57 protein-coding genes (1 of these 57 running past the window's edge) are annotated in these 57,671 nt (G+C 26.2%); 39 read left to right on the top strand and 18 right to left on the bottom strand.

Annotated elements, in window-relative coordinates:
• From D9T19_RS12680 to D9T19_RS12665, 4 genes are all read right to left on the bottom strand, one after another.
• On the bottom strand, positions 1–450 hold the beginning of the coding sequence (locus D9T19_RS12680) for a YbgA family protein (RefSeq protein ID WP_121628615.1). The gene continues 504 nt to the left of window position 1, outside the view; 450 of the gene's 954 nt are visible here — the first part of the coding sequence; its start codon is at positions 448–450; its stop codon lies beyond the left edge, outside the window.
• A 91-nt stretch (positions 451–541) separates the two neighbouring features.
• Positions 542–2,995, bottom strand: coding sequence for a PAS domain S-box protein (locus tag D9T19_RS12675; protein ID WP_121628614.1), 2,454 nt, complete (start codon positions 2,993–2,995; stop codon positions 542–544).
• Positions 2,996–2,999: 4 nt separating this feature from the next.
• Positions 3,000–3,788, bottom strand: coding sequence for a substrate-binding periplasmic protein (locus tag D9T19_RS12670; protein WP_228198008.1), 789 nt, complete (start codon positions 3,786–3,788; stop codon positions 3,000–3,002).
• 76 nt (positions 3,789–3,864) lie between these two features.
• Positions 3,865–4,578, bottom strand: coding sequence for a GNAT family protein (locus D9T19_RS12665; protein WP_121628612.1), 714 nt, complete (start codon positions 4,576–4,578; stop codon positions 3,865–3,867).
• 65 nt (positions 4,579–4,643) lie between these two features.
• Between D9T19_RS12665 and D9T19_RS12660 the strand changes: the two genes are divergently transcribed.
• On the top strand, positions 4,644–7,436 hold the full coding sequence (locus tag D9T19_RS12660; protein WP_121628611.1) for a DUF3427 domain-containing protein: 2,793 nt from the start codon (positions 4,644–4,646) through the stop codon (positions 7,434–7,436).
• Positions 7,437–7,444: 8 nt separating this feature from the next.
• Here D9T19_RS12660 and D9T19_RS12655 read toward each other — a convergent pair whose 3' ends face one another.
• From D9T19_RS12655 to D9T19_RS12640, 4 genes are all read right to left on the bottom strand, one after another.
• Positions 7,445–8,413: a hypothetical protein gene (locus D9T19_RS12655; RefSeq protein ID WP_121628610.1), complete on the bottom strand. Its 969-nt coding sequence runs from the start codon at positions 8,411–8,413 to the stop codon at positions 7,445–7,447.
• A complete protein-coding gene (locus D9T19_RS12650; RefSeq protein WP_121628609.1) occupies positions 8,406–9,077 on the bottom strand; it encodes an ABC transporter ATP-binding protein in 672 nt (223 codons plus the stop codon). The genes D9T19_RS12655 and D9T19_RS12650 overlap by 8 nt, the downstream gene beginning before the upstream one ends.
• Entirely contained in the window at positions 9,074–10,132 is a 1,059-nt protein-coding gene (locus tag D9T19_RS12645; RefSeq protein ID WP_228198007.1) for an ABC transporter permease, read from the bottom strand. Before D9T19_RS12645 ends, D9T19_RS12650 begins: the two co-directional genes overlap by 4 nt.
• A 444-nt stretch (positions 10,133–10,576) precedes the next feature.
• Positions 10,577–10,924 carry a nucleotide pyrophosphohydrolase gene (locus D9T19_RS12640; RefSeq protein ID WP_121628607.1) on the bottom strand — a complete coding sequence of 116 codons (348 nt, stop codon included), beginning with the start codon at positions 10,922–10,924 and terminating at the stop codon, positions 10,577–10,579.
• 111 nt (positions 10,925–11,035) lie between these two features.
• Here D9T19_RS12640 and dksA point away from each other — a divergent pair, with 111 nt between their 5' ends.
• The gene (gene dksA / locus D9T19_RS12635) at positions 11,036–11,404 is read left to right on the top strand and encodes an RNA polymerase-binding protein DksA (RefSeq protein WP_121628606.1); all 369 of its coding nucleotides are present in this window, start codon (positions 11,036–11,038) and stop codon (positions 11,402–11,404) included.
• Positions 11,405–12,403: a tRNA pseudouridine(13) synthase TruD gene (locus D9T19_RS12630; protein ID WP_121628605.1), complete on the top strand. Its 999-nt coding sequence runs from the start codon at positions 11,405–11,407 to the stop codon at positions 12,401–12,403.
• 32 nt (positions 12,404–12,435) lie between these two features.
• Here D9T19_RS12630 and D9T19_RS12625 read toward each other — a convergent pair whose 3' ends face one another.
• Positions 12,436–13,419 (bottom strand): hypothetical protein, encoded by a 984-nt coding sequence (locus D9T19_RS12625; protein ID WP_121628604.1) that lies wholly within the window; start codon positions 13,417–13,419, stop codon positions 12,436–12,438.
• A 9-nt stretch (positions 13,420–13,428) separates the two neighbouring features.
• On the bottom strand, positions 13,429–14,010 hold the full coding sequence (locus D9T19_RS12620) for a hypothetical protein (protein ID WP_121628603.1): 582 nt from the start codon (positions 14,008–14,010) through the stop codon (positions 13,429–13,431).
• Positions 14,011–14,124: 114 nt separating this feature from the next.
• Here D9T19_RS12620 and D9T19_RS12615 point away from each other — a divergent pair, with 114 nt between their 5' ends.
• The 9 genes from D9T19_RS12615 to argS all read left to right on the top strand — a co-directional run bounded on the left by D9T19_RS12615 (position 14,125) and on the right by argS (position 21,423).
• Positions 14,125–15,420, top strand: a complete 1,296-nt coding sequence (locus D9T19_RS12615) for a S41 family peptidase (RefSeq protein ID WP_121628602.1) — start codon at positions 14,125–14,127, stop codon at positions 15,418–15,420.
• Positions 15,421–15,436: 16 nt separating this feature from the next.
• Positions 15,437–16,390: a phosphoribosylaminoimidazolesuccinocarboxamide synthase gene (locus tag D9T19_RS12610; protein ID WP_121628601.1), complete on the top strand. Its 954-nt coding sequence runs from the start codon at positions 15,437–15,439 to the stop codon at positions 16,388–16,390.
• Between the two features lie 61 nt (positions 16,391–16,451).
• Complete coding sequence (gene purS / locus D9T19_RS12605) at positions 16,452–16,697, top strand: phosphoribosylformylglycinamidine synthase subunit PurS (protein WP_121628600.1); 246 nt, start codon at positions 16,452–16,454, stop codon at positions 16,695–16,697.
• A gap of 1 nt (position 16,698) precedes the next feature.
• On the top strand, positions 16,699–17,370 hold the full coding sequence (gene purQ, locus D9T19_RS12600; protein ID WP_121628599.1) for a phosphoribosylformylglycinamidine synthase I: 672 nt from the start codon (positions 16,699–16,701) through the stop codon (positions 17,368–17,370).
• 42 nt (positions 17,371–17,412) lie between these two features.
• Positions 17,413–18,483, top strand: a complete 1,071-nt coding sequence (locus tag D9T19_RS12595) for a hypothetical protein (RefSeq protein ID WP_121628598.1) — start codon at positions 17,413–17,415, stop codon at positions 18,481–18,483.
• On the top strand, positions 18,470–19,156 hold the full coding sequence (locus D9T19_RS12590; protein WP_121628597.1) for a lysophospholipid acyltransferase family protein: 687 nt from the start codon (positions 18,470–18,472) through the stop codon (positions 19,154–19,156). Before D9T19_RS12595 ends, D9T19_RS12590 begins: the two co-directional genes overlap by 14 nt.
• Complete coding sequence (locus D9T19_RS12585; RefSeq protein ID WP_121628596.1) at positions 19,146–19,532, top strand: fluoride efflux transporter FluC; 387 nt, start codon at positions 19,146–19,148, stop codon at positions 19,530–19,532. Before D9T19_RS12590 ends, D9T19_RS12585 begins: the two co-directional genes overlap by 11 nt.
• Before the next feature lie 64 nt (positions 19,533–19,596).
• The gene (gene tatA / locus D9T19_RS12580; RefSeq protein ID WP_121628595.1) at positions 19,597–19,824 is read left to right on the top strand and encodes a twin-arginine translocase TatA/TatE family subunit; all 228 of its coding nucleotides are present in this window, start codon (positions 19,597–19,599) and stop codon (positions 19,822–19,824) included.
• A 9-nt stretch (positions 19,825–19,833) separates the two neighbouring features.
• Positions 19,834–21,423 carry an arginine--tRNA ligase gene (argS, locus tag D9T19_RS12575; RefSeq protein ID WP_121628594.1) on the top strand — a complete coding sequence of 530 codons (1,590 nt, stop codon included), beginning with the start codon at positions 19,834–19,836 and terminating at the stop codon, positions 21,421–21,423.
• Between the two features lie 145 nt (positions 21,424–21,568).
• On the opposite strand, the gene rsfS is transcribed toward argS, so the two are convergent.
• Complete coding sequence (gene rsfS, locus D9T19_RS12570) at positions 21,569–21,895, bottom strand: ribosome silencing factor (RefSeq protein WP_121628593.1); 327 nt, start codon at positions 21,893–21,895, stop codon at positions 21,569–21,571.
• A gap of 3 nt (positions 21,896–21,898) precedes the next feature.
• Positions 21,899–22,447 (bottom strand): nicotinate (nicotinamide) nucleotide adenylyltransferase, encoded by a 549-nt coding sequence (gene nadD / locus D9T19_RS12565; RefSeq protein WP_121628592.1) that lies wholly within the window; start codon positions 22,445–22,447, stop codon positions 21,899–21,901.
• A 90-nt stretch (positions 22,448–22,537) separates the two neighbouring features.
• Between nadD and gap the strand changes: the two genes are divergently transcribed.
• The 8 genes from gap (at position 22,538) to dxs (ending at position 31,660) form a co-directional block, all read left to right on the top strand.
• Positions 22,538–23,533: a type I glyceraldehyde-3-phosphate dehydrogenase gene (gene gap / locus D9T19_RS12560; RefSeq protein ID WP_121628591.1), complete on the top strand. Its 996-nt coding sequence runs from the start codon at positions 22,538–22,540 to the stop codon at positions 23,531–23,533.
• A gap of 21 nt (positions 23,534–23,554) precedes the next feature.
• Positions 23,555–24,754: a phosphoglycerate kinase gene (locus D9T19_RS12555; RefSeq protein WP_121628590.1), complete on the top strand. Its 1,200-nt coding sequence runs from the start codon at positions 23,555–23,557 to the stop codon at positions 24,752–24,754.
• Entirely contained in the window at positions 24,754–25,464 is a 711-nt protein-coding gene (locus D9T19_RS12550; protein WP_121628589.1) for a triose-phosphate isomerase, read from the top strand. The genes D9T19_RS12555 and D9T19_RS12550 overlap by 1 nt, the downstream gene beginning before the upstream one ends.
• The gene (fabI, locus tag D9T19_RS12545; RefSeq protein WP_121628588.1) at positions 25,465–26,292 is read left to right on the top strand and encodes an enoyl-ACP reductase FabI; all 828 of its coding nucleotides are present in this window, start codon (positions 25,465–25,467) and stop codon (positions 26,290–26,292) included.
• 119 nt (positions 26,293–26,411) lie between these two features.
• Positions 26,412–27,620, top strand: a complete 1,209-nt coding sequence (gene lysA, locus D9T19_RS12540) for a diaminopimelate decarboxylase (protein ID WP_121628587.1) — start codon at positions 26,412–26,414, stop codon at positions 27,618–27,620.
• Positions 27,621–27,642: 22 nt separating this feature from the next.
• Complete coding sequence (gene pheA, locus D9T19_RS12535) at positions 27,643–28,710, top strand: prephenate dehydratase (protein WP_121628586.1); 1,068 nt, start codon at positions 27,643–27,645, stop codon at positions 28,708–28,710.
• A gap of 23 nt (positions 28,711–28,733) precedes the next feature.
• Positions 28,734–29,840, top strand: a complete 1,107-nt coding sequence (gene hisC, locus D9T19_RS12530) for a histidinol-phosphate transaminase (RefSeq protein WP_121628585.1) — start codon at positions 28,734–28,736, stop codon at positions 29,838–29,840.
• Between the two features lie 14 nt (positions 29,841–29,854).
• Positions 29,855–31,660: a 1-deoxy-D-xylulose-5-phosphate synthase gene (gene dxs, locus D9T19_RS12525; protein ID WP_121628584.1), complete on the top strand. Its 1,806-nt coding sequence runs from the start codon at positions 29,855–29,857 to the stop codon at positions 31,658–31,660.
• 11 nt (positions 31,661–31,671) lie between these two features.
• On the opposite strand, the gene D9T19_RS12520 is transcribed toward dxs, so the two are convergent.
• Both D9T19_RS12520 and maf read right to left on the bottom strand, forming a co-directional pair.
• Complete coding sequence (locus D9T19_RS12520; RefSeq protein WP_121628583.1) at positions 31,672–32,994, bottom strand: L,D-transpeptidase family protein; 1,323 nt, start codon at positions 32,992–32,994, stop codon at positions 31,672–31,674.
• Positions 32,991–33,536, bottom strand: coding sequence for a septum formation inhibitor Maf (gene maf / locus D9T19_RS12515; RefSeq protein ID WP_121628582.1), 546 nt, complete (start codon positions 33,534–33,536; stop codon positions 32,991–32,993). The genes D9T19_RS12520 and maf overlap by 4 nt, the downstream gene beginning before the upstream one ends.
• Positions 33,537–33,618: 82 nt before the next feature.
• Between maf and D9T19_RS12510 the strand changes: the two genes are divergently transcribed.
• From D9T19_RS12510 to D9T19_RS12495, 4 genes are all read left to right on the top strand, one after another.
• On the top strand, positions 33,619–34,572 hold the full coding sequence (locus D9T19_RS12510) for a ketopantoate reductase family protein (RefSeq protein ID WP_121628581.1): 954 nt from the start codon (positions 33,619–33,621) through the stop codon (positions 34,570–34,572).
• Between the two features lies 1 nt (position 34,573).
• Positions 34,574–35,455: a DMT family transporter gene (locus D9T19_RS12505; protein ID WP_121628580.1), complete on the top strand. Its 882-nt coding sequence runs from the start codon at positions 34,574–34,576 to the stop codon at positions 35,453–35,455.
• Positions 35,456–35,462: 7 nt separating this feature from the next.
• Positions 35,463–36,752, top strand: a complete 1,290-nt coding sequence (locus D9T19_RS12500; protein ID WP_121628579.1) for a tellurium resistance protein TerC — start codon at positions 35,463–35,465, stop codon at positions 36,750–36,752.
• Between the two features lie 179 nt (positions 36,753–36,931).
• Entirely contained in the window at positions 36,932–37,858 is a 927-nt protein-coding gene (locus D9T19_RS12495; RefSeq protein WP_121628578.1) for an AEC family transporter, read from the top strand.
• Between the two features lie 2 nt (positions 37,859–37,860).
• Here the strand turns inward: D9T19_RS12495 and D9T19_RS12490 are convergent, their stop codons facing one another.
• Positions 37,861–38,433, bottom strand: a complete 573-nt coding sequence (locus D9T19_RS12490) for an NlpC/P60 family protein (RefSeq protein WP_121628577.1) — start codon at positions 38,431–38,433, stop codon at positions 37,861–37,863.
• 154 nt (positions 38,434–38,587) lie between these two features.
• Between D9T19_RS12490 and D9T19_RS12485 the strand changes: the two genes are divergently transcribed.
• Complete coding sequence (locus D9T19_RS12485; protein ID WP_121628576.1) at positions 38,588–39,154, top strand: hypothetical protein; 567 nt, start codon at positions 38,588–38,590, stop codon at positions 39,152–39,154.
• A gap of 54 nt (positions 39,155–39,208) precedes the next feature.
• Complete coding sequence (locus tag D9T19_RS12480) at positions 39,209–39,418, top strand: hypothetical protein (RefSeq protein ID WP_121628575.1); 210 nt, start codon at positions 39,209–39,211, stop codon at positions 39,416–39,418.
• 40 nt (positions 39,419–39,458) lie between these two features.
• On the opposite strand, the gene D9T19_RS12475 is transcribed toward D9T19_RS12480, so the two are convergent.
• Together D9T19_RS12475 and alaS are read right to left on the bottom strand one after the other, a co-directional pair.
• Positions 39,459–39,935 carry a hypothetical protein gene (locus D9T19_RS12475; protein ID WP_121628574.1) on the bottom strand — a complete coding sequence of 159 codons (477 nt, stop codon included), beginning with the start codon at positions 39,933–39,935 and terminating at the stop codon, positions 39,459–39,461.
• Between the two features lie 8 nt (positions 39,936–39,943).
• Positions 39,944–42,499, bottom strand: coding sequence for an alanine--tRNA ligase (gene alaS / locus D9T19_RS12470; protein ID WP_121628573.1), 2,556 nt, complete (start codon positions 42,497–42,499; stop codon positions 39,944–39,946).
• A 188-nt stretch (positions 42,500–42,687) separates the two neighbouring features.
• On the opposite strand from alaS, the gene trxA reads away from it, so the two are divergent.
• From trxA to mnmL, 8 genes are all read left to right on the top strand, one after another.
• The gene (gene trxA, locus D9T19_RS12465) at positions 42,688–43,005 is read left to right on the top strand and encodes a thioredoxin (protein WP_121628572.1); all 318 of its coding nucleotides are present in this window, start codon (positions 42,688–42,690) and stop codon (positions 43,003–43,005) included.
• A 136-nt stretch (positions 43,006–43,141) separates the two neighbouring features.
• Positions 43,142–44,554: a DASS family sodium-coupled anion symporter gene (locus D9T19_RS12460; protein ID WP_121628571.1), complete on the top strand. Its 1,413-nt coding sequence runs from the start codon at positions 43,142–43,144 to the stop codon at positions 44,552–44,554.
• Positions 44,555–44,600: 46 nt separating this feature from the next.
• On the top strand, positions 44,601–46,769 hold the full coding sequence (locus D9T19_RS12455; RefSeq protein ID WP_121628570.1) for a sensor histidine kinase: 2,169 nt from the start codon (positions 44,601–44,603) through the stop codon (positions 46,767–46,769).
• Positions 46,769–47,425 carry a response regulator transcription factor gene (locus D9T19_RS12450; protein WP_121628569.1) on the top strand — a complete coding sequence of 219 codons (657 nt, stop codon included), beginning with the start codon at positions 46,769–46,771 and terminating at the stop codon, positions 47,423–47,425. The genes D9T19_RS12455 and D9T19_RS12450 overlap by 1 nt, the downstream gene beginning before the upstream one ends.
• A gap of 136 nt (positions 47,426–47,561) precedes the next feature.
• Positions 47,562–48,491: a thioredoxin-disulfide reductase gene (gene trxB / locus D9T19_RS12445; RefSeq protein ID WP_121628568.1), complete on the top strand. Its 930-nt coding sequence runs from the start codon at positions 47,562–47,564 to the stop codon at positions 48,489–48,491.
• A 16-nt stretch (positions 48,492–48,507) separates the two neighbouring features.
• Positions 48,508–49,281, top strand: a complete 774-nt coding sequence (gene dapB / locus D9T19_RS12440; protein ID WP_121628567.1) for a 4-hydroxy-tetrahydrodipicolinate reductase — start codon at positions 48,508–48,510, stop codon at positions 49,279–49,281.
• Positions 49,282–49,413: 132 nt separating this feature from the next.
• Complete coding sequence (purF, locus tag D9T19_RS12435) at positions 49,414–50,760, top strand: amidophosphoribosyltransferase (protein ID WP_121628566.1); 1,347 nt, start codon at positions 49,414–49,416, stop codon at positions 50,758–50,760.
• Position 50,761: 1 nt separating this feature from the next.
• Complete coding sequence (gene mnmL, locus D9T19_RS12430; RefSeq protein WP_121628565.1) at positions 50,762–51,724, top strand: tRNA modification radical SAM protein MnmL/YtqA; 963 nt, start codon at positions 50,762–50,764, stop codon at positions 51,722–51,724.
• Between the two features lie 27 nt (positions 51,725–51,751).
• Here mnmL and D9T19_RS12425 read toward each other — a convergent pair whose 3' ends face one another.
• Positions 51,752–52,648, bottom strand: coding sequence for a LysR substrate-binding domain-containing protein (locus D9T19_RS12425; protein ID WP_121628564.1), 897 nt, complete (start codon positions 52,646–52,648; stop codon positions 51,752–51,754).
• 116 nt (positions 52,649–52,764) lie between these two features.
• Between D9T19_RS12425 and D9T19_RS12420 the strand changes: the two genes are divergently transcribed.
• From D9T19_RS12420 to D9T19_RS12400, 5 genes are all read left to right on the top strand, one after another.
• Entirely contained in the window at positions 52,765–54,819 is a 2,055-nt protein-coding gene (locus D9T19_RS12420; RefSeq protein ID WP_121628626.1) for an ATP-dependent helicase, read from the top strand.
• Between the two features lie 19 nt (positions 54,820–54,838).
• Positions 54,839–55,687 carry a tRNA pseudouridine(55) synthase TruB gene (truB, locus tag D9T19_RS12415; RefSeq protein WP_121628563.1) on the top strand — a complete coding sequence of 283 codons (849 nt, stop codon included), beginning with the start codon at positions 54,839–54,841 and terminating at the stop codon, positions 55,685–55,687.
• A complete protein-coding gene (locus D9T19_RS12410) occupies positions 55,684–56,463 on the top strand; it encodes a 4-(cytidine 5'-diphospho)-2-C-methyl-D-erythritol kinase (RefSeq protein ID WP_121628562.1) in 780 nt (259 codons plus the stop codon). Before truB ends, D9T19_RS12410 begins: the two co-directional genes overlap by 4 nt.
• Entirely contained in the window at positions 56,441–56,917 is a 477-nt protein-coding gene (gene smpB / locus D9T19_RS12405) for an SsrA-binding protein SmpB (protein WP_121628561.1), read from the top strand. The genes D9T19_RS12410 and smpB overlap by 23 nt, the downstream gene beginning before the upstream one ends.
• A 466-nt stretch (positions 56,918–57,383) precedes the next feature.
• A partial coding sequence (locus D9T19_RS12400) for a cbb3-type cytochrome c oxidase subunit I (RefSeq protein WP_205588722.1) occupies positions 57,384–57,671 on the top strand: 288 nt, incomplete at its 3' end.

Here is a 57,671-nt window from a genome sequence, read left to right as displayed (position 1 = left end):
ATCGTGTAATCTTCCTTCTTCTTCACTTGGTAAAAGAGGATATTTATCTTTTACTTCTTTTGCAAATATACCAACTCCTGTATTTTCACTTTGTCCACTTTTATTTTCTGGATAAATTTTTACTCGCTCCATTCCACAAGTTGGAGACTTTGATTTAAAGATAAAACCACAAAGTTCACTTTCTTGAATTTCATCTGCAAGTTTCTTTGAAATATCATTTACTTTTTGCGTAACATCAAGGTTTGTAGTAGAAGTTTTAACTTTGATAATACCATCTTTTCTAGTTTGTCTTATGGCTTCTCTCGGAGTTGCAAAAATCATTTTTTCAGGACAATATGGAATAAAATCAAAATATTTTCCAAGTTCATTTATAATAAACCCATCTTTAGAGTGACCACCATCATATCTACACTGTGTACCCAAAAGGCAAGAAGAGATACCTATTTTCATAATTTATCCTTATTTTTTAATACTTTATTATAATAAGTTCTTTTGTTTTTTGGTATATATAAAATGTTAATTGATTTATATTTTGATAGCTTTAGATGGGAATTTCAATTTTAAAACATGGACCACTAAATTGTTCTTTGTTATATGTGAATTCTTCATTTGTAACGCTAAGTAATCCCTTCATATGTTTAGTTATAATTTCAGTACTCATATAAAGACCAATTCCTGTACCTTGAGATTGATGTTTTGTGGTGAAATATGGCTCAAATATTCTATTGATAATTTTTGGAGGGATTTTACCACCATTATTTTTTATTTCCACAATTACACTTTTTTTATTGGTATATGAATTGATAAAAATATATTTATTAGCTAATTGGGTTTCTTCTAAAGCGTCTTTTGCATTATTAATGATATTGATAATAACTTGAATAAATTCATTTCTTAATCCAAAAATTTCAATATCTTCAATATCCTTAATAATTATAATATTTCTATTTTTTAGTTTAGAACTAATAAGTTTTATTGCAGAACTTAAACTATCCTCTAAAGTAAATTCTTTAAATTCTTTGTCATTTCTAAGAAAGTGTCTAAAGTCATCAATTGTTGCAGATAAATATTGTGCTGATTCATTAATTAAATCAAGACTTTGTATCTCATCTTCTTCTGATATAGAATTAAATTTTTTCTGAACTTTAATTCCTGTTGCAGCTGTAGAGATTACAGATAAAGGTTGTCTCCATTGATGAGCAATATTTTCTATCATTTCACCCATTGATGCCATTTTAGATTGTTGATAAATTACAGATTCTTTCTCTTTTAATAAAATTTCTTTTTCTTTTTCTTTTGTCACATCACTAAATATACCAATATAATTGACTACTTCTTTATCTTTCCCAAGTATTGCATTTATCGTAAGCCATTCTGTATAAAAAGTTTTGTCCTTTCTATAGTTTATTATTTCACCTTCCCAATAATTATTTTCTTTAAGACTTGTCCATAAATTGTCATAAAATTCTTTATCATGAAGATTTGATTTTAATATTCTTGTATTTTCACCTAATATTTCTTTTTTTGAATAACCTGTAATAAATTCAAAAGCATTATTTACATCAAGAATATTTGTATCTTTATCTGTAATCATAATACCATCACGTGTATTATTAAAAACAGTATATGATTGTAGAAGTTTTTTTTCTTTTTCTTTTCTTTGTGTTATATCTTGACCAATAGCAATATATTTATAATTTTTTGTATTTTTATTGATTGTATATATAGTGATTTCTAAGATAGCATCTTTCTTAGATGAATCTAGGGCATCAATTTCCTGTTTTATATTAACACTTGTATTTCCTTGTGTTAATAACTCTTTTAGATATTCTTGTTCTTCATATCTCCAACAACCAATATCCCAAAATGGATAACCTATTGTTTCTTTTGCTGTATTTTTTGTGAATTCTAATCCAGAATTATTAATATCTAAAATCTTTCCATCTTTATCAATAACTGCTGCCATAAAATGAGAATCATGAAATAAACGTTTGAATTTTTCTTGATCCTCAAGTTGTTGTCTATGTAAACTTATTTCTTTTTCTTTTTCTTTTTTATAAATAAGTATTAAAATTAACACTACAAGCATACACATGACTACTATACTTATTGATATAATAAAAAATTTATAACTCTTTTCATTCCAAGAAGAAAGACTTTCTTTATAATTTAAATGAAGGCTGATAATAAAAGGATAATCTTTTGTTAAGTTATATGTACTAATAAGTTTTTTACCATTTATTTTTTCTATTCCTGTTGCCTCATCAAATTCAAAAGCATCTTTTAGTAGAGTACTTTTTTGTTTTATTTGTCCTATTTTATTATTCTGATAATTAGATAATAAAGTTTGATTATCTGTCCTTGATAATATTATCTTAAATTTATTATTTGCACTACGTTCTTTAAATCTATTTAGAATAAAATCAGTATTTAGGTTTATTATTACAGTAAATTCTCTTTTATTTATGTATGTATTTTTTAAAATAGGTATAAAAGATAAATTATAATCAGGAATATCCTTTTTTGATAATAATGTGGAACCTGAAATAAAATCTCTTCCTATCCAAGGAGTTGATACTCTTAGGATATTATTGGAAAATAATGGCTTTGGGAAAAAGTCATTATCACTTATTTCCAAGCCTATATTTAGCTTGTTTGAACTGTATATAATTTTGTTTTTGTCTAAAATATTTACAGACCTAATAATAGGAAATCTATCTAGACTATTAAAAAGCTTGTTATTTATTATATTTTCAGGTTCTTTTAAATTTATAAGTGAGCGGATGTTCTCTATAAATAATTCTACATTTTGCATATTTTGGTTTAAGTTCTCTGCTAAAAACTTACCATTTAATTTAGATATGGTTAATTGATTATTAATTGTTTCTTTTTTTAAAATTTCTGATGAAGATACTATCCCTACTATTATTACAGCAAGAATAATTAAAGATCCAAATATTATTAGATTTATATCTTTTGTAAGGATATTTCTCATATGACTAATCTTTTTTAACCATTGGTTCTAAGCCATTTCTTCTTGCAAAGTCTTCTAATCTACCATCATTTTTTATATCTTTAATAAATTTTTCGACAGCATTATAAAATTTATTATTCCCATAAGCCATAGTCCAAGCGTAAGGTGTCAAATGAAAAGTTTCTTTTGGAATTATTAATTTAGCCCAAGAAGTTTTATTAATCATTTTAACACTATATGGATAATCAGCTATAAATACATCTGCTCGTCCTGCTTGAACTTCATCTTCTCTATCTTTGAAACCTTTTATTATTACGAGTTTTGCATTTTTTATCATTTTTATCATAATAGGTTCGTGATAAGTTCCTTTTGCAACAGCAATAATTACACCTTTTTTATCTATATCATCCCAAGAGTTGATTTTTTTATTTGTTTTAGTTGTAATAGCATATATATCACTTTGAAGATGTGCTGAAGTAAACCGCATTTGTTCTCTTCTTTTTTTTGTATTTCCAATTGCAAACATTGCAATATCGCATTTATCACTTTTTATATCATTTATTAAAGTAGGAAATGAACTTTGTACATATCTAAGGTTTACATTTAAGTCTTTTGCTAATTCAACAGCTAAATCACTATCAATACCTGTTAGTTTTTGAGTTCTTCTGTCTACATAAGATATTCCATAATATTGTGGCCATATACAAACTCTTAATTCATTATTTTTTATGATTTCATCTAGTTTTGTATTATCTGCATATAAAGATAATGAAGATAAAAATGCTATTAAAGCAGGAAATATAAATGTTTTCAAAATATCCTCCAATTCATTATTTAGCATAAAAATATAGCATAATATTTATTTGATATAACTATATTGATATTTTTTATTAAATGAAAATTTTTGGCAACCATCTTTTTAAAAAATCATCACGAGAATATTTTATAGCTCCTAAATCAAACTTATATTGCATATATGCTTGACCTAAATTCCAAAATGAAAATTTTTCTTTTTGAAGTTGTAAGGCAAGTAAAACTAACTGTAGTTTTCCATAATTGTTATATTTCTTTTCTTTCGAGCTAAAACCTGTTAAAGATGTATAAGTATCATAAATTTTATAGCCAATTTCTCCAGCTATTAATTGATTGTTTTGTTTATCTATTAGTTCATAAGAGATGATTTTAAAATCATTATTATCATAAGTTTTATATAGTTCAATCATAAGCATTTTATATTCATCTACTAACCAGTTATTAGTATGATAATTTTCTAGGTTTTCAAGAACTTCTTCAAACCTTGTATTTGATGTGAATATATAATTATCTTGTTTTAGTAATTTCTTTACTTTTTTAGAAATATGAAGATTCTCAAAATCTAAAAGAGCATAGTCAAATTGCATTTCAGGTAATAAATAAAGTTTATCTTCGTAAATAGTTGTAGTTGATATAAAGCCACAACGTGCAAGATAGATATAAAACTCTTTTGAAAAATCATCAGAAAAATAATAGTTTGTGTCTTTATTTGAATAAATATCATTAAAAAGAATATCTGTATCTTTTATATTTTCTAAGGTTAAATAGTAAATTGTATTATCTGTACTCATAAAAGGATTTTATCATAGATTACGTTTCGTTTAATTATAATAAACAATAATCTTAAGGCTTTTTATTGAATACACTAATTACAAATAATCAAAGATCAAACTTTTATAATCATTTAGAGGAACTTCTTAACTCTTGTAATAGTTTTGTATTTAACGTAGCATTTATAAACTTCTCAGGTTTACAACTACTTTTGGATAGTTTTAAAAGTTTAGATGAAAAAGGTATAAAAGGTAAAATATTAACTTCTACATATTTAAATTTTACAGAAGTAAAAGCCTTGGAAAAGATAAAAGAGTTTAAAAATATTGAGCTAAAAATATATGATAGTTCCCAAACAAATATAGGATTTCATAGTAAAGCTTATATCTTTGAATTTGATGAAAAGTATGAAGTATTACTTGGATCTTCAAATATAACAGCAAGTGCTTTTAAAACAAATATAGAATGGAATATAAAAACATTATGTAAAAAAGATGATTTGTTTTTAAATGAAATAATAAATGAGTTTAGTATCTTATGGGAAAACTCAATAGATGTAAATAAAGAATTTTTAATAGGGTATGATGAGTTTAAAAAAAGTTTAGAATCAAAAGGATTTACAAAAACTTTTAGATTAAAAACAGAAAAACTAAAATCAAACTATATGCAAATACAAGCACTCAAACGACTTAAAAACTTAAGAGAAAAAGGTGAAAATAAAGCCTTGGTAATTGCCGCAACTGGTTCAGGAAAAACATATCTTAGTGTTTTTGATGTAAAACAAATGAGACCAAATAAATTACTCTTTTTAGTTCATAGAGAAAATATATTAATAAAAGCAAAACAAAGTTTTGAAAGTATAATTGATGATAAATTTTTATGTGGTTTATATACAGGAAACAAAAAAGAGTTAGATAAAAACTATCTATTTTCAACAATCCAAACAATGAGTTTAAACTATAAGAACTTTTCTAAAGATGAGTTTGATTATATTATAGTAGATGAAGTACATCATATTGTATCAAACACGTATATGAAAGTCGTAAATCATTTTACTCCTAAGTTTCTTTTAGGACTTACTGCAACTTCAAATAGAATGGATGGAAATAGTATATATAAAGTATTTGATGAAAATATAGCTTGTGATATTACACTTGATGATGCATTAGAAAATAATTTGGTTACTCCTTTTCATTATTATGGAATTACAGATATTAATACTTTAGATTACAATAGTGTTGATATCTCAAAAATAGATGAATTAACAAGAATTTTAAAAGTAAATAAAAGAGTTGAATATATAATAGAAAAAATGAAGTTTTATTCTCATAGTGGAAGTAAAAGAAAAGTTTTAGCTTTTTGTGTATCAAAAGAGCATTGTATTTATATGAGTGAAGAGTTTAATAAAAGAGGAATAAACTCAACTTTCCTTGTAAGTAATAATACAATTGCCCAAAGAGAAGAAGCAATAAAAAATCTAGAAGATGATGCGAATTGCTTAGAAGTAATATTTACAGTTGATATTTTTAATGAAGGAATAGATATACCATCAATAAATACAGTTTTGATGCTTCGACCTACTTACTCACCAATTATCTTTATTCAACAGTTAGGTCGAGGATTACGTAAATATAAGAATAAAGATTTTTTAACAGTTTTAGATTTTATTGGTAACCACCAAAAGGCATATTTAATAGCTCTTGCACTTGTAGGAAATAAAGCAATTGATAAAGAAAGTATTAAAATATCTGTAGAAAACAACTTTGCTAATATGCAAAATGTATTTATCAAAATGGATGAAATATCCAAACAAAGAATATTAGAACAAATAGATGCAAAAAACTTTAATCATTTAAAATATTTAAAAGAGCAATATTATAGATTTAAAGATATTTTAAATAATAGAAAACCTAAGTTAGTTGATTACTTACATTATGAACAGACAATCTCTCCTCTAAGCTTTATAAGTGATTCTAAATCATATATTGAGTTTATATCTAAAGTTGAGGATGATAAGCAGATAAAAGAAATTTGTAATGATGAGGTATTTATAAAAGCTATTAGGTTTATTGATTATTTACTCCCAATAAAAAGAGCTTATGAGTTTGTGATTTTAAAGTATTTAATTAATAATGAAAGTATAGATGAAAAAATAGCTTTTAAAATCCTAAATAAATATTTAGACAAAATAAATACAGACACTATTATTCATAGTTTCAATTTTCTAAACCAAAACTACTTTGATAAGGGACAAGTTTTAAGATATATAAAATTAGTAAATTATGAAGATTCAAAACTAGTAAAAACAAAAGAGTTTAAAGCACTTTTATTAAATAAAAAATATAAAGAAATATTTATAGATAGTTTGGATTATGGAATTATGCACTATGAAAAAGAGTTTGGAGTAAAAGATTATGGCTTACCATTTTTAAAACTATATACAAAATACAATATGCTAAATATCGCACAACTTTGTAACTTTAATAAAATACATTCATCTTTTAGAGGAAGTGGATTTTTAAAATATCAAGATGATTTCTTTTTATTTATAAATCTAGAAAAAGAAAAATTCTCAAAATCTTCTACTTATGATAATGCCTTTTTATCAAAAGACACATTTACTTATCAAAGCAAACCAAGCACTTCTCAAACAAGTGTTGATGGAAATAAATTAATCAATAATAAAAAACTAAATGTAAAACTACATATATTTGTACGAAAATTTGCACAAGTAGATAAAAAAACTCAAGGATTTATTTATCTAGGATTAGCAAATACTATTGAGTACAAAGGAAATAAACCAATCTCAACTATTCTCAAACTAGAAATTCCTCTAGGTGATAAACTCTTTGAAGAGTTTACGAAAATAGTTCTTTAGAGTTTTTCTTAAAGAAAAACTCCATTTACAAAATAAAATCTAATTACATAAAAAGTACAAATAAATACAAATAATGTATTAAAAATAAGTGAATATTTCAAGGTATAATCAAGTGATTTATTTACAAAAAGTTTAAGTGCTGAGTATGCAAAAGCATAAAATACTCCTAAAAATAAAGAACCCCAAATAAAGTAACCTATATAAAAATACTCATGTTGCAGCATACAAAATGGGCATTTATGTGTTGGTAATTCATAGATATATGTTCCAAAAAAGTAGGTAACTGCATAATAAGAGATGTAAAGGAATAAAATATTTACAAGTATATTTAGGTATGGATTTTTTTGAATGTTAACAAATATACTAAGAAAATATAATAAGTAAAAAATCACTAAAAGCATTGGAATATTTAAGTTAAATGGTATTTGTCCACCTGTTGAACTTGCTCCAAAAATTACTGAACAACAAAGAACTGGTTCTTGTGTTGAGATATTTGTTAAGTATAAAATATCAAGAGTAGTTTCTATTACTATAAGTGCAAATATAAAAATAAAAAACCAAAACTTTTTCTTTGTATATGGATATGTTTTCTCTTTTAAATCAAGTGTATTTAAAATCATCCAAATACCAATAAAAAACAATAGAACAACTTTAAAACCTAAAAGAGGTTGACCATATTCATTTGCTCCAATAACACCAGCTGCACACATCGCACCAGGGACTATATTGGATAGTATATCAATACTATAAGCAAAATAAGGAAGTAGGAATATTTTGATTATCATTGTAAATGTTATAATTAATATTACTAAATATGAACGTTTTTCAAGTTTATATTGTGTTTGTGTAGTTTTTGAATAATCCCAGTTTTTAATAATTGAGATTGAATAAAAAAAAGAGATAGTAAGTAAAACTAAAAGTGTTATTTGTGTAAATAAAAATACTATGATTTCATTTGATAAAAGTACGCTATTCAAGTATCTCTCCATTTTTTATATTTATAATATCATTTACAAAATCAAGATTATCAAAAATAGGATCGTGTGTTGCTATGATAATTGTTTTTTTTAGTGCTTTTAATTTTCTCATTACTTCAATAAATTTTAATGAGTTATTAGTATCTAAATTTGCAGTTGGTTCATCACAAAGTATAATATCAGGATTATTTACTAAAGCTCTTGCAATGGCAACTCTTTGTTTTTCTCCACCTGAAAGGTTAGAAACTGTTTCATTTTTTTTATGTTCTATATTTGCAAGATTTAAAGTTATTTTTACTTTTTCATTTATTTGTTTTTGTGTAAATCCTATAGGTATTAATGGAATTGAAACATTCTCAGAGACATCTAATTCATTAAAAAGATTATATGACTGGAAAATAAATCCTAGGTTTTTAGCTCTATATAAAGATGCGTGCAAATCAGGTAATTTTGCAATACTATCATCATCTACAATTATATCACCGCTAGAAGGCTTAGAAAGTGTTCCTAAAATTGAAAGTAGGGTAGATTTTCCAGATCCACTTACACCTTTTAATATCACGCAAGATGAAGTTTGTATTTGTATATTTATGTTTTTTAATGCGTGAAACTCTTTTTTTGTATTTTGATTAAATACTTTATTTAACTTATTGACTTTTATCATTTCATACTCTCATGTGCATCTATAACTGCAATTTTCCAAACAGGAATTAAAACTGCACTTATAAAAGGAATTATAAAAAATATAAATAGTGTTACAATACTTGAAAAACTAATATTTGGTATAAATGAAACATTGTTTTCCAAGTTATGAAATCCTAAAAAAATATTACTTAAAAGTGGTGCATCTAAAATAAATACAAAAATATAAGCAAAAATAATTCCAATTAAAAAAGCTAAAAATGCAACTATAAAAGTTTCAAAAATTTTTAGTTTTATAATATCTTTTATACTCCACCCAACAGCTTTTAAAATTCCAATTTCTTTTTTGTCAGATGAAGAAATCATTGTATATCTTTGGTATAAAATTAATACAAAAGTTATCATAACAATGATAAATAAAATTAAAAATAATCCACCTTTATAATTATATAAGTTTTCATAGGCTTTTTTAATATCTTCTTTTTGGATAACTCTAATGTCTAAATGCTTTAAAATCAATTCAACTTTTACATTTGGTCTTTCTAATTCATTTGGGACATTTAATATAATATCACTTGATTCATCTTCATTTATATTTAATATCTCTTTTGCAAGTGAAATATCCATTATAATCAAATCATTTGCAATTAAATTACTAGCTTTTGGAAGGTCTTTAAAAATGGATACTTTTTTTAATTCTCTATTAGATAATTTAAAAGAATAATCATTAGAATAATAAAATTTATCAAATTGTTTTTTAACGCCATTTCCTATAATCATAGAATCTTTTTCAAGGAAAACAGAAATATTCAATTTTGATAATAGTTTTTTAATATTTTTATTTATATTTTCTTCAAATAAATCAACTCCAACGATTGTAAAGTATTTTTTTGAAGGTTGGAAATAATATTGTCCATAAACTCTTTGTTGAACATTTTTCACTCCATTGATTTGTGAGAAATCTTCTATCCAAGAATTAGGAATATTTATGATTCTTCCTTGATTCATTTTTTGTACTACAAAATCACTTTGTGCATCTAGTGTTGAGAATAACTCTTTTTGTATTGATGAAGACATAAATAATACTGAAGAAATTAAAAATACAATAAGTACAGAGATTAGGGAAATAGCGATATGCTTTGATTTATGTTTATATATCAAAAGAAATAAGAAATTAAAAAAAGTACTATTTTTCATATATAAAATCCAGATAATTTATTTTTTGTTGTTCGGGGTAAAATGTATAAGAATAATCTTTATAGAATCTAATTCTAGGTTCGTAAATTGTATTTGAAGTTACTAGTCCTGGAAGAGTTGTTATTGAAGAAATACTTTTTGTAAGTTCATAATTAGTATTATTTATTTTTGAATGAATAAAAATAAAATAAATAAATATAGAAAATAAAATAGTAATTATTAAAATAAAATTCTTTGATAAAGTAGTAATAAAAAACTCCTATAATTTGTTGGATATTCTATCTTTTATTAATTAAATAAGTGTTAAATATTAATAATAAAAACTTATGATTTTTTTCCATATTCTATGTTTTTACCATTTTTATCTTGTAAAGGATATTTAATTGCATTTAAAATCATTTTTTCATTTATAGCCTCTTCTAAATCTATATCTAATTTCATACATATTCGTATTAAATATATTGCAACATCGGCAATTTCTTGTTTTGCATGTTCATGATTTTCTTTTGATAAATTAGCAGATTGTTCTAAACTTAACCATTGAAATATTTCAAGTAATTCAGATGCTTCAACGCTTAATGCCATACTTAAGTTTTTAGGATTATGAAATTCTTCCCAATTTCTTTGTGTTGAAAACTCTTGTATTGATTCTTTAATTTTTTCTATATTCATAAATGTTCCTTTTCTGTGCATGAATAATTATTATATAGTAATTATTCAGGCTCTTATAAGAGATATATAATAAAAAGTATATAATTATAATAATAACAAAGGAGAGCTTTAATGCCAAATAGACAACAAATTGACGAATTGAAAAAAATATTAGTTCTAAGAAAAGAAACAATCTTAAAAAATATAAATGGAAGCAGAGATAATATTGATCAATTAAAAGCTCAAGAAGCAAAAGATGAATTAGATCATGCAGAATTATTAAGTAATTCTTTTAAAGAAGGAATGATTGCAAACCATCAGTTAGATGAATTAAAACAAATTGAAGAAGCAATTAAAAAAATTGATGATGGTTCATATGGTACTTGTAGTATGTGTGGAGTTACTATTCCTATTGGAAGATTAAAAGCAAAACCATTTGCAAAGTTTTGTACTGAGTGTAGAGAAGTTTATGAGAATGAACAAACAAAAAAGAATTCATAAGTGATTAAAAGATTTTATTCTTCTTCAAATAAAGTATTGAACTTCAAATTTGTTCAAAATGATCAAGATTTTATAGTTACTGAACTTCCAATTAGATTTTCAGGTCATGGAAATTTCATTATTTTCAAAGTTGAAAAATCTAATATGGATACATGGGAACTTATTGATAGACTTTGTGATTATCTAGGAATATATTCTAATGAGATTGGTTATGCTGGATTAAAAGATAAAAGGGCAACAACAACCCAATATCTTTCAATTCCAAAGAAATACTCAAAAGAGATGAAAGCTTTTAGAAGTTCAAAAATAAAAATTTTAGATTCAACTTTACATAATCAAAAATTAAATATTGGTGATTTAGAAGGGAATAGATTTAAAATTAATCTTCACGATGTTGAAATTGAAGAGCTAAATCAAATTCAAAAAATCATAAAAAAAATATCAAAAAAAGGTATGCCAAATTATTTTGGTTACCAACGTTTTGGTAAAGAAGTAGAAGAAAACTTTCAAAAAGCAAAAGATGTAGTTTATGGTGATGTTATTATCAAAGATAAAAAGTTATCTAAGATGTTAATCTCAGCTTATCAAAGTAGTTTTTTTAATGAGTGGTTAGTAAATAGATTAAAATTTAATGAAGAAGATTTTAAACTATTTGAGGGCGATATTTTCAATGAATTTAAAAGAGACAAACTTTTTACTGCAAAAAGTATTACTGATCAGATTTTAAAAGATTTTCAAAATCAAAAAATATTACCAACTGGACTTTTACCAGGTCGTAAAGTATTCAGAGCTATGAGTGAAGCTAGAGTTATTGAAGAAAAGTATGATGATATGTATATTCAAGAAAAAGGCTATAGAAGAGATGCAATCGTTTTCCCTAAAGATATTACTTGTAAGTATAATAGTGGCGAGAAAATGTGTACGTTAGAGTTTTCATTGCCTAAGGGTTCTTACGCAACAGTATTAATTGAAAATATAGCAAATAGGAATTTACATTAAGTAAAACTATTAGGGAATTCCCTAATAGTTGTTTATGGAAGTGTTATTTTTCTACTTTCAGTATAAACTTTATTATTAATAACAATTAATCTTTCTTCATTATCAAAATCAAAATGATAAATTTTATCATTTGTAAAATCATTATCTATATTTATTATAAAATTTTGTGACTCTATTGCATAAAGTGAGTCAGTATATGTAAGTGCATAGATTTTTGAGTATTTATATTTCTTACTTGCAATTTCCTCTAATGCTAAATTTAATTTAATTATTCTACCATCAATTGTAGCTAAATAAATGCTTTCACCATTATTAATAATATCTCTTATCTCATAATCTTTTGAGACGATATTTTTTGTAGAAATAGTTACAACTTTATTTGCAGTTGCAGCAATTAAAGTTTGTTTATCTTGAACTACTTTAAGAAATATAATATTATTAAATTCACTATCTAAATCAACAGATATATTTTTTACTGATTCATTTGTTTTAGTAGAAACAATAAGAACTTTTCCATTTAATGTTGGGAAAAGTAATAAGTTACCCATAAAGTGTGGATTTGCAATTCTAGTATCATTTGCTAAAGATATTGACATATATTCTTTAAAAAGAGTTTTTTTTGTGTCTATGTCTAATAATTCAATAGAGTTATTAGAATAAATTAATGCTAGCTTATTATCTTTTAATGATGCTGCAACTACAACATTTCCTATATCTAATTCTTCATTTCCTATTAATAATTTGTCTTTGTAATTTGTAGCAAGTACTTTTCCTGTATTACTAACATTTAAAAACTGAAAATCTTTAGGAAGTTTAAATTTAGATACACCATCTCTTGTTACAATAGTACCATCTTCTAATGTTGCACCTTCTCTATTCATAGATTTAATAGATGAGGGTAATGAAGATTCTTCTACTTTTAAAGTATCGCTTACATTCTCTGGTTCAAAATATTTTTTACTTTCACATGCTGTTAATAAAAATAATATAGCTATTGAAATAAAAAGTTGTTTCATAATCTTTCCTTATTTAGTAAGTAAATGATGTTGTAATAAATTTGATAATTCAGATGCTTTAGATGATTTCTGAATTAAATTAAGTGCAATTTTTGCTTCTTTATATTTTCCTTCATTAACTAAAATCAAGGCTTTATTAAATATTGCAAATTCTTTTAATAAAAAATCATTTTGCATTGATAAATCATTTAATTTACTCACATCACTATTTGTTAATGCTTTTTGATATTGTGTTAATTCCTTTAAATAAGGAATTTCTGTTTCTGGGTATTTCCCATCTTTTTTCGCTTGTAAATACAAAGCTACTTCATAAAGTTTTTTATTTGATTCTTTTAAAGTATTAAGAGCATCTTTATCATCTGGATTAGAAACTACTTTATCAAACGCTATATTAGCGGTAATTGTATTTTTCTTTTCTATATAACTATTTATACCAAATGCAATAACTGCAACAACTAAAATTACAAGAAGTCCTATTATTAAAGATTTGAATTTCTTATAAAGTCTTTCAACTTTAACAAAACCTTCTAAGAATTTTTCTTCACTGTTTAATTCATTTTTAACGAAATCAACATTTTCTTTCATACTCATTTTTATAAACCTTTTTTAAAACTAATTGGTATAGTACAAAACTTTTAATAAAACCTTACTTTTATAAACTTTTTTGTATAATTTATCTTTATAAATTTTAAAGGTTATATACATATGAAGAAATTATTATTAGCTTCATCTATTGCATTATTATTAACTCAATCAATTTTTGCACAAGAAGAAGCTCCTGAAAAAACAAGATTTGAATCACTATCGAAATTAACAAAAGTAATTGGCACTGTTGAAAAGTATTATGTTGACGATATTAAATTAGAAGAAATTGTCAATAAATCATTAAAAGGTCTTATGCAAGAACTTGATGCTCACTCTACTTTTCTAGATGAAAAGTCTTCAAAAGAGATGAGTATCCAAACGAAAGGTGAGTTTGGCGGTTTGGGTATTACTGTTGGTTTAAGAGATGGTGCTCTAACTGTAATTTCACCTATTGATGATACTCCAGCTTTTAAAGCAGGAGTAAAATCATCTGATATCATTTTAAAAATTAATGATAAATCAACATTAAATATGACATTAGATGAAGCTGTCTCAATTATGAGAGGAAAACCAAACACTGATATTTTATTAACAGTTGTTAGAAAAGGTGAAAATAAACCTGTTAAAATAAATATTACAAGAGATATTATTAAAATACAATCTGTTTTTGCAAAGACTTTTGAAGATGAAGATTATTTATATCTAAGAGTTACAAGTTTTGATAGAAAAGTTGTAGATGGTTTAGAAAAAGCTATTAAAAAAAATCCAAATGTAAAAGGTTTAGTTCTTGATTTAAGAAATAATCCAGGAGGATTGCTTTCTCAAGCAATCGGAGTTGTTGATCTTTTTGTTGATAAAGGTGTAATTGTCTCTCAAAAAGGAAGAAATGCAGAAGATGAAGAGAAATTTGAAGCATCTGTATCAAATACTATTTCAAGATTACCAATGGTAGTTCTTGTAAATGGTGGTTCTGCATCGGCTTCTGAGATTGTTTCAGGGGCACTACAAGATCATAAAAGAGCAATATTAATTGGTGAGAAAACTTTTGGAAAAGGTTCTGTTCAAGCAATTTTACCTATTACAGAAGATAGAAAAGAAAGTATTAAACTTACAATTGCAAAATATTACTTACCAAGTGGTAGAACAATTCAAGCCAAGGGTGTTACACCTGATATTATTGCTTTTGCTGGTAAAGCAACTCAAGGTGAAGACTCGGAATTTAAAATAAAAGAAGCAGACTTAAAAAAACATTTAGAAGTTGAACTTGAAAAAGTTGATACAAAAGTTAAAAAAGATGAAGAAAAGAAAACAAAAAGTAAGAAAGTTATTTCAAAAGAAGATGTATTAAATGATAACCAATTAAACACTTCAGTTGGAATTTTAAAATCATTAATTATTATCAATAATGTTAAATAAAGGATAGGAAGAGTAAATGAAAATAAGTGATATTATAGCACTTGGTCTTTGGCCTGAATCAAAGAAAACAACATCGCAAAAAGGTATTAAAGAATTAGAAGAGTTGGGTTATAACCTATTTTATATTGGTAAAAATGCAGATCTTTATACTTGTCCGGGTAACGATCCAAAAGTATTATTAGTAAGAAGTGATAGATGTTCAGTTTTTGATATTCCATTAAACCTTGAAATTGAAGGTAAGGGTGTTTCACAAACTGCAATTTCAAATAGTGGTGCTGCATTTGCTAGAAAATCAGGAATAAGAACAGCTATTTTAGCTGAGAAAATGGATGAATCTTTAAATATAGCTCCAAGATGTCAGCTTATGGAATTATGTAAACCCTTAGAAGCTAAAATTGATGGAGAATTAGTTCAATTTGAACTTATTTTTAGAAATTATTTAACAGGTTCACTTTTTGAAGCATGTCAAAATGGAAAAGATCCTTATGGATTAGATTTAGGAAAAGATTTAGAACAATGGCATAAATTTGAAACACCTATTTTTACTCCTACAACAAAAGGTACAAAAGATGTTCCTTTAAATACTGCAAAAGTAAGAGAAGTTTTCCCTGAAATAGTTTCAAGTTTAGAAAAATTATTTAAAGAATTTACACAATTTGCATTAGATAATAATATTGTTATTGTTGATACAAAATTTGAAGTTTTCGTAAATGCTTCTGGAGAATGGGTATTAGGTGATGAAGTTTTAACACCAGAAAGTTCAAGATTTATTTCAAAAGAAAATTTTGATAATGGAAACTATATTTCAATGGATAAACAAATTCTTAGAAATTTTGGTAAAGAAGATAATTGGAAAGAAAAAGCAAAAACTTTAAAACCTGGTCAAAAACTAGATGTAATAGTTCCAGATTCTATTAAAAACACGATTTTAGAGGGTTATAGTAGAATACATGAAAGTTTAAGTAAATAATAATAAACCAATATAAGACATTTTTAGATATAATCGCAAAAATATAAAAAAAAGGTAACAAATGAAAGCAATTGTAAACATAGCATTAAAACAAGGTGTACTTGATGATCAAGGTAAAGCAACTCATCATGCTTTAGATACTTTGGGATTTAAGCAAATAGTAAATGATGTAAGAATTGGTAAACAAATTATTATTAATCTTAACTCTTCTAATGAAACTGATGCTAAAGCAGAAGTTGCAAAAATGTGTGAAAAGCTTCTTGCAAATACTGTTATTGAAGATTACGATATCGAAATAGTAGGTTAATATGAAAGTTTCAGTATTACAATTTCCAGGAACAAATTGTGAGTATGATACACAATATGCTTTTGAAAAATTAGGTGCACAAGTTGAAATTGTTTGGCATAAAGAAAAAAATATTCCAGAAGATACTGATTTATTAGTAATCCCTGGAGGATTTTCATATGGTGATTATTTAAGATCTGGAGCAATTGCTAGATTTGCAAATATTATGGATTCTGTTCAAGCTTATGCTGCTAAAGGTGGTAAAATTTTAGGAATTTGTAATGGTTTCCAAATTCTTTTAGAAGCAGGATTGTTACCTGGTGCTATGAAAAGAAACGATTCTTTACATTTTATTTCAAAATTCCAAAACTTAAAAGTTATAAATAATGATAATTCATTTCTTTGCCTTTTAAAATCAGATGAAGTGGTTGATATTCCAGTTGCTCATCATGATGGTAACTACTTTATTGATGAAGATGGATTACAAGAGTTAGAGAATAATAATCAAATTTTATTAAAATATTGTAATGAAGATGGATCAACATTAAATATTAATGGTTCGGTTTCAAATATTGCTGGTATTTGTAATAAAGAAAAAAATATATTTGGTTTAATGCCTCATCCAGAACGTGCAATGGAAGAATTGCTTGGTTGTGATGATGGAGTAAGAATGCTTAAGGGTTTTTTACAATAAAAGTATAGATAAGTCTATACTTTTATTAGTTAAAAGCTAAATATGAAAAAAATACTATTTCTAATAATTTTAGTAAATACTTTATTATCAATAAATTTATTTGCTGCAAAAAATCTTTATGTTTCCTATCAGCAAGTTCCAAAGCAAGTTTATAAAAATCAAAGATTTGAAGTTAATATTAAAGCTTTAATTACTACAAAGAATTTTGATTATATTACAACATCTTTTTTAAATTCTAAAAATATAAAAGTTCTTAATCCTAAGGCTAAATGGAAAAATACTTTTGATGCTAATTATGAAGTAAAATATTTTTTTAAAGCTAATAAAGGTAATTTTACTTTACCAGATTTTTCTATTAAACTTGTAAAAAATGGCGATATAATAGAAACTTCAAATTTATCTTCAGCACATATATCTTACTCTGATATTGCAAGAGGTAATGAAAGATTTTCTAATATAATTGCAAAAGATTTTAAGTTAAAAGCTTATAAAACAAAACAATATAATAATAAAGAATCTTTAACAATAATTGATATTGATGCGATTGATTCGAATTTAGAAGACTTTTATCTTCATGGTATAAAAGAACAAGGTACTTCAAAATTAGATAATAATTATCCTAAACAGAATTTAATTTATTATCTTGTTTTACCTGTACACAAAAAGAAGGTTGAATTTGATTATTATAATACTACAACAAAAAATTTTATTACAATTACTGTTCCTTTAATTTTACAAAATGAATTGGTTAGTACTCAAACTGATTTAAACCCTAATGATTCAAGTTTTGAAAAATATAAAAAAATAGCTTTAGTAATTTTATTAATTGTTTTTATAATAATATATATAATAAAGAGAAATAAGATATATCTGATTATTTCAATAATTTTATTAATTATTTCAATAATTTATTTAATGCCCAATAAAACAGGAATTGTTAAAAAAGATTCATATATTTATATATTACCTACAGATAAATCTACAATATTTTTTCAAATAAAGAATGAAGAAAAAGTTGAAATTTTAAATAAAAAAAGAGAATTTATTAAAGTAATGGGAATTAAAAATAAGTTTATTGGTTGGATAAAGGAAGAAAATCTTGGCAAGAATTAGGGGAATAATACTTTTAATACAATTTACAATAACTGTTGCAATTACAGTTTTATCAATGTATATATTTAGAAATCATACTCATAAAGTTATAAAACTTTGGATGAAAATCCAAATAAGATTATTAGGTATTAAAATCGAATCTGTAGGCAAACTAGATGAGACATGTGATTTAGTATTAATGAATCATCAATCTTTACTTGATATTATTGTAATGGAATATGTACATAATAGAGATTTAGCATGGGTTGCTAAAAAAGAGATTGCAGATTTATTCTTTTTTGGACATATAATAAAAGCACCAAGAATGATATCTATTGACCGAGAGAATAAAGCAGGAATAATGCATTTATTTAAAGAAGTAAAAGATAGATTAGATAAAGGACGACCAATTGCTATGTTCCCTGAAGGAACTAGATCTGATGGAACAAAAATGCTTAAATTTAAAGCAGGTGCAAAAATGGTTGGAAATAAATATAAATTGAGAGTTCAGCCTGTAATTATGTTAAATACAAGAAATATAGTAGATTCTAAAAAATTAACAGCTACACCAGGAACTGTTAAGATTATATATTTAGATCCTATTCAAGCTGATAAATCAACTACATGGTTTGAAGATACTGAAATAAAAATGAAAGAAGTATTTAACAAAGAGATTAAAAATTATGCCAATTAGTTGGCAAACTATTTTAGCAATTGGAGCTGGAGGTTTTCTTGGTGCAATTATTAGAGCTTATAGTGTTCATTTCTCTAATAAATATATTCCTTTAGATATTCCAGTTGGAGTATTAATTGTAAATATAATTGGTTCTTTTATTATAGGAATTCTTTTTGCGTATTTTGCTCATATTACAGTAAGTGAGTCGTTAAAAGCATTTCTAACTACAGGCTTTTTAGGAGCACTTACTACTTATTCTACTTTTGCTATTGAGTCTTATTTACTTTTTGGAACATCAATATATCTTGCAATTACAAATATACTTTTAAATGTATTTGGAACTATAATATCAGCAGGTATGGGCTACAAATTAATTCATTTCCTTTTACGATAAATCACAAAAAATTTTTAAGCATTAAAAAGTTATAATAAGCCTAAAATTAACATAAGGATTTTTCATGGGTATGCCAGGCGGAATGGAATGGATATTAATTGCTTTAGTAGTATTACTACTATTTGGAGGTAAGAAAATACCTGAGTTAGCTAAAGGTCTTGGTTCTGGAATTAAAAACTTTAAAAAAGCTGTAAAAGATGATGAAGAAAATGACATTGCTGAAAACAAAAATGATGAAATCGAAAAAAAAGCTGATGCTAAAGTAGAAGACAAAAACGAAACTAAAGTATAAGAGTAAATATTGCAAAATTTAGTAAAAGAATACATTGAAAATATATTAGAAACTAACGTTGTTCTTGAAAAACCGAAGGATGTCTCTTTTGGACATTATGCAACACCTGTTGCATTCTCTTTAGCAAAAGAATTAAGAAAATCTCCGATGATTATCGCAGATGAATTGGCTTTAAAATTTGAAAATTCAGAAATGTTTGAAAAAGTTGAAGCTGTAAAAGGATTTATAAACTTTAAACTATCAGCAGCATTTTTACAAAAGCTTGTTGATGAATCTCTTTTAAATGAAAATACATTTGCAAAAGAGACAAATAAAAATGAAAAAATTCTTTTAGAATACGTTTCAGCAAATCCTACTGGTCCTTTACATATAGGTCATGCAAGAGGTGCTATTCAAGGTGATACTATTGCACGAGTTGGAAGACATTTAGGTTTTGATATTACAACTGAGTATTATGTAAATGATGCAGGTGCTCAAATGGATATGCTAGGACTTTCAATTTCCTTAGCTGCTAGAGAATTTATTTTGAATGAAGATGTTGAATATCCTGAAACTTATTATAGAGGTGATTATCTAGTTGATATTGCCAAAAAAGTTATAGATAAATTTGGAGTTGAAGTATTAAAAGATGAATCTAAATACAAAGAAATCGCATTTTTTGCAAAAGATTTAGTTTTAGAAATTATTGTAAGTGATTTAAAAGATTTAGGTATTGAGTTTGATACTTTTGTATCTGAAAAATCTCTTTACTCTGCTTGGGATGAAACTAAAAAAGTATTAGAAGATAATGATTCTTTATATACAAAAGATGATAAAGTTTGGATTCGTTCAACAAATGTTGGAGATGATGTAGATAGAGTAGTTGTAAGAGATAATGGAATACCTACATATCTTGCAGGTGATATTATTTATCATAAAAATAAATACGATAGAGGTTTTGACAAATATATAAATATTTGGGGAGCTGATCATCACGGTTATATAAAAAGAGTAAAAGCAGCAATTGAGTTTTTAGGAAATGATTCTTCTAAGCTTGAAGTACTTTTATCTCAAATGGTTTCACTTTTAAAAGGTGGAGAACCATATAAAATGAGTAAACGAGCTGGAAATGTTATCTTAATGTCTGATATTACAAATGAAATTGGTTCAGATGCCCTAAGATTTGTATTTTTAACTAAAAAAAGTGATACACATTTAGAGTTTGATTTAGATAGATTAACTAATCAAGATTCTTCAAACCCAATTTTTTATATTAATTATGCACATGCAAGAATTAATCAAGTATTTAAAAAAGCCCAATTAACTTTTGATGATATCAAAAATGAGAGTTTTGAAAATCTAAATCAAGATGGTTTAAATTTGATTTATGAATCTTTATTATTGAATTCTGTATTAAACGAAGCATTTGAAAAAAGAGAAATGCAAAAAATTACTGAATATTTAACTTCATTAGCAGGTTCTGTTCATAAGTTCTATAATGATCATAAAGTAGTAGGTAGTAATGAACAAAATATGTATTTAAAAGCTTTAAGTATGGCAGCTTTAAGTATTAGAGTAGGTTTAGATTTATTAGGAATAAAAGCTAAGGAGAAAATGTAATGAAATGGTTTATAATTATTTTAATAATAGCTGTTGGTATCGCAATTTTTACTGGAAATATGGGTGGAGCTAGAGATGCTACAAGTAATTATAATAAAATTTTAAGACCTGCACAGTAATTAAAAAGAGAAATTATTCTCTCTTTTTAATATACTTCTTTATTGTCTAATTTACTTAAGAAATCTTCTAAAGTATATTTAGCTCTATATTCTTCACTCATTAAGTGAATAAACATATCACCTAAATCTATTACAGTCCAATTTTCATCTTCATTTACTCTTAAGAATTCTTCACCTAATGGTTTTAGTTCTTCTTTTAAGTAGTTTAATAATGCAAATCCATGTTTTGAGTTTAATGTAGTTGCAATTACAACATAATCAACAATATAATCTTTTGATGTTAAATCAATTACATCAATATTTTCAGCTTTTTTTTCATCTAAAAGCGTTTTAATAGTTTCTAATCTATTCAAGAATTAACCTTTTTTGTTTCTTTGAAGTTTTATTATATCTTCTTTTATTTGTATAGGGATAAAGTTTAAATCAATTTTATTTCTTAGTTTTGTAGAACTAATATTAATATTGATTTTTAAGTTTTTAAACTTAGCAAATTCACTATCAATAAAACCTTCTCTTGAGACAACTACAAAATCAACTAAAGTTTTAAGTTCATTAATTTTATACCATTTATTTAAATTTTTTACATTATCCGCACCAATAATCAAATAAATTTTTGATGGATTATATAAATTTTTTAGATACTTGATAGTCTCAATTGAATAAACAGCTCTATTTTGTTTTATTTCATAATCACAAACTTCTACCTTTTGATTATTGAAAAAAACTTTTTTTAATAATTGTTCTCTTATTTTTGGTTTAAAGTGAAAGCTATTTTTAAAAGGGTTTAAATATGTAGGTACTACAAATAATTTATCAATATCAAGTTCTTTTACTGCTTCATTTACTATTGCTTCATGAGCTATGTGAACAGGGTCAAAACTACCACCAAATACTGCAAGTTGCACCTAATTTATACCTTTACTATATACTTAAATAATATTATAGCAATTTTTGGATAAAATATCTACCAATAAAGATTTATACAAAGGGAAATTATGGCTGTTAAAGTTGCAATTAACGGATTAGGAAGAATTGGAAGATGTGTAGCAAAAATTGTTGCTTCAAGAAATGATGTTGAATTAGTGGCTGTAAATGCTAGTGGTAGTGAAGAAATGATTCAATATAATCTAAGATATGATACTGTTCATGGAAATAAACAAGATATAAAAGTTGAAAATGGGTTTATTACTATTGGAACAGATAAAGCAAAATTATTAAGCGAACGTGATCCATCAAAATTGGATTTTGCAACATATGGTGCTGATGTTGTTTTAGAATGTACGGGTGCATTTTTAACGCAAGAAGCGTGTCAAGCATATGTAGATAATGGAGTTAAGAAAGTAGTTATGTCTGCTCCTGCAAAAGATGATACTCCAACTTTTGTAATGGGTGTAAATGAGAAAACTTATAAAGGTCAAGCTATTGTTTCAAATGCTTCTTGTACGACAAATGGTTTAGCACCAGTTGCGAAAGTACTTGATGATACATATGGAATTGAAAAAGGTTTAATGACTACTATACATTCATATACAAGCTCTCAACCTATCTTAGATGCAAAAGATAAAAAAGATCCAAGAAAAGGAAGAGCAGGGGCTACAAATTTAATTCCAGCATCAACAGGTGCTGCTAAAGCCATTGGTAAAGTTATGCCTCACTTAAATGGTAAATTAAATGGTCAAGCAATTAGAGTTCCAACTCCAAATGTTTCATTAGTGGATTTAACAGTTACGCTTAAAAAAGATACAAGTCTTGAAGAAATTCAAGCAGCATTTTCAAATGCTTCAACAGGAAATTTAAAAGGAATTTTAGGTGTTGATACAGAAGGAAGAGTAAGTTCTGATTTTAATGGAGAAATATTATCATCAGTTGTTCCTTTAGATACAATTCAGCTTATTGAAAATAATATGGTAAAAGTTCTTTCATGGTACGACAACGAATGGGGATACTCAACAAGACTTGTAGACATGGGTGTTCACGTAACAAGAAATTAATTTTAATAAAGGCAAATATAAATGAAATTACAAGAACTTAAAAATATTGATATAGCAAGTAAAAGAGTATTTATTAGATGTGACTTTAATGTACCCATGGATGCTGATAACAATATTACAGATGATAGAAGAATTAGATCAGCATTGAGTACAATTAGATATTGTATAGATAATGATTGTTCAATTATTTTAGCATCACATTTTGGTAGACCAAAAAATGGTTTTGAAGAAGGGTTTTCTTTAAAACCAATTGCGAAAAGATTGCATACTTTATTAAAACAAGAAATAAAAATGGCACCTAGTATTATTGGTGAAAAAACTATTGAAATGGCAAAAAATTTACAATCTGGTGAAATTTTGCTTTTAGAAAATATGAGATTTGAAGCTGGTGAAACTAAAAATGATCCTGAATTAAGTAAAAAATTAGCATCAATGGCAGATGTATTTGTAAATGATGCTTTTGGTGTTTCACATAGAGCCCATGCATCAGTAGAAGGAATTGCACAACATTTTGATATTAAATCAAAAGCAGCTGGATTCTTACTTGCAAAAGAGATTAAATTTTTTCATCATATTGTTCATAATCCAACTCGTCCATTTGTTTCTATTGTTGGTGGATCAAAAATATCTGGTAAACTTGAAGCTTTATACAATTTAGTACCAAAAGTTGATAAAATTATTATTGGTGGAGGAATGGCATTTACTTTCCTTAAAGCCTTAGGTCATGAAGTAGGAAAATCATTAGTTGAAGATGATTTAATTCCTGAAGCCTTAAAAATTATGGCCGAAGCAAAGAAATTAGGTGTAAAACTATATTTACCAGTTGATGTTATTGTAGCAGAAGCATTTAATGAAGAAGCAATTGCTAAGTTAGTAACTGTTCAAGAAATGCCAAGTGAATGGATGGGATTAGATATAGGTAATGCTACAGCACAATTATTCTCTCTTGCTTTAAGGGATGCTAATACAATTTTATGGAATGGTCCAATGGGCGTTTATGAAATGGATAAATTTGCAAAAGGAAGTACTAAAATTTCTCATGCTGTTGCTTCTTCTTTTGCTACAACTGTTGTTGGTGGTGGAGATACTGCTGATTTAGTTAGAGTAACTGGCGATGAAGATGAAATGACATTTATTTCTACTGGGGGTGGAGCTTCTTTAGAATTAATTGAAGGAAAAGTTTTACCAGGTGTAAAAGCGCTTTTAGTTGAGGAAGATTAATGGCAATTATTGCTTCGAATTTTAAAACTAACCATACAAGGAAATCTACTAAAGATTTTATAAATAATGTAAATGATTTTTTAACTTCAAATAGTATTATAAGTGATGTGTATATTTTCCCCACTTCAACTGCTCTTGATACTTTTGATACTGTTTCTAATCTGACTATTGGGACTCAAAATGCCTATGCAACAGCAAAAGGTTCATATACAGGAGAAATAGGAACAGAACAATTAGATGAATTTAAGATCCAAACTATTTTAATAGGTCACAGTGAAAGACGACATATATTAGGTGAATCGCAAGCTGAAATAGCAAAAAAATTCGCTTTTTATAGTGAACTTGGATACAAAATAATTTATTGTATCGGTGAACCTTTAGAAGTTAAAGAACAAGGAATTGAGAAAACTTTAGAATATGTTTATGAGCAATTTATTGGAATTGATATAAATTATAAAAATTTAATATTAGCTTATGAACCTGTATGGGCAATTGGTACTGGTATTACTGCAATTAATACTGATATTACAAGTGTTCATAAAGCTTTGAAATCAAAAATTAAAAAACCACTTTTATATGGTGGTAGCGTTAAAGTTACAAATGTAGAAGAAATTTGCTCCCTTGATGGTGTTGATGGTGCTTTAATTGGGACTGCTTCTTGGAACTTAGAAGATTTTAAACAAATTATTAAAAATACAAAGGATTTATAAATGTTTATGAAAGGTAAAAAAGGTGTAATTTTAGGTGTTGCAAATAATAAGTCAATAGCTTATGGTATTGCAAAAGCATGTTCTGAACAAGGTGCGCAAATTGCATTTACATACTTAAATGATTCTTTAAAAAAAAGAGTTGAGCCAATAGCTAAAGAGTTCGGAAGTGAAAACTTTGTATACCCTTGTGATGTATCAAATCCTTTAGAAATTAAGGCATTAAAAGAGTCATTAGAAAAAGATATGGGTCAAATTGATTTTATTGTTCATTCAATTGCATTTGCTCCAAAATCTGGATTATCTGGAAGATTTTATGATATTACTAAAGATGCTTTTGATATAGCTATGGATGTATCTGTTTATTCTTTAATTGAAGTTGTAAGAGAGTTAAAACCTTTATTATCAGAACAATCTTCTGTATTAACATTAACTTATTATGGTGGAGCTAAATATATTCCTAATTATAATTTAATGGGTGTTGCAAAAGCAGCTTTAGAAATGACTACAAAATATTTAGCAGAAGACTTAGGGCAAGATGGAATTAGAGTAAATGCTATTTCAGCAGGTCCTATTAAAACTTTAGCAGCTGCTGGTATTAGTGATTTTAGATTTATGCTTAAATGGAATGAAGCTCATTCTCCATTAAAGAAAAATGTAACAACTACTGAAGTTGGAAATTCAGGGATGTATTTACTTTCTGATTTATCAAGTGCTGTTACAGGGGAAATTCATTATGTAGATTGTGGTTACAATATTATGGGTATGCCAGCTGTAAAATTTGATGAAAATGATAAACCAACAATTGCTTGGAATGGTGTTGATAAGTAAATAAATTACTTAAACTTAGAAAAGATTTGAATTCAAATCTTTTCTAAAATTTTAATTTGGAATTTAAAGAATTCTAACTTAAAATTTTAAATGAATAAAAAAATAGGAAATTATAAAAAATGAATATTAATTTTAAAGAATTAGCTAATAAATATCAAACACCATATTATGTGTATGATTTTGATCATATTACAAAACAATATGAATCTTTAAAGGGTGCTTTTAAAGCTAGAAAATCACTTATTGCATATGCAGTTAAAGCAAACTCAAATCTTTCAGTTATTAAACATTTAGCCAATTTAGGCGCTGGAGCTGATTGTGTATCTATTGGTGAAGTTAGACGTGCATTAAAAGTTGGAATTGTTCCTTATAAGATTATCTTTTCAGGTGTTGGAAAAATTGATTCTGAAATTAAAGAAGCATTAGAATTAGATATTTTAATGATAAATGTTGAAAGTGCAGCTGAACTAAATAGAGTTGAAGAAATAGCAAAAGAGTTAAATAAAAAAGCTAGAATTTCAATTAGAGTTAATCCAAATATTGATCCTCAAACACATCCTTATATTTCAACAGGATTACATGAGAATAAATTCGGAGTTGATATTGATACAGCAAAAAGAATGTATATCCAATGTAAAAACTCTAAAAACTTAGAGCCTGTAGGAATTCATTGTCATATTGGTTCTCAATTAACGCAAATAGATCCAATAAAAGAATCTGTAAAAATCATAGCTGATTTAGTAAGAAACTTAAGTGCAATTAATATTGATTTATCATTTATGGATATTGGTGGTGGTTTAGGTATTGTTTATGATGATGAAGTTCTAATTGATGTAAATGATTATGCTCAAAGTGTATTAGAAACTATGTTTGGTTTAGATATTACAGTAGTTTGTGAACCAGGTCGTTCATTAGTAGGAAATGCAGGTGCTTTTGTAACAAAAGTATTATATGAAAAAGTTAATGGGAATAAAAGATTTGTAATTGTTGATGGGGCTATGAATGATTTAATTAGACCAGCACTTTATAATGCGAGTCATAAAGTAGAAGTATTAAATGATAATAAAGAGTTTACAGATTGTAACCTTGTAGGTCCAATTTGTGAAAGTGGAGATTTCTTTGCTAAAAATATTGAGCTTCCTCAAACAAAACATAATGATTTAGTTGTTTTATATTCAGCTGGGGCATATTGTTTTACAATGGCTAGTAATTATAATACAAGAGGAAGAGTTGCTGAAATAGCAATTGAAAATGGGCAAGATAGATTAATTAGAAAAAGAGAACTTTTTGAAGATATAATTGCATTAGAAGAAGAATTCATTAAATAAGTATACTTACAAAAGGATTAAAATGAATGAAGAAGGATTAGACAAGTTAAGAGATAAACTTGATAATATTGATAATAAAGTACTAAAACTAATTAATGAGAGAATGGAAATTGTTCATCAAGTAGGAATTGTAAAAGCTCATAGTGGTGGCGCAATTTATAGACCTGAAAGAGAAAAAGCAATAATTGATAGATTATCAAGTCTTAATGATGGCAAATTAAATAGAGCAGGTATTGAAGCACTTTTTCTAGAAATTTTTGCACTTTCTAGAAATTTTGAGTTACCTGAAAATGTTGCTTATTTAGGTCCTGAGGGAAGTTTTACACATCAAGCTGCGGAATCTAGATTTGGTTCAATGAGTTCATATGTTTCTATTAGTTCTATTAAAGGTATTTTTAGAGAAGTTGATACTAAAAAAGCTAGATTTGGTGTTGTACCAATTGAAAATTCTTCAAATGGAATAGTAACTGATACAATAAATTGTTTAAATAAATATGATTTAAAAATTATTGCAGAAGTTGTACTTGATATTCATCATACTCTTGCTTCTACATGTGATAAAATCACAGATATTAAAAGAATTTATTCAAAAGATATTGCTTTTGAACAATGCCGAAAATTCTTAACAAATTTTGGATTAGATGAAATTGAACATATACCAATTGAATCAACAACAAAAGCTGCAAAAATTGCAGTAAATGAACCTGGAAGTGCAGCTATTTGTCCTCATGTTGGTGCAAAATTATATAATCTTCCTATATTATTTGAGAATATTGAAGATAAAGATAATAATAAAACTAGATTCTTTATAATAAGTGATTTTGAAAATGCTCAAAGTGGAAATGATAAAACTTCAATACTTGTTACTCTTTCAGATAAACAAGGAGCATTAGTAGAATTTTTAACTGATTTTAATAAAGTTAATATTAACCTTACAAAAATTAAATCACATATTGTTGAAGGAAATTCTATATTTTTCATAGATTTTGATGGACATAAAGATGATAAAAATGTAAAAGAAATATTATCAAAATATGATGGTAACGTAAAAATCTTAGGTTCTTACGTAAAAGAAATAAAAGATATTTAATAGAAGAAAGAATAGGAAAAAAGATGAATTTTAATAAAGTATTAGACAATGTTCCAATTTATGAAGCTGGTAAACCAATTGAATTAGTTGTAAGAGAATATGGAGTTAATCCAAAAGATATTATAAAATTAGCATCAAATGAAAATCCATATGGAACATCACCAAAAGTAGTTTCTAAAATAAAAGAAATAGTGCAAAGTATGTCTGTATATCCCGATGATTCAATGTATGAATTAAAAGAAGCACTTGCTAATAAATTTGATGTAGAATCTTCAAATATAATTATAGGTTCAGGAAGTGACCAAATATTAGAATTTTGTGTACATGCTAAATGTGATAAAAACTCAAAGGTATTAATGAGTAAAACAACATTTGCAATGTATGAGATTTATGGGAAACAAGCAGGTTCAACAATTATTAAAACAGAAGACGGTGAACATAATTTAAAACAATTTTCATCAATGTATAAAGAATATGGTGCTGATATTATTTTTCTTTGTTTACCTAATAATCCTTTAGGTGAATGTTTAGATAGAGATGATGTTTATGCATTTTTAGAAACAATTAATAAAGATACTTTAGTAATTATTGATGGAGCCTACCAAGAATATGGTGCATTTAAAGATGAAAAGAAAAGAATCAATCCTAAAGAATTAATTAATTCTTTCCCTAATTGTATTTACTTAGGAACTTTTTCAAAAGCATATGCACTTGGTGGTATGAGAGTTGGATATGGAATCGCACAAGAAGATATTATTAAAACATTATATAAACTTCGAGCACCTTTTAATATTACAACTTTAACTCTTGCTGCTGCTATTGAAGCACTTAAAGATGAAGAGTTCGTACAAGATTGTATTGCAAAGAATTTTGAAGAGATGAAAAGATATGAACAGTATGCTAGAGAAAAAGGTTTTGATTATATTGATTCATATACAAATTTTATTACATTAAAATTTGCAAGTCTTTACTCTTCAAAAAAAGTTGCCCAAGAACTACTTGAACGTGGTTTAATTGTAAGAGATTTAACTGGATATGGTATTAATGCTATTAGAATAACTATAGGTTCAAATGATCAAAATACGAAAGTATTTAAATTATTAGATGAAGTACTAGAAAAATTGAAATAGACCTTGGATAAAATATGAATATAAAAGATAAATCACTAGAAGAATTAGAAGTTTTAGCTCAAGACATCAGAGATAGAATTATTGATGTTGTATCAAGAAAGGGTGGACATTTTTCTTCTACGTTGGGTGCAGTTGAATTAACTATAGGGATGCATAAGGTTTTTGATGCGTATAGTGATCCTTTTATATTTGATGTTTCTCATCAATGTTATCCACATAAACTATTAACAGAACGTTGGGATGAGTTTGAAACAGTAAGACAATTTGGAGGACTAAGTGGCTTTACAAAACCAAATGAATCTGATGCAGATTATTTTGTAGCAGGACATAGTTCAACTTCAATATCACTTGCTGTTGGAGCTGCTAAGGCAATTAAACTTAAAAAAGAAGATAGAGTCCCTGTTGTAATGATTGGTGATGGTTCTTTGAGTGCGGGAATGGTTTATGAAGCTTTAAATGAATTAGGAGATATAAAACTTCCTGTTGTAATTATTTTAAATGATAATGAAATGTCAATTGCAAAACCAATTGGTGCAATTTCAAAGCATCTTTCTAAACTACTTGCAGGTAAAACATATCAAGGTTTTAAAGGTAGAGTTGATTCTTTTATAAAAAATAATATGCCAGAAGGCACTACTTATATTGCTAAAAGAATGGAAGAAGCTATGAAGCTTATTACTCCAGGTATTTTATTTGAAGAAATGGGTATTGATTATATAGGTCCTATAGATGGTCACCATATTGACGAAGTTATTGATACATTACAACTTGCAAAAGATATGAAAAAACCAGTTATTGTTCATGCAAGAACTATAAAAGGGAAAGGTTATGCAATAGCTGAAGGTCAACATGAACGTTGGCATGGTGTTGGTCCTTTTAATGTAAAAGATGGAGTATTTATTAAAAAAGCCTCTCCTAAAGCTGCTACTGCAGTTTTTGCAGATGCTTTATGTGATCTTGCATGTAAACATGAAAATATTGTAGGTGTTACTGCTGCAATGCCTAGTGGTACAGGTATAAACAAACTTATGGAAAAATTCCCAACAAGATTCTGGGATGTGGCAATTGCAGAACAACACGCGGTTACTTCAATGGCAGCAATGGCAAAAGAAGGTTTTAAACCTTTTATTACTATTTATTCAACTTTTCTTCAACGTGGTTTTGATCAGATAATTCATGATGTTTGTCTTTTAGATTTGCCAGTTGTATTTGCAATTGATAGAGCAGGGATTGTAGGAAATGATGGAGAAACTCATCAAGGTGCTTTTGATATTTCATATTTAAGATTTATTCCTAATATGATTGTTTTCGCTCCAAGAGATGACAAAACTTTAATAGATGGTTTATCATTTGCTTATACATTAACAAGTCCAAGTGCTATTAGATATCCAAGAGGTGCTTTTACTCCTGTTGATTTTCCTTTTACCCCATTTGAATTAGGAAAAGCTCAAGTATTAAAAGAGGGGAAATCTTCAAAACTATTTATTGCTTATGGTGCAGCTGTTGGAAGAGCATGTGAAACTGCAAAACTTCATAAAGATGATATTGCGATTGTAGATTTAAGATTTGTAAAACCGTTAGATGCTGAGTGTTTAAAAGATTTAGCTTCAAAATATGATGAATGGTATGTATTCTCTGATTCACAAAAACAAGGTGGAGTAGGAAGTGCAATTTTAGAGTTTTTAAATGATGAAAATATCTCTAATGTAAAGCTTGTATCTTTTGAATATAAAGATGATTTTATAGATCATGGAGATACTAAAGTTGTTGAAGAAAGCTTAGGTCTCTTGCCTTTTCAATTAGTAGAAAAAATAAAATAACTAGATAAAACCTAGAAGTTTAACTTCTGAATTTTATCATATCCATAAACATCATTATAAAATGACAATTTACCATTATTAATTTGAACAGTTTGATATGTTAAATGAATAGGAAGTTTTTTATTTAATCTAATTGTATCAGTTTTTTTACTATCATAAATTTTTCTGATTTTAGTATATGAATACTTTGTATAATTTTTAGATAAGTATTTCATTAAACTTAATGGATGTTCTAATCTAACACAACCATGACTTGTAAATCTAATCTTTTGCTTACTTGATTTAAATCTCCATGTCCCTATTGTATCGTGCATATAAACAGCATAATTATTTGGAAAAATAAACTTCATTCTTCCCATTCCATTTGTATTTGATGGAAGTTGAATAAATTTATATGGAATATACTTAACATTTGTCTTTAAATATTTTTTCCATTTTATATCTTTAAATGTATATTTTTTAGAGCTTAGTTTGTAGCTCTTTCTTATTACAATATTTTTCTTTTTAAGATAGTTTTTATCTTTTAAAGCTTTTGGTATAATCGATTTTTTAGCGATTGAATCAGGGATATTCCATGTAGGATTAACTATAAAATATACTAATTTACTCGAAAGTATAGGAGTTTGAGTATTTTTATCTCCTACAACAGTCCCAAAACTTTTTGTTTTTTTCCCATCTTCATAAAAAGTGAAATTATGTGTAGGAATATTTAATTGAATAAAATTATTACTATTAGAATACTTTAAAAGTTTAAGTCTTTCTATATTTAGTCTTAATTTATTGTACTTTTCTTGTGACAATGAATTTTTATCAAGTTTTTTTATTAATTCAAAAAATTGTGGGTGTCTTGGTGCATATTTATCTAAAATATCTTTAATTGGAATATCTGAATGATACTTTTTTAATAACTTAGATTTATTTATATTTACATTATAAACTTCATAATCCTGATTTAAATCTTTATATTTTTTTTGTTTTAATTGCTTTTTAAATGCACTTTGATTAATACATGAATTACTTAAATTTTTTGTATAAGTATAAAAAAGTTCCTCTAGTTTTTTAGATTTTTTATAATTATTTGGTAAATGTAGAATTTTATGAAACTCATCTTTGCTTCCACATAAAGAGGCATATTTATCACTTTGTAATATTTCTAGAAATTCAACTTCTTTATAGGTTAATCCAGAAATATCTTTTATTATAGCTTCTTGTTCTGCAAATATAGTATTTTGGCTATTTTTTAATTTCATTTGATTCTTATCAGCTATTTTACTACTACAAGCTGTAAAAAAAATAATTAAGAAAATACTAGCTAATATTTTTATAATTTTCATATATAAGCTTTTAATTTCTCAACACAAAGACCCATTGCTGTACTTTCATATCCTTGTACACTTTTTATATATGGTTTACAAAATCCCTCAACCATAATAGCTCCTGCTTTTCCAAAACACTCACCTGAGTTTATATATTCATTCATATGATTTTGATTAAATTTTTCAAATAAATATGTAGTAATTGAAACATCAATAATTTCTTTTTCTTGTGATTTATAAATCATACATGTAATTACTGATGTTTTATTGCCACTTTGAATTTCTAACATTCTTCTTGCATCATTTTTATCTTTTGCTTTTCTAAGAAGTAAACCATTTGAAGTAACCACACTATCTGCAACTAAAAGTGGCATCTGTTTTACACCATATTTTTTATATAATTCTTCAAATTTTCCTTTTGTTGCTTCATAACAAAAAGATTTTGGATTTGTTGTTTTTATACTATCTTCATCAAAAGTTCCGCCATTTTGAATAAAATTTATATTTGCATTCTTTAGTATTAAAGCTCTCGTAGGTGAATTTGAACCAAGTCTAATCAAGATATTCCTTTTTATTTGGATTATACACAATTTGTATATAATATCGTTTTAAAAATATAAATATGTTATATAGGAATAAAATATGAATATAATTGTTATTGGAGCAGGTGGAGTTGGCGCTTTTTATGGAATGATTTTACATAATATTGGTCATAATGTTAAATTTGTAGCTAGAGGAAAAAATTTAGAATATTTAAGAAAATATAAAATGAAGCTAGTTCATCCAAATTATATAATTGAAGATAAAATAGATACTATAAGTATGGAAGAATTACAAGAATTAAATCCAAAAGATATAAATGTTGTTTTTTTAGCAACAAAATCTATGAGCACAAAAAGTATCTCACAAAGTTTAGCTACTTGGACAGAAGATTGTAAAGATATACCATATTTTGTTTCATTGCAAAATGGTGTTGAAAATGAAGATATTATGGCTGAATATTATTGTCCTGATTATGTTATTGGAGGACTAACAAGACTTATTGCTACTCATACTATTAAGTTAGGTTTAGTTGATGCTACAGGTGAGGTACAGACAATACTAGGTGCACTATATCCAAATGATAAAAATAAAGAGTTTTTAGAAAATCTAAAAAAAGAGTTAGATAAAACAAAAACTACTACTATTTTAACGCATAAGATAAGACTAGAGTTATGGACGAAGTTAATTATTAACAATGGAGTAAATGCTATTTGTGCATTATTACATGAAGAATCAGGAATATTAATAAATAATGAAAAAACTTCAAAATTAATTTATGGACTTATGCTTGAGGCTGCACTTGCTTCAAAAGCAGTTGGAGTTAATATATCAAAAGAGGGTGCTGATAAAATGTTCAAACTTATGACAAACTTTGAATCAATAAAACCTTCAATGTTAATTGATACTGAACATAACAGAGATATAGAACTTGATGAAATTTGTGGTGTTGTTATAAAAAATTGTGAAAAACAAGGATTAGATGCTCCTTATACTAGAACAATTTCTACTATATTAGAATATACATATAATAAAAAAAGAGCTTTAGAGCATTAATATGAAATATATGATTTTCTTAACACTTGCTGTTTTATTTTGGTCTGGAAATTTTGTCTTTGGTCGTATGGTTTCAACAGAAATATCAGCAATTGAGTTATCTTTTTTTAGATGGTTTTTTGTTGCTTTAATTTTGTTACCATATTTGATATATAGATTTAAACATATTATGAATATTTTTAAAAAAGAATATCTTATTCTTTTAATTTTTGGGATTATTGGGATTTCTGGGTTTAATACATTTTTATATCTTGGATTACAAACAACAACAGCTACAAATGCTTTATTGATTAATTCAAGTATTCCAATTATGATTATTGTTTTATCCTCAATAATACTAAAAACTTCTATAACAAAAATCCAAGCTTTGGGAATACTTCTTTCAACATTAGGAGTTATATTTTTAATTTTAAAAGGTAGTTTAGAAAATATTATAACTTTAGAGTTTACGCATGGAGATTTATGGATACTTTTCGCATGTCTTAATTGGGCTTTATATACAGTTCTTCTAAAATATAAACCAAAAGAATTAAATGCTTTAGATTTCTTAAGTATAACTGTGTTTATTGGTATTATTATACTAGCTATTGTTTATTTTTATGCTGGTTATAGCTTAGAATTTAGTCATTTTGAAAATGCTAAAGTTCTTTATTCACTTATTTATATTGTTGTTTTTCCATCATTATTATCATTTTATTTTTGGAATACAGCGATTGCTCAAATTGGTGCAAACAAAGCAGGTCAATTTACACACTTGATGCCAATATTTGGTGCTATATTAGCCTATTTATTTTTAGGTGAAAGATTAGAGGTTTATCATATCTTTGGTATTTTATTTATAGGTCTTGGTATTTATTTATCAATTTTTTTAAAAAAAAGTTAGGTAAATTATGAATATGATTACAAGTATTTCAGGTGTATTAATCTTTTTATCTTTTTTATCTAGTATTTTTGCATACTTTTATAATAATGATTTATTGATATATTCAGGATTTTTAGCATGGATTTCACTTTTTCTTTTATTCTTTTCTATAAAAAACAAGAAGATGATAATAATACTTTTTTCTTTAAGTCTAATCACTTTTTTAATTTCTTATCTTAATGGTTTTGAAATAAATATAGTAAAAGTGTTTACTGTAAATCAATATTTATTAACCTTACTTATTGGAGTTGCTTTTTTAAGACTTATAGCAATTCCTAAAATAGATAAAGAAGATAAGCTACCAAAAGGAAAGTTATCTTTTTTCAAAACATATTTAGGTGTTCACTTATTTGGTTCAGTGATTAATCTTTCTTCTTTAATTCTTGTAGCAGATAAACTATATAAAAAAGCTCCTTTGACAAATGCACAAATAGTTCTTTTAACAAGAGCATTTGCATCAGATGCATACTGGTCTCCATTTTTCGTAGCTTTTGCTGCTGCTATTACATATACACCAAATTTATCAACTTCTATTGTTTTAATAAATGGTATTTTTTTAAGTATAATCACTTTTTTAATTTCATATTATGAAGTAATTAAAAATAAAGAGTTTAAAATAAAAGAATTTAGTGGTTATCCCTTATCTTTTGATAATTTATATTTACCTCTTTGCTTGGCTTTTTTAGTTTTACTTACTAATCATTTTTATCCTGATATTAAAGTGATTATTTTAGTTGCATCTTTTGCTTTATTGCTTACATTAATTGTTTTACCAATTAAAGAAGGTTTAAAAAATTCAGTTTTAAAGTTAACTAATCATATAAGTAAAGAATTACCAAATATGAAAATGGAAATATCACTATTTTTAGTTGCTGGAATGTTTGGAATGTCAGTTAGCGCTATTTTAATTGGTTTAAATCTTCCTCTTCCTTTTGAAACATTTGATTGGTTTATAGCTTCAATTCTTTTAGGAATATTTATTATTTTAGCTTTTGTAGGTATCCATCCAATTATTACAATTGCAATAATTGGAGATTTTTTAAGTAATGTAAATCATACACTTCTTGCAGTTACTTTTTTAATGGCTTGGTCTACAACAGTTTCAACATCTCCATTTAGTGGATTAAATTTAACAATTGTTGCAAGATATAATGTGAAAGGTTCAAGAATATTCAAACTAAATATATTTTATGCACTTAAAATGTATTTTATTTGCGTTTTATTTTTATTTCTTTTATCAAAATATTTACAATTGTAGAAAAAATAATACAATTATCATATAATTATCACACAACTATGCTATAGTTTTAATGTAAAAGAGGTAGGTACAAACTCATTTGTATCCTTTCTGCTTCCTAACTTATAAATATTTGTATTTACCTTCTTTTTACTTTTATTCGTTACAATTAGCCAAACTTATGAAAAAGTGACCACCTAATGAATTTATTTTTTATATTATTATCAAAAATTTCTCCTTTATATGCAAACATTATATTTGGATATATTTTAACAAGATATTTAAAAGTTAGAAGAGATTATGTAGCTTTTATTCTTATTTATATATTAGGACCAGTTGTAATATTTTTTGCGACACTTTCTATTGATATTAATTTACAACTCTTATTTTTACCAGTTTTTGTATTTATATTTGGTTCTAGTATTGCTTTTTTTATTTTGTATAGATATAAGAATGAATGGAAAGATGCAAGTGTTAATACTCTTGCATTTACTTGCGGAACTGGAAATACTGGATATTTTGGGATTCCTCTTGCTATGATTTTGCTCTCACCAGAAAATGCAAATATATTTATTTTTGCAACATTAGCTTCTTTGCTTTATGAAAATACTACAGGTTTCTTTGTTACAGCAAAAGGTTCATTTACAGCAAGACAATCAATAGTTAAAATAATAAAATTACCTCTACTTTATGCTTTTATTGCAGGACTTACATTAAACTTTTCAGGTGTTGAAATACCAGAATTTGTAATACCATATTTTGAAGTTATAAAATGGGTATTTGGAATTTTAGGAATGATGATGCTAGGAATGGGAATGAAAGGTTTTAATCTTGAAGAAGATATGGATAAAAAGTATATAAAAATAGCTTATTTTTTCAAATTTATTTTTTGGCCAGCTAGTATACTATTGATAATATTTATTGATAAGAATTTTTTAGGATTATTAAGTAAAGATATTTATGATGTTCTATTTTTATTTTCTATAGTACCACTTGCTGGTAATACAATAACGCTAGCAGTTCTTCTAAATGCAAAACCACAAAAAGCATCTTTTACGGTTTTACTTAGTAATCTGATTTCTATAATTTATATACCAATAGCATTGTTATTGTATGGAGGTTTTTAAAATTAGTAAATAATTCTTCTTGAAGTCCAATATGCTTTTTTATAAAATGGCTTATTAAGTTTTGAAAATTTAACACCTTTAATTGATGCATGCATAAAATCACCATTCCCCATATATACACCAACATGTCTGTCAATTTTACCTGTTTTAAAGAAAATGAGATCACCTAGTTCAAGTTCAGATTTTTTAATTTTTTTACCAATTTTTACCTGAGTTCTAGTACTTCTTGGAATTTTGATATCAAATTTTTCCTTATAAATTCTTTGAGTAAAGGCAGAGCAATCTATACCTTTTTTAGAATTCCCTCCATATCGATATTTTACATTTTTCCATTCATTATAAAAGTCCATAAATTCTTTATTCATATCTTTTATGTCACCATCTGCTAAAGTTTCATCTTCTTCAATTAATTTTTTATATTCATTTGGAGTTATTATAGGAACTTTTTTTAGAAGAATAGCATTTGTATTAGGATTATTTTTGTACAAGGTATTATCTACATAAATATCTGATTTATTTTGACAACCAATAAAAAATAGAAATAATGGCAAAGCCAAATGTGATTTATTAACCATGATCAATCCTTAATACTTGAATTATAAGTAATTTTATCGTTTTATTACTTAATAAATAAATTTTTTATGTTATATCTTGTTTGTAAAAATAGATACTATATAATTTCTTTAGTGATATAATAAGAATAGATTATTTTTTGATTAAAGAGATGTTATGTTTAAACTTATTTATTTTATTTTAATTGTTCTTTTTTTTAATGCTTGTAGCCTCACTAAATATAATTATCTTAATAATTATATTGATATAACAAAAGAAAAAAAATATTTTACAAATGATATGTGTTCTACTAATTCTTATCTTGTAAAAAGTAGGAGTATAGAGTATGGGGATATTTTTATAGAACATATTAATTTAGATACCTCTTGTCAATGGAATGGATTGCCAAGATCTTTTTTTGATGATTTATTTAAGCAAAAAAATCATATAAAAAGTATGCGTATTCTTGAAAGAATAGATTTAGAAAATTTTGAATTTAATACTTATTTAATTAATGATAAATATATTTTGAATTTAATTTATTATTTTTCTTCTTTTGAAGATACTTTTATTGTAGATTATAAAGGAGTTTTATTTACTAAAATAATTAAAAGTTTTGATAAAAATTATGTAAATAGATATTTAAGTAAACAAAGATATAGCTCCAAATATAATAGCAGTTTAGTAAATAATAATATTATAGGGAATTATTTTTCTAAAGAGATTGAATTTTCTGATAAATAAATATATACAATTTATGCACAATCTTTATTAATAATGTGAATAAAGGAGTTTTAAATGTTAAAAAAAAGATTCTTACTATTTACAATAATAATATTGTTATTTACAGGATGCCATAGATACAATCATGCTCCAAGAGCTATAATAAAACCAGTAATTATATTTGAACCATTTTTTATTAGAAGTCATCATGGATATTCAAGAGGACATGGGAATTATAATAGAGGTCATAGAAGGCATAATTCTCATAATAGACATAGACATTAAAATCTATAAAAAGTAAAGGTTTATTTTTACTTTAAGAGGATTAGAACCCTCTTAAAGTAATACCAAAATAAATTGCAATAATTCCTAGAGTAATATTTAAAGGTATAAAATATTTTGCAATAGGAGCTAGTCTAGTTTTAGCACCTAAAAAATCACCCGATATAAAAGCTTTTTCTGCTTCATTTCTTTTGATATAAATAGTAATAAAAACTATAGTCATAATAGTCCATATCACTTCTTTAACAATTACAAAAGAATATAAAGGTGTACCTTTAAATCCGAGTGTTAATATTAAAATAATTGCAGTTACAAGTAATAGTATAATTGCTGGAATAACCATATTAAAAAATCTTTTTAAATATTCTAGTGTTCTTGCAATTTTTATTTTTGGTTCAGCTATATTTTGAATTGAGTAATGAACTGCAAATCTAATTGCAATCATCCCTCCAACCCATAATACAGCAGAAAGTACATGTAAAAAAACAATAATTGATAAAAAAGATGTTGATTCAGTCATTATAATACCTACAGATTTGCTTTTGCATATTCTAAGGCAGCTTTTTTTGCATCAGCAATTTTACTTATATCTTTTCCACCAGCTTGTGCAAAGTCAGGACGACCACCGCCTCCTCCTCCAACGATTGGAGCAATTTCTTTAATCCAATTACCAGCTTTGATATTTGTGTTTTTGCTTCCAGCTACGAGCATAACTTTTTCGCCTTTAGCTTGAAGTAATAAAACAGCTAATTTATCATTTTCATTTTTTAAATCATCTACAATTTTTTTAATATCACCATTTTCTACAACATCAACTACAACTTTTACATCACCAATCATTTCTTCTTTAACAGAAGTTGCTCTTTGGCTTTGAGCTAATTGTACTTCTTTTTTAAGTTCTTTGATTTGTTCTTTAAGTTTTTTAATACCTATAAGTGCATCTTGGTTTTTAACTTCTTCTTGTACTTCATTGTATTTACTTATTATAGAGTTCGTATAATCAACAGCTGCTAATCCACAAACAGCTTCAATTCTTCGTACTCCTGCACTAACACCTGATTCTTTTGTAATATAAATTGAACCAATATCAGCAGTATTTTTTACGTGAGTTCCTCCACAAAATTCTACAGATGCATCACCAAAACTTACAACTCTTACACTATCACCATATTTTTCACCAAACATAGCAATAGCACCTTTGTTTTTAGCTTCTTCAATTGGTAGTTCTTCAACATTACCTTTTATTGCATTTGCTATCATAGAGTTAACTAATTCTTCTACTTTTTTGATTTGTTTATTTGTCATAGCTTTTGGGTATGTAAAATCAAATCTTAATCTATTAGTATCGTTTAATGACCCAGCTTGTGCAACTGTATCACCTAAAACAATTTTAAGTGCTGATTGTAAAAGGTGAGTAGCACTGTGATGTTTTTCAATTTCATTTCTATTTATTACAATAGCTTGAACTTTTTGACCTTTTTTAAGCACTGATTTTTCAACAGTAACTTTTGAAAGGTTTATATCATGGAACTTTGAAGTTTCTTTAACAATAGCAATATCTTCATTATCTTTTAATGTACCTGTATCACCAGTTTGTCCACCAGATGTTGCATAAAATGGAGTATTATCTAACATCACCCATCCACTTTGTCCTGCATTTAATGTCTCAACTTCTTGAAATTTTTCATCTAATAAAGTTACAATTGTTGCATTTTCAAAAGTTTTTTCATATCCAACAAAATTATTCTTACCATATTTTTCAAGTAATGATTTAAAGTCACCTTCTGTTGCAGCATCTCCACTACCTTTCCAAGCAGCTTTTGCTTTTGCTCTTTGAGCATTCATTAATTCATCAAATTTTGCATTATCAACTTTTAGATTTTTATCTCTTAACATATCTTCTGTTAAGTCTAATGGAAATCCATAAGTATCATATAATTTAAAAGCAATTTCTCCTGAGAAAATTTCTTTTGTATTTGCTAGTTCTTCATTAAATATATTCATACCTAAATCAATTGTTTTAAAGAATCTCTCTTCTTCTAGAGTTAGTTGTTCTTTAATATAGTTAGCTTGAGCAACTAAATCTGTATAGTGATTACCTAAAATATCACATAAAGTATCATAAACTTTTGCCATAAATGGTTTTCTAAATCCTAATAAATATCCATGTCTTACAGCACGTCTTAAAATTCTTCTACAAACATAAGGACGACCTTCATTTCCAAATAAAATACCTTGAGAAAGCATAAAAGAAGTAGCTCTTAAATGATCAGCAATTACTCTATATGAACCAATATTCTCAGGTGTAATTTCTTTCTTAGATAACTCTTCAATTTTTTTAATAATTGGTTGGAAGTTTGATGAATCAAAGTTATTTAATACACCTTCTTTAATAGCAATAACTCTTTCTAATCCCATACCTGTATCAATTGAAGGTTTTGGAAGAGGATTTAAAACACCTTTAGTATCTCTTTCATATTGCATAAATACTAAGTTCCAGATTTCTAGGAATCTATCACCTTCTCCACCTAAATAATCTTCATCTGTATCAAAGTTCTCACTTCCTTGATCATAGAAAATTTCACTACAAGGACCACATGCACCTGTATCTCCCATAGACCAGAAGTTATCTTTATCTCCAAATCTTTTGATTCTTGAAGCATCAATATGCTCTTGCCATAATTCGTATGCTTCATCATCACTTTCGTGAACTGTTACCCATAATTTATCAATAGGAAGTTCAAGATTTATTGTAATAAATTCCCATGCATAAGCAATAGCATCTTTTTTAAAATAGTCACCAAAAGAGAAGTTACCTAACATCTCAAATAATGTATGATGACGTGCTGTATATCCAACATTTTCTAAGTCATTATGCTTTCCTCCAGCTCTTACACACAGTTGACAAGAAGTTGCTCTTGGGTTAGCAGGTCTTGGAATTGCACCTGTGAATATATCTTTAAACTGAACCATCCCTGCATTTGTAAACATAAGTGTCGGGTCATCAGGAACTAAAGGCATTGATGAAACAATGTCATGTCCTTTATTTTTGAAAAATTCTAAGTATTCTTTTCTAATATCCATGTAAATTATCCGTAGTTTAATTTTTAAATATTTTATCTAAAAATTAATTTAGGCAAGATTAGTAAGAAATACAATAAGAAAATAAAACTAATTTTAAGTTATTAAAGAGTAAACTTGAAAAGTTTAATTTAGAGCTTTATATTAAATAAACAAATTTAGAAACAACACTTAATAATAAAGGAAATAAAATGAGTAAATATACAGAATTAACTCCAGCAAACTTTGAAGAAATCACAAATGAAGGTGTATCTTTAGTTGACTTTTGGGCTCCATGGTGTGGACCTTGTAGAATGATTGCTCCAGTTATTGAAGAATTAGCAGAAGAGTTCGAAGGTAAAGCAAACATATGTAAAGTTAATACTGATGAGCAACAAGACTTAGCAGTTAAATATGGAATTAGATCTATCCCAACTATCATTTTTATGAAAAATGGTGAAGTTGTAGATCAAATGGTTGGTGCTTCTTCTAAGCAAGCATTTACTGATAAAATTAACTCATTAATTTAATAAATACTATAAAATATTAAAAAAAGGAAGGAGCTTTTGCTTCTTCCTTTTTTTTATGCAAAATTTTCTAAAAAGTCATACTCAAGTCACATTTTTATCTTAGTATTCAAATATAAAAAATATTAAGGAGAAAATAATGTTTTCAAGTAATAAAATTAAGATAATTTTACCTTTATTAGTTATCGTAATTATCGCAATATTACCAACACCTGAAGGATTAGCAGTAAATGCTCAATACTTTTTTGCAATCTTTTTAGGAGTAATTGTTGCTCTTATTTTAGAACCAATTCCAGCAGCACTTGTTGGTTTGGTAGGTGTTTCTTTAAGTGCAACTCTTGGGCTTGTAGGTGAAACTGCAAAAGCCAATAGAGATTGGGCTTTAAGTGGTTTTTCAAATGGAGTTATTTGGTTGATTTTTGCTGCATTTATGTTTGCATTAGGTTATAAAAAATCAGGTCTTGGTAAACGAATTGCTTTATTACTTGTAAAATACTTAGGTAAAACTTCTTTAGGTTTAGGATATGCTGTTGCATTTTCAGATGGAATTCTAGCTCCTTTTATGCCTTCAAATACTGCAAGAAGTGCAGGGACAATTTTCCCTATTGCTATTAACATCCCTCAAATGTTTAATTCAACTCCTGAAAATGAACCTAGAAAATTAGGTGCATATATTTCATGGGTTGCAATTGCAGCTACTTGTGTAACGAGTTCAATGTTTTTAACAGCACTTGCTCCAAATTTATTAGCAGTTTCATTAGTAGAAAAAAGTGCAGGTGTTCTAATATCTTGGGGTGAATGGTTTACAACTTTAGCTGTAGTTATGATTCCATTATTTTTACTTGTACCAATTCTTGCATATGTTATATATCCACCTGAACAAAAAACATCACCAGAAGCTCCTATTTGGGCAGCAAAAGAATTAAAAGCTATGGGATCTATTACTGCTAAAGAGTTAACTATGTTAGGTCTTGGATTATTAGCTTTGGGACTATGGATTTTTGGAAAACAAATTGGAATAGATAGTACAGTTGCTGCTTTATTGGTATTGTGTTTATTAGTTATTACAAATGTAATTACATGGGAAGATGTTATTACAAATAAAGCTGCAATAAATGTATTTATTTGGTTTGCTACATTAGTTGCAATGGCAGGTGGTCTAAACAAAGTTGGTTATTTAGAATGGGCAGCTGGACTTATTTCTACATGGTTAGTAGGTTTAGATCCTATTACTATAGCAATTGTATTATTAGTATTATTTTTCTTATTCCATTATTTATTTGCAAGTGTAACTGCACATGTTGTTGCACTTTTACCATTGTTTTTAGGAATTGCTGTAAATTTAGTTCCTGCTGATATGGTTCATACTATTGCAATTTTATTTGTAGGTTCATTAGGTTTAATGGGAATTATAACTCCATATGGAACAGGTCCTTCTCCTATTTGGTATGGGGCTGGATATATTTCACAAGCTACATGGTGGAAATTAGGATTTATATTTGGAGCTATATACTTAGGTGCATTAGTTCTATTAGGATTCTTTATCTTATAAAAACAAATATTATGGCAGTATTTAAATTACTGCTATAATATGCTTTATGAAAAAACTCATTTTAATATCTATTTTATTTACTACTTTTCTTTTTGCAAATTCATCTATTTTAATTATAAATTCATACCATAAAGGTTATGCGTGGAGTGATAATATAATTAAAGGGATAGAAAGAACTCTTTATAAATATCCCTCAATTGATATAAATATTTTATATATGGATTCAAAACGAATTACATCATCCCTATATTATGAAAAGTTAAAAGACTTATATAAAGTACAATTAAAAAATAGAAAATATGATTTGGTTTTAACAATAGATAGATTTGCTTATGATTTTGTTACTAAAAATTACAATAATTTTTTTATTAATGAAAATATATTAAGTGTTGGAAATGAAAACTTTGATAAAAAGAAGTTAATAAAATACAATTTGGAAAATAAAGTATCAGCTCTATTAGAAAAAAGAGATTTAAAAACTAATATAAAATTAATAGAAAAAATTATTCCTAATATAGAAAAAATATATATAATAAATGACAAAAGTCAAAATGCTAAACATACCGAACCTTTAATCAAAAACCTTTTTGATAATTTTAAAGGTAAATATAAATTAATCTATTTAAGAGAAGATAACTTAGAAAATCTTAAAAATAAATTCTCAAAATTTGATAAAAATACTGCTTTATTATTTATAAGGTTTTATAAAAATAGTAATGGAGAGTTAAATAACAATCAAGAAATAGCATTATTTATAAAAAATGCAAATGTTCCAATATTTATTACAGATTCAATTTTTAATAAAAAAGGTGCATTAGGTGGAAAGATAATTGAGCTAGAAAAATTTGGAAATACAGCAGGAGAAATGGCTTTTGATATATTAAAAAATAAAAGCCAAATTATTAAAATATCAAATGACTTTTCATATGTTTTTGATGCTAGTAAGCTTAATGAATTCTCTTTATCATTAAATCAAATAAATGAAAATTATAAAATTGTAAATAAACAAATGACATTTTTTGATAAAAATAGAGGTTTTATAAATTTTGTATTTACTATTTCTCCTTTTTTAATTGTTTTAATTATTGTGTTATTACATAGTATGTATCTTAGAAAAAATACTGAGCGTAAATTAAAACAAAGAATGGAATTTGATAATGTTTTATTAAATGCAATTGAAAGTCCAATATTTTGGCAGGATGATAAAGGAATAATTATAGATTCTAATGCTAAGTTTTGCAATTTTATTAATGTTACTATGAAAAAAGTATATTGGAATAAATTAAGTGATTTTAAAAACAATAAATCAATTCAAATTTATCAAGCCCTAGAAAATTTCAAATTAGATAAAGAAAAAAATAATCAGTTTAGTTTTGAAATATCAAAAAATGATATTAAAACTTTTTTTATAAAACAAGCAAATTATTGTGATAGTAAAACTAAAAAAACAGGAACAGTAACAATTTTTACAGATGTGACAAAAGAAAAACAAATTGAAGAAGAAAAAAAGAAAAATGAAGAGTTTATTATTCAACAATCAAAACTAGCAGAACTTGGAGAAATATTTTCATCAATTGCACATCAGTGGAAATCACCACTAGTAGAAATCACAACAATAGCACAAGAGAGTTTTTATAATAATAAAGTAAATACTAATCTTCGTGAAGATGAATCTTATGTAAAAGATATAATGACACAAGTAAATTATATGACTAATACTATAAATGATTTTCAAGAATTTATAAAACCATCAAATAAAGAACAAACTTTTAATATAATAGAAACAATAAATTCAATGTTAGAAATAGTAAGTCATAATATTAAATATAATTACATAAATATTAAAATTGATGTAAAAGAAAATACAAACTTAAATGTTAATGGTTTTAGAAATGAATTTATGCAATCTTTTTTAAATATTATAAATAATGCAAAAGATGAATTATTAAAAATAGATATAAAAAATAGAAATATTAATATCTTTATATATAATATAAATAAACAATTAATCATAAAAATAAATGATAATGCAGGAGGTATTAATATTAAAAATATAAATGACATTTTTAAAGTTTATTACTCAACAAAAGAAAATGGACACGGAATAGGCTTATATATGGCAAAAATGATTATAGAAGATAAAATGAATGGAAAATTAAATGTACAGAATCTAAAAGATGGTGCATCTTTTGAGATTATTTTGGATAATGCTTAATGAAAATATTAGTTTTAGAAGATAATGAACGATTATTAAATGTAATTAAAACAGCACTAGAAAAAGAAAACTATACTATTGATACTTTTACAGATGGTAATGATGCTCTTGAAGCACTTGATAATGGATATAGTTGTTTTATTTTAGATATCAATGTTCCACATATTGATGGTATTTCATTATTAGAGTTATTAAGAATTAATCATAAAGTTACACCTGTAATTATAATAAGTTCAAATCATGATTTTGAGAAAATACAAAAATCTTATGATTTAGCTTGTGATGATTATCTTAAAAAACCATTCTTTATCTTAGAATTAGTTCAAAAAGTTAAAAAATTTTGTAAAATACAAAATAAGTTTTTAAAATTTAATGATGAGTATAAATATGATTTTATTAATCATATATTATATAATAATGGTAAAGAAATAGAATTAACAAAAAAAGAGATTTTATTCTTAGAACTTTTTTCTAAAAATTTGCATCATATTGCTACTTATTCAGAATTAGAAGAGTATGTATGGGAAGGTGAAGATACAAATCTTGTAAATATAAGAGCTATGATAAAAAGAATTAGAAAAAAAATACCAGCAGAATCAATTGTGATTGTAAAAGGTATGGGCTATTCTTTGGATAAAAATGTTAAATTAGTTTAATATTTTTTATTAAACGATAAAAATTATCGTTTAATTAAGTAAAGCTTAGTTAAACTATAACTTACATAGATTTTAGTATTATTACATCTTTAATAAATACTATAAATTATAAATGATAAAAAATAAGGAATTTGATATGTTAGATTTAGCAATTATTGGTGGAGGACCAGCTGGGTTAACAGCGGGACTATACGCTACAAGAGGTGGTTTAGGTAATGTTACAATGTTTGAAATGGGTATGCCAGGAGGACAAATTACAGGTTCTTCAGAAATAGAAAATTATCCAGGACAAAGTGAAATTGTTACAGGTATGGATTTAATGTCAAATTGGCCAGAACAATGTCAAAGATTTGGATTAAAACATGAAATGAATCAAATTACAACTATTACAAAAGAAGGTGATACGTTTAAACTTTCAGCAGTTGATGGGAAAGAATATGAAGCTAAAACTGTTTTAATGGCAACAGGTTCAGTTCCAAGACGTGCAGGTTTTAAAGGTGAAGATGAATTTTTCGGAAGAGGAATTTCAACTTGTGCAACTTGTGATGGTTTTTTCTATAAAGGGAAAGAAGTTGCAGTAATTGGTGGTGGAGATTCAGCTTTAGAAGAAGCAGTTTACTTATCTAAAATGTGTTCAAAAGTATATTTAGTTCATAGACGAGATACATATAGAGCAGCACCATCTACAATTGAACATATGAAAGCTGCTTCAAATATTGAAGAAGTAACAAATGTTGATGTTGAAGAAGTATTTGGGGATATGTCAGGTGTTCTTGGATTAAAAGTTAAATCAAAAGAAAATGGTGAAATTAGAGATTTACCAACTCCTGGTGTTTTTGTATTTGTTGGAAGAAATGTATTAAATGAACCATTAAAACAAGAAGATGGATCTTTTTTATGTGATACAAATAATGCAGGTGAAGTTGTAGTTGATTTAAAAATGCAAACTTCTGTAAAAGGATTATATGCAGCTGGTGATATTAGAATTGATGCTGCTAAACAAGTTGTTTGTGCCGCAGCAGATGGTGCAACAGCAGCTGTTAATATTATTGAATATTTAGGATAAAAGGAAATTAATTAAAATGATTAATGTAGGTATATTAGGAAGTACAGGTCGAGTAGGGTCTTTATTAATTGATGACTTAGAAAACGATGAACAAGCAAGAGTATCAGCTGTTCACGTTTTTAAAAAATTAAATAGACAATTACCTGAAGATATTGTTGTTACTAATGATATGAAGGTTTTATTTGATTCTTCTGATGTTATTATAGATTTCTCTGCACCAGATGCTACTGAAGCTTTATTAACAGAAGTTATTGAAAATGGTGCTAGAAAACCCTTAGTAATTGCAACAACTGGATTTTCTAAACATCAACAAAACTTATTAATTGAGGCTAGTAAACTAGTTCCAATTTTATATGCTACAAATATGAGTTTAGGAGTTGCTGTTTTAAATAAACTAGTAGCCTTAGCATCTAAAACATTAAGAGATTTTGATATTGAAATCGTTGAACAACATCATAAACATAAAGTTGATGCACCTTCTGGAACTGCTTTAACATTAGCTGAACACGCTGCAAAAGCAAGAGGTTTAAATCTTGATGAGGTTAGAGTTTCAGGTCGTGATGGTCAAATTGGTGCAAGAACTAAAGATGAAATTGCAGTAATGGCTTTACGAGGTGGAGATATAGTAGGTCGACATACTGTTGGTTTATATAATGATGGTGAGTTTTTAGAACTAAATCATACTGCAACAGCTAGAAACACTTTTTCAAAAGGTGCTATAAAAGTTGCAAAATGGATTATTGGAAAAGAGCCAAATCTTTACTCAATCAATGACGCTTTAGGTTTATAAAACTTAAAACTTTACAAAAAATAACAAAATAAAATAAAACTAAAAGAAAAAAGATATCTTGACTACAAATAGTAAATGCTATTTGTAGTTGGGCATCTCTTTTACTTCTTTCTTTTAAATAAGGTTAAATAAATGTGCGCAATAGTTGGAATTTACGGGAATGATAATGCTGCAAGACTTGCATCTCTTGCTTTGTTTGCAATGCAACATAGAGGTCAAGAAGCTACAGGTATATCTTCTTCATGTGATGGGAAAATTCATACAATTAAAAATAGGGGTTTAGTATCAGATGTATTTAAAGAATCTGCACTTAAAATCCTAAAAGGGAATATGGCTATTGGTCATAATAGATATTCAACAGCTGGTGGAGATTCTATTTTAGATGCTCAACCCGTGTTTGCTAAGTATAAACTTGGAGAAATATCTATTGTTCATAATGGAAATTTAATCAATAAAGAAGAAGTTAGAAAAGATTTAATTGACAAGGGTGCCATTTTTCAAACAGGAATGGATACCGAAAATTTAATTCATTTAATTGCAAAAAATACCAAAGATAGATTAAGAGATAGGATTGTAGAAGCTTTAGAACGGACTATTGGAGCTTATTGTTTTATTGTTCAATCAAGATCAAAACAATTTATTATAAGAGATAAGTATGGTATTAGACCATTATCTCTAGGAAAATTAAATTCAGGTGGTTACATAGTTGCATCTGAAACATGTGCATTTGATTTAGTAGGTGCAACATTTATAAGAGATGTAAGACCTGGAGAAATGTTAATTTTAAGTGAGGGTAAAGAACCTGAATCGATTCAAGTTTATGAGCCAGAATTTAGACCTTGTGCTTTTGAATATGTATATTTTGCACGTCCTGATTCTATAATTGATGGAAAAAGTGTATATAAAGCAAGAGAAGATATGGGTAAAGCTTTAGCTATTAATGATAAAAATTCAAAATCCAAATATGACATAGTTATACCTGTTCCTGATTCAGGAGTTCCAGCAGCACTTGGTTATGCAGCAGAAAGTGGAGTTCCTTTTAAATATGGAATTATTAGAAATCACTATGTTGGAAGAACATTTATCGAACCAACACAAGAAATGAGAAACTTAAAAGTAAGAATGAAACTTTCACCAATGAACTCAATGATAGAAGGAAAATCTTTACTTGTAATTGATGATTCTGTTGTTCGTGGTACTACATCAAAAAGAATTGTAAAAATGCTTAAAGATGCAGGTGCAAAAGAAGTTCACTTTAGAGTAGCCTCTCCTGAAATAAAATTCCCATGTTATTATGGTATTGATACACCTGATAAAAAAGAGTTAATTTCTAGTAATATGACAAAAGATGAAGTTTGTAAATATATTGAAGCAGATTCTTTAGAATACTTATCTATTGATGATTTAGTAAATGCAATTGGAAATGATAGACACTATGGTCTTGAAAGTTTTGATGGGGACTATTTCGTAAAAGAATAATATGAATAAATTAAAAAATGTTTTAACAATTGGTAGATATTTCAAAAATAAATTTGGTGAAAAAGTATATAAAGTTCCTATTTCAATATCAGGATTTACATGTCCTAATATTGATGGAACAGTAGCCAAAGGTGGTTGTTCTTTTTGTGAAAATGATTCTTTTTCACCTAATTTACGAGAGAAAAAAACAAAATTTAAATTAAATCCAAGAGTAGAAGAAAATCCATATTTGGATAATCAACTAAAACAACTTGAGATGCAATTTAATGCAACAAAACAAAGATTAGGTAATAAATTTGGAACACAAAAATTTATAGTTTATTTTCAATCTTTTACAAATACGTATGCACCCTTTTCTACATTAAAAGCTTTATATGAAAAAGCTCTTAGTTTTGAAAATGTAATAGGGTTAAGTATTGGTACAAGAACTGATTGTGTTACGGATGAAATTCTTGATTATTTAAAAGATTTATCTAAAGATAAAGAAATTTGGATTGAGTATGGTATTCAATCTTTTTATGATGAAACACTTGATACTATAAATCGTGGTGACAGTGTTGAAAATATGAAATATTGGATTAAAAGATCTAAAGAAAAAGGTTTAAATGTTTGTGGTCATTTAATCTATGGATTACCAAATGAAACTCAAGAAATGATGCTTGAAAGTTTTAAACAAACAGTAGAACTTGATGTTGATTCGGTTAAATTTCATCCTTTATATGTAGTAAAAAATACTTTACTTACAAATGAGTTTAGAAAAGGAAGATTTACTCCTATTTCTGAAGAATTATATATAGATACAGTTGTTAAATCAATTGTTGATTTACCTTCACATATTTCAGTTCAAAGAATAACAGCAGGGATTGATGATGATACATTATTATCACCTGATTGGTGTAGAAATAAACATGCTCAAATGAAAAAAATTAGATTAGCTTTAGAAGAAGTTGGGTTTAATTATTAAGTAATAATACTAGGAATAATCCTAGTGTTATTTGATTTTTAGTAGATAATCAACTACATTATCAATAAATGCATCATGTTTTCTATCTTTTCTATATGCAATATATAGTTTTCTTACCATTTTTTGATTGTTGATTCTAGATTCATATAAAGCACCTGATTTTAATAATGATTCAATTGCATTTCTTGATACAATAGAAACTGTAGGTGTTATGCTTTTATCTGAATGTAAAACTGTTTGTACAATAGTAGTAGCACTTGTAACTTCACTTGTAACATCAAATGTATCACAATCAGGGAAATTAGCTTTATCAAGATTTTCTTTAAAAATTGCTCTAGTATTTGATTCTGGATTTCTACAAACCCATTTATATGATAACAAATCCTCAGCTTTAGCTCGTGGAGGAAGTTCTTGATTAGAGAATATTACAATTTCATCTTGCATCCATTCTCTATAAATAATATCATCATTTGAAACATAGTTTTCAACTAATGCCATATCAATTTTTTTATCTAATAAATCTTCAATTGCTTCATGAGAAACTGAAACGTTAATTGAAACTTCATTGTTTATATTTTCTTTTAAATTATTTAAAAATCTTGGTAATATATAATTCCCAATAATAAATGATGCACCAAATACAAAAGTTACATCTTTGTTCATAATTTTTAATAGTTCTTTCTCACCGTTAGCAACACATTTTTCTATTTTAATTGCAATAGAATAAAGTTTTTGACCTTCTTTCGTAAGTCTAATACCATTCTTTTTTCTATCAACTACTTGAACATCAAGATAGTCTTCTATGAATTTCATTTGCTGTGTAACCGCGGGTTGAGAAATACCAAGTTTTGCTGAAGCTTTTGAAAAAGATTTTTCTCGTACAACTGTAAGAAAAGTCTCTAGTTTTGCAAAATCTGTTAGCATTATAGCCTCCGTGTTATAAATTATATTTATCATAACATTTATTTATAAATAAAATAATTAAGAAGAATAATGGATTTATTTAATCTATGTTATAATTATATATTATGGGAGAAGAAATGTCTGAAAATTTATTATCATTATTAAATGATTCTCAAAAAAGTGCGGCTGAACACATTGATGGTTCGCTACTTATACTTGCAGGTGCGGGTTCTGGAAAAACTAAAACTATTACAACACGATTAGCTTATTTAATTTCAATAGGGATAGATCCTAGTTCAATATTAACATTAACATTTACAAATAAAGCCGCTTCAGAAATGAGAGAACGTGCTTTTTCAATGATTAATCCATCATCAATAAATACTCCCCCTTTATTATGTACCTTTCATAAGTTTGGATTATTATTTTTAAAATTTCATATGAGTGAATTAGGAAGAAAAGCTAATTTTATTATAATTGATACAGATGATAAAAAAAGAATAATTAAATCAATTGATAAAGAGATTACAACATCTCTTATAGCTTCTGAAATTTCTAAATATAAGAATACTTTATTATCTCCTGCTGAAGCAATTGCAGGTGCTGAATTAAAACTATATCAACAAATTGCACTTGTTTATCAAAAATATCAAGAATATTTATTAAAAAACAATTTAGTTGATTTTGATGATTTATTACTATTACCTTATGAAATATTAAAAAACAATGAAAAATTAGCAGAGCAAACAAGTCAAAGATACCAATATATTATGGTTGATGAGTATCAAGATACAAATGAATTACAATATAGATTATTAAGATTATTATGTGCAAGTCATAATAATCTTTGTGTAGTTGGTGATGATGATCAAAGTATTTATGGTTGGAGAGGTGCTACAATAAAAAATATTTTGAATTTCTCCGAGCATTTTGAAGATACAAAAGTTGTAAAACTTGAAGAAAACTATAGATCTACAGATACTATCTTAGAACATGCAAATCAATTAATTGAGCATAATCGTGATAGATTAGGGAAAAAACTAGTTGGGACAAGAATGAAAGGTGATTCAATTAAAGTTTATGAATCACATGATGAAAATGAAGAAACTAGAAAAATAGTAGATGATATAAAATCTTTATTAGATAATGGAATTTCTGCAAAAGATATAGCTGTATTATTTAGAGTAAATGCACTTTCAAGATCACTTGAAGAAGGTTTTAATAAAGCAGGTTTAAACTATAAACTTGTTGGTGGAATGAAATTCTATGAGCGTGCTGAAATTAAAGATTTAATAGCTTACTTTAGAATACTAACAAACTCAAATGATAATTTTTCATTAAAAAGAGTTATTAATAAACCAAAACGTGGAATTGGTAAAACAACAATTGATAAATTAGAAGCTAAATCAATTGAAACAAAAAAACCAATTTTTGATTTAATTCAAGATTTAAGTCCTGAAGATTTAGCTGCAATTGTAGGAAAAAAGAATTCAAGAACACTAAAAGTTTATGAAGCTTCAATTATGGATTTAAAAGATATTTTGGAAGAATCAAAAATGAAGTTTTTAGACTCTTTTGAAGAAGCTTTTGATTACAGAGCATCTTATGATAATGTACCTGATGGTTTTGAACGTCAAGGTAATATTGATGAGTTTTATGGATATATTAGAGATTACTTTATGCAAAATCCACATTTAGAATTAAAAGACTTTTTAAATGAGATTGCGTTAGAAAGTGAAAATGGTGAATATAATAATGAAGCTATTTCAATGATGAGTATTCATGCTTCAAAAGGTTTAGAGTTTAAAAACTTATTTATAATAGGTCTGGAAGAAGGATTTTTCCCTCTTACTGGTGATGGCTCAGATATTGAAGAAGAGAGAAGACTAGGTTATGTAGCAATTACTAGAGCTATGGATAACTTAACTTTATCATTTGTCCATTCACGATTTTATAAGGGTAAAAGAGCTATGTTAAATAAAAGTAGATTCTTAAGTGAATCTGGTTTGATTAAAGGTTCTTTAACAATTGAAAAAAATTCAGCCTTAAAAAAAGGCGATTTAGTTCAACATAAAATTTTTGGAATGGGTAGAGTTCAAAAAGCTACAAAAGCTGGAAAAGATTATAAACTTACTATTAATTTTGGTGGTACAAAAAGAGATATATTATCTTCTTTTGTAAATAAAATATAAAACTTGATTAGAGTTAGTAATGCAAAAAAGACTTTATAATAAAGAACCACTAAATAAATTGTTAGTGGTTAAAAAACCAATATTTATTTCTTCAAATACTTATTTGAATAAAATCAAAAGAAAATATAAAAATAAAAAAGCAGGATTTAGTGGAACATTAGATCCTTTTGCTTGTGGATGTTTGATTGTAGCTTTTGGACAATATTCAAAACTATTTAAATATTTATCAAAAACACCAAAAACGTATAAAGCCGTTCTTTGGTTAGGTGTACAATCAGAATCTTTAGATATTGAAAATGTAACAAGTATAGAAATTGTAAAACCTTTAGATAAAGATTTAATCAAAAAAGAGATTGAAAACCTAAAAGGTGAAATAGAATATACTCCACCAAAATTTTCTGCAAAAAAAATTGATGGTAAAAGAGCTTATGACCTTGCAAGAGATGGTATTGAGTTTGAAATGAAAAAATCCACTATGAATATAGTTGATACAAAGTTTATTACTTATAATCATCCTTTTATAACATTTGAATCAAGTGTAAGTGAGGGGTCATATATAAGATCTCTAGCACAAATATTATGTGAAAGATTAGGAACTATTGGAACGCTTTCATATTTAGAGCGTTTAAATGAAGGAAAATTTTTTTATGAAAATGAGAAAGATTTAAATCCTTTGGATTATTTAGATATTCCTATTAATAATTATAATGGTACAAAAGAATGGCTTTTTAATGGAAAAAAAATATCAACTGATTATTTGGAAACAAAAGATGATGGTAAATATTTGATTTTATTTGATGATTTTTTTAGTATTATTGAAATTGTTGGAAATGAAGTGAATTATTTATTAAATAAGGTTACTTTATGAAAACGTTTAAATCTTATGCAAAAGTAAATATTTTTTTGAAGATAGCAAATAAAAGAGATAACTATCATGAACTCGTATCGAGATTTATACGAGTTCATAATTTATTCGACAAAATGTCATTTGTTAAAACAAATAAGAAGGCTATGGATATTATAGGAAATTTTGGATGTAAATTAGAGTCTAATACTGTATATAAAGCATACAATTTACTAAAACACCATAAAAATGTAGAAGAATTCTTTAAAATATATAGTGTAAAAGTAGAAAAAAAAATTCCAGAGTTTGCAGGACTTGGTGGTGGAAGCTCAAACGCAGCAACTTTTCTAATTATGGTAAACGAATATTGTAACTTAAATCTATCAAAAGATGAACTTTGTGATATTGCTGTTAAAATTGGTGCTGATGTTCCTTTTTTTGTTTATGAGTATGATAGTGCTAATGTAAGAGGTATAGGAGAAATTGTAGAGAAGTTTGATGAAGAAATTCTTGATATTGATACAATAACACCAAAAATACAGTGTAACACGGGTAAAATATTTAATGTATTTAGAGAAAAATTTTATAAGCAAATTTCGAAAGAAGAAGAAAATCGCTTAATAAAATTAAGTTCAAAAGAGATATTAAAAGAGTTTAATATCTATGAAGCAAATGATTTATATCAAGCAGCAATAACTATAGAACCAAAACTCCAAGAATATGAAAAAAACAATTGGTATTTTAGTGGAAGTGGAAGTTCATTTTTTAAGGTAAACAATGGCAAAGAAAAAAGAAGTTAAAAAAAACTTAGTATTTAAAAACAAAAAAGCATTTCATGATTTTACAATTATGGAATCAATGGAAGCTGGTATTGTATTAGAAGGTAGTGAAGTTAAAGCTATGAGAGAAGGAAGAGCTAATCTAAAAGATTCTTTCATTCGTATAATAAAAGGTGAAGTTTTTTTATTTAATATGCATATTTCTCATTTAAATACAGCTCATGTTACATACAGACCTGATGAGAGAAGAGAAAGAAAGTTACTGTTACATAATAAAGAAATAGCAAAACTTTTTGCAAAGGTTACAAAAGATGGTATTTCTATTGTTCCTTTAAAAATGTACTTTAATAAGAAAAATAAAGTGAAAGTACAAATAGCAACAGCAGAGGGTAAAAAACTTCATGATAAAAGAGAAGATTTGAAGAAAAAAACTATGCTAAGAGAGACTCAAATAGCTATTAAAAACTGGAAATAAATAGTATTAAATTGACTCTATATTTCTATAGCTAAAAAGAGTCAATAAATAATTATTATTTTTAAATAAAAAAACTTAATAAATTAAAATTTAACTATTAAAACTTAATTTTAGAAAATAATTATAGATGATTAATTTTTCTTATTAAATATAATTTTGATAATCACTATGATTACAAAAATAGCCTAAAAATAGCGAAACAAGACAAAAAATATCTTCTTTAATAAATTAATGAAATTATTTTAATTATAAGTTCATCTTATAATATAAGATTTTAAACAATATCTTAGCTCTTTTATAGATTTTATAATTGTTATCAGTCTAAATTTACTATAAATAATTATTTTTAATAGTATTTTATACTTAATTTATACTAAAATTAAGTATATTCTTAGTGATTTTCAGTTAATATGATTTTATAAGTGACAATTTGTGACTTGTATATAAAATTAGTAGGAGGAGATTGATGCAAAACGGTGCACAAATTGAGTATGATTACTCAGTTGCAAAAGCCTTTACATTTGCAACAATTTTGTTTGGTATCATTGGTATGACAGTAGGTGTTATACTTGCGTTTCAATTGGCGTTTCCTGAGTTAAGTAACTTAGCTGGGGAGTATGGTACATTTAGTAGATTAAGACCTATTCACACAAATGGTGTTGCATTTGGTTTTACTTTAAGTGGTGTTTTTGCTGGATGGTATTACATTGGGCAAAGAGTATTAAAAGTTTCTTTAAAAGAATCTCCATTTTTA

This window comes from Poseidonibacter antarcticus, from assembly GCF_003667345.1.
GTDB classification, from domain to species: Bacteria; Campylobacterota; Campylobacteria; order Campylobacterales; family Arcobacteraceae; genus Poseidonibacter; species Poseidonibacter antarcticus.
The sequence above is the reverse complement of the archived record's forward strand: the minus strand, read 5'-3'. Positions and strand labels throughout refer to the sequence as shown.

Coding starts and splice junctions, on each gene's coding strand:
- D9T19_RS12675 (WP_121628614.1), bottom strand. CDS start 2,995: ATGAGAAATATCCTTACAAAAGATATAAATCTAATAATATTTGGATCT.
- D9T19_RS12665 (WP_121628612.1), bottom strand. CDS start 4,578: ATGAGTACAGATAATACAATTTACTATTTAACCTTAGAAAATATAAAA.
- D9T19_RS12650 (WP_121628609.1), bottom strand. CDS start 9,077: ATGATAAAAGTCAATAAGTTAAATAAAGTATTTAATCAAAATACAAAA.
- D9T19_RS12645 (WP_228198007.1), bottom strand. CDS start 10,132: ATGTCTTCATCAATACAAAAAGAGTTATTCTCAACACTAGATGCACAA.
- D9T19_RS12640 (WP_121628607.1), bottom strand. CDS start 10,924: ATGAATATAGAAAAAATTAAAGAATCAATACAAGAGTTTTCAACACAA.
- dksA (WP_121628606.1), top strand. CDS start 11,036: ATGCCAAATAGACAACAAATTGACGAATTGAAAAAAATATTAGTTCTA.
- D9T19_RS12625 (WP_121628604.1), bottom strand. CDS start 13,419: ATGAAACAACTTTTTATTTCAATAGCTATATTATTTTTATTAACAGCA.
- D9T19_RS12620 (WP_121628603.1), bottom strand. CDS start 14,010: ATGAGTATGAAAGAAAATGTTGATTTCGTTAAAAATGAATTAAACAGT.
- D9T19_RS12615 (WP_121628602.1), top strand. CDS start 14,125: ATGAAGAAATTATTATTAGCTTCATCTATTGCATTATTATTAACTCAA.
- D9T19_RS12610 (WP_121628601.1), top strand. CDS start 15,437: ATGAAAATAAGTGATATTATAGCACTTGGTCTTTGGCCTGAATCAAAG.
- purS (WP_121628600.1), top strand. CDS start 16,452: ATGAAAGCAATTGTAAACATAGCATTAAAACAAGGTGTACTTGATGAT.
- purQ (WP_121628599.1), top strand. CDS start 16,699: ATGAAAGTTTCAGTATTACAATTTCCAGGAACAAATTGTGAGTATGAT.
- D9T19_RS12595 (WP_121628598.1), top strand. CDS start 17,413: ATGAAAAAAATACTATTTCTAATAATTTTAGTAAATACTTTATTATCA.
- D9T19_RS12585 (WP_121628596.1), top strand. CDS start 19,146: ATGCCAATTAGTTGGCAAACTATTTTAGCAATTGGAGCTGGAGGTTTT.
- tatA (WP_121628595.1), top strand. CDS start 19,597: ATGGGTATGCCAGGCGGAATGGAATGGATATTAATTGCTTTAGTAGTA.
- gap (WP_121628591.1), top strand. CDS start 22,538: ATGGCTGTTAAAGTTGCAATTAACGGATTAGGAAGAATTGGAAGATGT.
- D9T19_RS12555 (WP_121628590.1), top strand. CDS start 23,555: ATGAAATTACAAGAACTTAAAAATATTGATATAGCAAGTAAAAGAGTA.
- D9T19_RS12550 (WP_121628589.1), top strand. CDS start 24,754: ATGGCAATTATTGCTTCGAATTTTAAAACTAACCATACAAGGAAATCT.
- fabI (WP_121628588.1), top strand. CDS start 25,465: ATGTTTATGAAAGGTAAAAAAGGTGTAATTTTAGGTGTTGCAAATAAT.
- lysA (WP_121628587.1), top strand. CDS start 26,412: ATGAATATTAATTTTAAAGAATTAGCTAATAAATATCAAACACCATAT.
- pheA (WP_121628586.1), top strand. CDS start 27,643: ATGAATGAAGAAGGATTAGACAAGTTAAGAGATAAACTTGATAATATT.
- hisC (WP_121628585.1), top strand. CDS start 28,734: ATGAATTTTAATAAAGTATTAGACAATGTTCCAATTTATGAAGCTGGT.
- dxs (WP_121628584.1), top strand. CDS start 29,855: ATGAATATAAAAGATAAATCACTAGAAGAATTAGAAGTTTTAGCTCAA.
- D9T19_RS12520 (WP_121628583.1), bottom strand. CDS start 32,994: ATGAAAATTATAAAAATATTAGCTAGTATTTTCTTAATTATTTTTTTT.
- D9T19_RS12510 (WP_121628581.1), top strand. CDS start 33,619: ATGAATATAATTGTTATTGGAGCAGGTGGAGTTGGCGCTTTTTATGGA.
- D9T19_RS12505 (WP_121628580.1), top strand. CDS start 34,574: ATGAAATATATGATTTTCTTAACACTTGCTGTTTTATTTTGGTCTGGA.
- D9T19_RS12500 (WP_121628579.1), top strand. CDS start 35,463: ATGAATATGATTACAAGTATTTCAGGTGTATTAATCTTTTTATCTTTT.
- D9T19_RS12495 (WP_121628578.1), top strand. CDS start 36,932: ATGAATTTATTTTTTATATTATTATCAAAAATTTCTCCTTTATATGCA.
- D9T19_RS12490 (WP_121628577.1), bottom strand. CDS start 38,433: ATGGTTAATAAATCACATTTGGCTTTGCCATTATTTCTATTTTTTATT.
- D9T19_RS12485 (WP_121628576.1), top strand. CDS start 38,588: ATGTTTAAACTTATTTATTTTATTTTAATTGTTCTTTTTTTTAATGCT.
- D9T19_RS12480 (WP_121628575.1), top strand. CDS start 39,209: ATGTTAAAAAAAAGATTCTTACTATTTACAATAATAATATTGTTATTT.
- D9T19_RS12475 (WP_121628574.1), bottom strand. CDS start 39,935: ATGACTGAATCAACATCTTTTTTATCAATTATTGTTTTTTTACATGTA.
- alaS (WP_121628573.1), bottom strand. CDS start 42,499: ATGGATATTAGAAAAGAATACTTAGAATTTTTCAAAAATAAAGGACAT.
- trxA (WP_121628572.1), top strand. CDS start 42,688: ATGAGTAAATATACAGAATTAACTCCAGCAAACTTTGAAGAAATCACA.
- D9T19_RS12460 (WP_121628571.1), top strand. CDS start 43,142: ATGTTTTCAAGTAATAAAATTAAGATAATTTTACCTTTATTAGTTATC.
- D9T19_RS12455 (WP_121628570.1), top strand. CDS start 44,601: ATGAAAAAACTCATTTTAATATCTATTTTATTTACTACTTTTCTTTTT.
- D9T19_RS12450 (WP_121628569.1), top strand. CDS start 46,769: ATGAAAATATTAGTTTTAGAAGATAATGAACGATTATTAAATGTAATT.
- trxB (WP_121628568.1), top strand. CDS start 47,562: ATGTTAGATTTAGCAATTATTGGTGGAGGACCAGCTGGGTTAACAGCG.
- dapB (WP_121628567.1), top strand. CDS start 48,508: ATGATTAATGTAGGTATATTAGGAAGTACAGGTCGAGTAGGGTCTTTA.
- purF (WP_121628566.1), top strand. CDS start 49,414: ATGTGCGCAATAGTTGGAATTTACGGGAATGATAATGCTGCAAGACTT.
- mnmL (WP_121628565.1), top strand. CDS start 50,762: ATGAATAAATTAAAAAATGTTTTAACAATTGGTAGATATTTCAAAAAT.
- D9T19_RS12425 (WP_121628564.1), bottom strand. CDS start 52,648: ATGCTAACAGATTTTGCAAAACTAGAGACTTTTCTTACAGTTGTACGA.
- D9T19_RS12420 (WP_121628626.1), top strand. CDS start 52,765: ATGTCTGAAAATTTATTATCATTATTAAATGATTCTCAAAAAAGTGCG.
- truB (WP_121628563.1), top strand. CDS start 54,839: ATGCAAAAAAGACTTTATAATAAAGAACCACTAAATAAATTGTTAGTG.
- D9T19_RS12410 (WP_121628562.1), top strand. CDS start 55,684: ATGAAAACGTTTAAATCTTATGCAAAAGTAAATATTTTTTTGAAGATA.
- smpB (WP_121628561.1), top strand. CDS start 56,441: ATGGCAAAGAAAAAAGAAGTTAAAAAAAACTTAGTATTTAAAAACAAA.